This is a genomic window from Caldalkalibacillus mannanilyticus JCM 10596, from assembly GCF_000615945.1.
Classification (GTDB): domain Bacteria; phylum Bacillota; class Bacilli; order Caldalkalibacillales; family JCM-10596; genus Bacillus_AT; species Bacillus_AT mannanilyticus.
The window spans coordinates 1-57278 of the sequence record NZ_BAMO01000030.1 but is presented as its reverse complement, the minus strand read 5'-3'; the positions used below and the strand labels follow the sequence as shown (position 1 = coordinate 57278).

Genomic DNA, 57278 nt, shown 5'->3' with positions numbered 1-57278 from the left:
ATATTTTCTTTTTGTGTAGGCTCTAGAAGTCCATAAAGCTGTGTTAAATAAGCAAGTCTAGAATCCTCCTCTACCTCCTCCTGTGTTAGCTGTTTTAAGCCTTCTTGAATCCTCCTATCCCCTTCCTGCCAAGTCGTGGTCATCCGATTGCTTTGCCTTAGTAATAAACTCGTCGTCGCATAGAGCAGAGGACTACTCTCTTCTACTAAATCTAAGCTTCTTCCTTGTTCACGCTCTATAACATGGAGAATTTCTTCAATAAAGGCATCTGTGACAGCAGAGGGGGTCATTTCATAACAGAGAAGCAAAGACGAGAGTAATTGCAGAATAGCATTTGAATCCTTTTGGACCGTGGGGTGATTCCTCCAAAGACCTGTGAGCCAGTTTACAGTTTGCTTCTCATTCCATTGTATCGTGTCAGGATGGCTTATCTGAATCATGTCCCATTCTCCTTCTCCATTTTTTTGAAATGCTTGATTGCACATAGAAAAGGAAGCGCGTTCGAGTAGGTCACATGTTCTGGCAATAGCAGCTCCCAGGCGACCCTCATTACCACCGTTTCCTCCGTTCCTTGTAAACTTAAAATATACAGGAGTTCTCCAATCTTCGTATGTTCTCTAGCACTAATCGCAGCACATAGCAATCGGAGGCTAATGGATTGTTCTTTTTTCATTTGATCTAAAGAAAGCTTCTCTTTTCTTGTAAACAACAAATCTGAGATTCTACTATCTCTATAAAATCTTGCATTTTCCGCTGTCCATCTCCAGAGATCTCTCTCCCCATCATATTCAAGCGAATCGTCCAAAAGCTTAAGAGTCGCTTCTGCTAGAGGCAGCTCCAATATAGTCATCATTTTCTTTAATTCATAGGCATAATTGGGAGACCATTCTGTGCGCAATAAATAATCTCCTTGTAATAAATCAGTCAATGTGTAAAGGATTCTTTTTAGATCATTGCTCCTTTTCGCTGAAGGTTCCAGGGCACAATGGGTGATATACAAGGCGTCAAGGATACAGGGAAGATTACAGGAAATGAAGTCACTCCAAGCAGGGGCTTGTAACACGTCCAGTGCTTTCAAGGATATCTCTTGAAAGATTTCTTCATCAGGCGACAGCGCAAAAGAATGCTTGCACAGAGTAGAAAAATGGTACAGACTCTCTTGATCTCTCATAACTGAAAAGGAGAGAACGTGTTGAACCTTTTCTCTCGCCACCTTTTCGATCTGTTCTATATAGAAGTCTACCGTATGTTGAAGTGTAGATGGTTCCAAGTCACCAACCCTCCCGTTCGTTATTTCATCCAAGCTGTTGTTGCACCTGCAATGACGAGCGTAGGATGATAACAATGAGTAAAGATATGCTTTTCTTGTTCCTTCTGGCTTAAGCCAGATAACTGTGGAGCGTGAAAGGTAACACTAGGGATCGCTCCCTCAGGCAAACGCCCTGTATAAATCAAATTCCAAGCAAGCTCCGTCAGATGAGGGGCAGCCTCCTGCTCTACATGCGGCTCTAAAAAAGATAAGCACATAAGCAATTCACCCATCAGATCTAAATTTCTTTCACTAATAGAGATGGCTAGTAGTTTTAATAAAGTCTGAAAAATCGCTTGCAGTTCCTTCGTATCTACGATCAGGTTTCTAGCATGTCCCATATCCGTAAGATAAAAAACCGTGTGAGTAATACTATATATATCCATTGTTGACATGTACGGCGGGGCTGCTTTTTTCCCGAGAACGGTTCTGTTATATAGCTCCCTATAGGAAGGGAGATCATTTGCTATCCCTGCTCGTTCCAAGCTGTATTTTAAGTCCATTAGTCGGAAAGGTATTTTTTTCAAGATATCCGTAACCTGATAGGCCCAAAATTTGGCTAATGTAAACGCAAAGCTTAGCTTCGTTTCATCCGTAAGCTGAAGAAACTCTTCAACAATGGCAAGCCCAGCAAGTCCATCAGGATCGTGATAAATCATGGCTTCCACATCAAAAGACTGACAAATGTCCAGATTAAATTGAATGATTTTTTGTAGACGTTGATCCTGTTCATACAATTTGCTACGCAGCAAGTAATTGGTCAAAAAAACGAGTTCCACATACGTTTTTAGTTTCCATCTAAAATCGTCGGAAACCTGATTGCGAACATCAAAAAACTCGATATTCCGAATGATCCAATCGAGAGACGTGTTTGCCAGTTCGCACACCTTTTCATCTACTGTATTTCTTATTGTATTTACCATGGATCTTCTGCTCCTTAGTTATCATTTTCTCAGAGCTAACTACACCAACTACTTAACGGGTATCGATATGTATTTATTAAATTTTGATTAAATTTTAGGAATAATCAGTTAATTAAAGGCGCGAGGTTCGAATAATTTAGACCTTCAAGGGATTACTTAAAATTTTTTTAGAATAATTTTATTCAAAATGATAACTCTTATGCCTCCACGCACGGTGTACTTACATTTAACGTTTCTTGTAAAGACTCAGGCTTGTCCGAATCCGCTTTCCAAACCAATACATAACCGCTCCATGCCAAAACTCCACCATCAGGATTTGCAGATTTCATTAGATTGTCAGTAGGAATCACCACACGCTTTTCCTTCAACATTTTTTTGAAATTCATTACCATTTCTCCTCCCAAATCCCTAATTCTACTAGATTCGAACCTCACATTGTTATTTTAACCTATTTTTCCAAGGGAGTAAATGGATTCGTAGTATTAATTTTGATTTTTTTGTTTTTTTAAAATAATAGAAAAAAAGGGAGAGTGATTTCTCCCTATTAAGAAAGGGTTTATAGAATATATTCTAGTCTGATCTATGCTTTGATATCTTGTCTAGTAAAGGCAAGGATTGAAATACTAAGCAAGAGCAGGAGATACACCAACAGTGCTATGACGGAGAAGAGAATGGGGATATCTTGAAGAGCAACCCCTGCATCTGCATTGATATACGCGACTAAGTTCAAGTGTGGAAATAGAGTGAGCTTATACCAAGAATATTTGGCTAGGAAGGGGGCTCCTCCCAAAATACTTCCTCCAAACAGAGTAAATATGGAAATTCCTAAGGCAATAGCTTGATTTCGAACAATGGTTGAGAGCATAAAAGCGATGGTGACAAGGACAAAAATGGGCAAAAATCGTAAGACAAGTACTTCAAGGGCTGATTGAATGACCGCTATTTCATAAAAGCTTCCACTAAGGTCTTTTCTCACTAAGGCGTAATCATGCCCACCAAAATCAAATAAGAAGCCGCCGATCAAATAACTCATCACCGCATATACTCCCATAAGCAGTACAGTATAGATCAGAGTCGCTATATATTTTGAAATCAGGATTTTCCATCTTTTAAATGGGCGCACAGCAAGAACTTTCATTGTACCCCAAGAAAACTCTTTAGAAACCATACTACAGGCAACCAGAATAGCAAAAAGAGAGATAAATATATCTAAACCATTGGTCGTTACAGAGCTGACAAAGCGCCACGCATTCCAGTAATAGGGATTGAGATCATGCTCCAGGTAGTACTCCTTGTATTTCACATCAGGAGAATAATACAAGCCTTGGACTTCCATCTGAGGCTTTTCCTGTTCCTCAATGAATTCCTGAATCAGATGCTCTCTCCAATTCAGATCCTCTGTCACGTGGAGCATACTACTCATAATGACACCTACGATCAGAATAAGGGAGGTTAATATCAACAAATAAAGAAGGTGTCTACGCTGACAAAATAATTTTTTCAGTTCTCCAAGAGTGAGATGAACGAACCACATTACCTCCCACCTCCTTTGGCAATCTCTAGATACATTTCTTCTAGGTTTTCCTTTTCCTTGTACATATCATAGATTTTCACTTGATGGAACACTAATCGCTCAATAACATCAGGCACATGCTCTGGATCTAGAGTTACAGCTAAGGAGGTGTCAGATACTTCACTGACCACCGCTGATTTATAATTATGCAAGCAGCTTTGAGCGGCATCAGCCCTGTCAACTTGAAAAATGATTTTTTTCAGCCTGCTTCGAACAGAGGAGTGAGTGATGTTCTCAAGCTTAATGAGCCTGCCTTCTTGAATAAATGCCACTCGATCACAGAGGGACTGCATCTCGATTAGCAAATGACTCGAAACTAAGATCGTCACTCCTTGCTTGGCTAAGTTTCTTAATAGATTTCGCAAGTCGACCATTCCTTCAGGATCAAGCCCATTCATTGGCTCATCAAGAATAAGCAAGCTGGGGGAATGGAGCAAGGCTTGAGCTAATCCTAAGCGCTGTTTCATTCCCAGAGAATAGTTTTTTACCTTTTTATTAATTCCGTTCCTTAAGCCTACCATCTCTACTAGCTCTCTTATCCTTTGCTCCGATACCTGCCTTTTACCCAGCTTAGAGAAGTACGCAAGATTCTGAGTCCCTGTCATGAAGGGATACAGATGGGAGATTCAATAATCACCCCCACTTTTTGCATCGCTTGTTCAAAATGCTCCGTGACATCTAGTCCATCGATGTAAATATTCCCTTTGGACAATTTAGAGAGCTGTACAATCAGACGCATCAGCGTTGTTTTTCCAGCTCCATTGGGACCAAGCAGACCCATGATCTCTCCTCTTCTCACTTCAAGTGATATATTCCTGAGAATCTCAGTCTTGCCTACTTTTTTACTCACATTTTTCAGCTCAAGGCAATGTAAATTCATGCTCTTCCCTCCCCCTCTCTATTCTTAAACTGAGGATAGTAGACCCTCAAAGCCAAAAACCCAGCTGCCTATCAAACCGATCACGATAAGAAGCAACGAAAGAAAGAATAAATTCTTATTGTTCAATGTTTTCACCTCTCAATAAGTATCGATTCCATGAAACATTTTTTAACATGAGTTTGATACAATGCATTGCTGCACAATTACCAATCACGATGAAAAGCAAACCAATTCCTACTACCAACACGCTGTTAAACAAAGCGGTTAAAACATCCACTCTCGTAAAAATAACGAAGGAAGAAAGGATAAATAGAAGTCCTGATCCCCATAAACCTAGAATCACTGTAGCTACTAGTAGAAAAAGAGGAAAGATGAGAAAAAGATTTACAAATCCTAACCCCATCGCCATGACGACTCCTTTGTAGAAAGAAACCCACGAATGATTCTCCGTAGCATGGGTAAAAAAATAATCCCGCTTGATGGTTTTAGCTATTTTTATCGGATCTCCTAAAATCTTTGTGATTTCCTGTTCTGTTTTTCCTTCCTCCAGCCCTAAATGAAAATGATCCTCCATATCATTAAGTATCTCTTCTACTTCTTGATGCGGAAGACCATCTAAGTGGCGTCTTAGTTGATGTAAAAAATCTTTTTTTGTCATAAAAACTCTCCTTCTCCCCCAAAGTTAATCCACATTAAAATATCGAATAATGTCTACTAATTGTTTCCATTCCAGTGCTAGCTCATCTCTATATATAGAGCCTTTCTCTGTTAATGTGTAGTATTTTCTAGCTGGACCTTGTTCGGATTCCACTAGATAAGTGGTCACATATTCTTCAGCTGTTAATCTACGCAGGAGAGGATAGATTGTTCCTTCTGTTACAGGGAACTTTGAGCTGATCTCTTTGACTAAATTATAGCCATAATGATCCTGTTCTCTAAGGATGGAAAGAACACAAAGCTCTAAGACCCCTTTCTTAAATTGAGTGTTAATATATCCCACCTCCACCACTTGAATCCTATTTTTTACATCATATCACAACCTACTATGTATTGCAAAGTACTATGCACTATCTTTTTGTCGACATTATTTTCTTTTTTTTTGAAGGATAATCTACAAAAAAAAACACCCTAGCCATTCGATCCTTCGAATGTCAGGGTGCTTACTCTTGTTTATCACGTTCTGCTAGAATTTTTGCTTTTAGCTTTCGGAAGTCTTCTAGGCTTTGTTTTAAATACTCTTTTTCATCCTCAGATAGATCCTCTCCTGGAATCCCATACTCTGCCCCACTTTCCTTAACGCTTTGGACCTCAGAACGACAAAGCAGCCAATCCAGAGAAATGTCGAGCACATTGGCGATATTTTGCAGGGTTTCTAAATCAGGAGTTCGATTGCCATTCTCATAGCCAGAGATGGATACTTTTGTCACGTTGACCATTTTGCCTAGCTGCTCTTGAGTCAGCTTACGATTTAGCCTCGCTTTGCGAAGTCGAGTTGAAAAGGTCATCATTACTCCCCCACTCTTCTAGTGATTTCTGTACTGATTAGATACTTTGATTATAGGTTAACAGATTGTTAACGTAAATAAAGTTAACTAAATAGAAATTTTTGTTTGACATTAACTGGTAGTTAACCTATTATATAGTTAACTAGAAGGTTACTTTGAGAGGAGGGAATGATGTTGGTCCGCAAAAAATTATTTCAAATGAGACAGACACATAATCGAACTCTTCAAGAAATGGCAGATATGATTGGAGTAAGTAAACCTTACTATTGGCAAATAGAAAACGGACAGCGAGGATTATCTTATGATTTGGCAGTGAAAATTGCCGCCGTGTTTGGAAAGACCCCAGATGATATTTTTTTGCAAGAGGAGTTAACTAAAAAGAAACAAAAGAAAGAAGTGAAAAAGAGGACTGATATAAAAAAAAATGACAAGTGAAGGGGAAATCGTAATGAAGAAACGCTTTAAGAAAAAAGCCTTTACCATTATTAGAAGTCGTTTTGAGCGAGGAGATTATAGAAAAGTACCTTATAAGTATCACCGTGTCATGCTTCATTTCATCGATCAAGCCATTTGTTCTCCAGCTGGAAGAGATTTCGTCTATCGTGAAGCCTTTAAGAAGGGCAGAGAATTAAAGGAGGTATATAACGAATTATTTGAAGACATGTATACATTCCTGACAAGGAAATATGGAATTACTAAACAAATGCTTCAACAATATGATGAGTTTCAAAGAAAGCAGGAATCATAGGCACTCATAGACACGTTATTATATTTGTAAAAAAAATGCATTAAAATAAAGCGATACCTTTGCCCTCTCTTGCGGGTAAGGTATCGCTTTTCAAGCTGGAAAGCCTATGGAGTGTAGCGTGTATTTGTCATATTTAGTGGACCAAAAACCTCAGCTACTTTTTCCGGCAATGCTAAGGCAAGCCTTCCATTTCCTTCTAAGGTTTTAGGATAGCCTAAAGGAATGGTGCGTTTGATCAGTTGAGCGTATAGCTCTGGCTCTGTCAGTTCTCTTTCAAATTCTTTTTTCCCTAAGTTAATCAGTAAGGCTAAAGCCCCTGATACATGAGGAGCTGACATAGAGGTCCCGCTCATTTGAGCATACCTTCCACCGATGTAAGTAGACAACACGTTCATCCCCGGAGCCACTAAATCAATTTCATTATTAGAATTGGTAAAGTAGGCAGACCTTTTCTCAAAATCAATGGCTCCTACCGAAATCACCTCGTTGTAGCCTGCTGGGTAAGAAAACTCAGTAGTATCGTGGCGTCCATCTCCTTCATTTCCTGCGGCACATACCACCAAGATGTTTTTACTGATCGCCCGTTTCACCGCAGCATGAAGCCCAGGATGATTATACGGTCCGCCTAAGGACATTGAAATAATCTGTACCTTTTGCTCGATTGCGTAATCAATCGCTTGAATAACCCATTCATATGTTCCTGAAAAATTTCCTGTAACAGGGTCCTTTCTTAACACTTTCAAAATCAAGAGATCCGCTTCTGGAGCAACTCCGGCTACTCCTTGTCCATTCAAAGAAGCTGCAATCGTACCTGCCACATGGGTTCCATGTCCACTATAGTCTGTGAAGTTGTTTGCATCTGACTGATCATCATCTGTGAAATTCCTTCCACCAATAATTCGATCTTTCAAATCAGGATGACGGCTGTCACATCCAGTATCAATGACGGCTACAACGACTCCTTTTCCTTTTTCACTTCGATCCCAAATCTCTGGAGCCTGTGACATTGTGACTCCTTGTGGAATCTCAGCTAATGGCTCAACAAAGCTCTCAATGTAAAAAGGAATCAGACTCAGTTTTTGACTCAAGATAACCCCTCCTTGAGAAATTTTTCAGATTATTGTTTATTTTACCACTATTTTTAATAAAATGGTAGATTAAATTTGAATTTCCCAAGAAAAATAGTACCTATACTTTAAATTTGCTAATAAAATGTTTAAGATCCAATGCCATTTGACTTAAGTACTGTGCTGAGGAGCTAATTTCCTCCATAGAAGCTAATTGTTGCTCAGAAGCAGCAGCAACCTCTTGGGCATTTTTTGTTGTATTGTCGGTTATACTTGAAATGTCATTGAAGGAAGATGAAACTTGTTCAACTTCAGCAGAAATCTTCTCAGTAGTTGCAGCCATATTGGAGATTTGTTCTGCGACTTGATTTGTTGCGTCAATAATTTCTTGAAAGTGATTTTGGGTATTATTCGCTAAGATTAAACCTTCTTTCACTTCTTCCATGACTCCATTCATTGCATTGTTAGTCTGATCCATTTCCTTTTGGATTTCTATAATAATATTAGATATTTGTTTAGATGAATGTTGAGAGCTTTCTGCTAATTTCCTTACTTCATCTGCAACAACAGCAAACCCTTTTCCATGTTCACCAGCTCTGGCAGCTTCAATAGCTGCATTTAATGCGAGTAAATTAGTCTGTTCTGCAATGGAAGTAATCACTTCTAGAATATTATTAATTTCCTTTGAACGCTCAACAAGAATGTCTGTAATGGTAACAGAGTGGGTAACAGAGTCGTGGATTTTATTCATTTTTTGAACGTTATTTATTACAGATTCTCCGCCTTCCTCGGCTTTCTTAATTGTAACATTGGCAACCTTGGCGATATTCGCTGATGATTTTGCAATTTGTTGTACACCAGCATTTAGTCCACTAAGAGATTGGGAGCTTTTATTGACTCCATTAGATTGTTGATCAGCTCCATTGGCAACTTCTTGAATAGAATAAGTAACCTGCTCTGTAGAGAGGCTAACCTGATCAGCACTTGCTGAAAGCTGCTCAGATGAAGCAGCGACTCTGTCAGCACTATCACTAACACGATCAATCATTTCTTTCAAATTGTTTGCCATCTGATTAACATTCTGCGCTAATACTCCAATCTCATCCTTGTTTTGGACTTTAAGCTCCTCACTCGTTAAGTCTCCATCAGCTATATTTTGAACATGACTAGTAATTAATTTGATGGGGCGACTCATGCTCCTTGCAATGATTATCGCAAATAAAGTAATGATAATTGCTGATAACCCCATAAGTAATAAGGTTTTACTTCTAATCGTATTGGCTACAGTCAGAATAGATGATAGGGGAGTAAAAAAATAAATTCCATAGCCTGCTTTTTCGATCGGTGCGTAACTTACAAGCATGCTCTCTCCGTCTATTTTTATCAAAGCAGTCCCTGCTTCCTCTTTTCCAGTGTGAAACAGTGATAAGAGCTCTCCTTCAATTCCAGACTCATCCAAGGATAAACCAATGAACTCTTTGTTTGGATGGGCTTGAATAATGTTTTGATCATCAATGAACACATTTCCGATTTGATTTTGAGTAAAATGATCACTTTGCAAAAATTGATTAATTAGTTCTTCAAAATTTATTGAAGCTGACATGACTCCCAACTTTGAACCACCAGGGCTCACAACAGGAGTAGCGACTACAACAATTCGATTTCCGGTTGCATTGGAAGTAAGAACACTTGAGATCGTATCTTGTCCAGCCATACCATTTTGAAAATACTGACGACTAGAAAGATCTAGGACTCCTATGTGCTCATTCGTTGTATGTGCTTGCACAATACCATTTTGACCAGTAAAGACAACAGTTTCATAAGTGGGATCTTGATTTTTTACGACATTCATCAATTGAAGCTGACTTTCTAAACTTCCTTCTTGGATCGCCCCTGAATTTGCCACTATTTTTACCTCATCCAGACGTTTATCCAACCATTGTTCCATTCCGAATACTGTACTAACGGTATAGCCTTGCATGATCTCTTTCTCTTTCTCAATAATTGCGTTACTACTGGAATGATAGACTAGAAATGAAGTGATAGCCATTGGAATTAATCCAACTAATAAGAAAAAAATAATAAATTTCTTATTAATCGACTTGGGAAATAAGGATTGAATTTGAATCATATAGGTCTTCCTTCCTCTTTTTTTTTGTTACTCATAGCTTGCCTATCATAAAGTGGGGATGAGATTTATATTGATTATATCGGCACAATGGTGATAAATATCACTCTCTACATATAAAAGTTTTTTGGATAAAAATAAGGATTGATACGATTAGGAAGAATCTATCCTCCTAACCTATATCAATCCTCTGCCCATGTATTTTTTATTTTTCTATCGATTCATCTTGCTGGAAATGCTGATCAATCTAATGAGATTTCTACAACATGATCCATAAATCGTGAATACATATATCCTTCTATGATCATCTCTTTTGGAATAACTGGCTGGCTTGCATCCTTCCCAGAGATTTCAATGTGATGCTTCGTTGTAAAAAGCCGTGCTTGTTCCAATTCATCCATACGAAATAGATACTCCTCAACACTATACTTGTGTCCTTGTTTATCAATGAAATACCCATCGCTTCGGCTAGATGTTCCTTGCAAATTCTCTCCGTAAAACTTGTAATTGAGCTGTTGATACGCTCTGTTAGGGGATAGATCCTCTGTCATGACCATTCGAGTTGGGTTCCCTAATTCAATTTGATTAAGAGATATCTTGTTTCCAAGATATTCAAAGGTAAGGGGCAAGTCGTTTATATTGTCTAGCTCCACATGGTATTGATCTTTCACTGAATAATGAACCAGCCCAATGATAACATTCACTTTCCTAGGCTTCTCTGTATACAGCGATTCGAATAACGCTTCTCCAAACTTCCATCCGCTCTGACCGCTCGCTCCATGGGAACTGCCAAGTGCTCCAAATGTATCGCTTGGCACGTTTCGCTGTTTTGTTTCCAGACGATCGATTTGGATATGTTCTATCTTTTTGTCGAGATCGTTATTTTGAAAGCGATAAGAGAGGACCGTGCAGGTTGGGGCAAGCACCAGTTTGTCAATGAAAAATGGGGTCCCTTCTATCTCTGTTTCTACGGACAGTTCATATACAATGGAGGCATGTTTTTTTAGTGGGATGGTAAACTTCCACTCTCCTTCAACAAATTCAACATCACTCTTTGTTCTTGGCCACTTTTCTTCAGAGAGATTATGGCTTACTTTTTCTAAACGATCAATTTTCACCTCAAGATGCCCTTCATCAACAGGAAGTGGAACAACACCTAATCTCCCCCTATATACATTTTCGCCTTCCGTATACAGGTTTAGATGGCTCCTAAATGGGAAAGAAGGGGTATGGCTCTCTACGTTCCAATATTGATTACGATTTTCAACTTCGATCCCTTCGCTGTAATTGATCATATACTTTACATCTTCATCTCTTGTATTTTCCACCTCATAATAAATAAATGTTTGTATCTCGTCAGATACAGCACTGATGATCCTTACTTTGATTCCATCGCTTTCTGCCTCTAAATTAAGCCACTCGCTTAAGCCTTGTTCAATATACCCTTGTATTTGTTCATCCTCTTTCTGACTAAAGTCCTTCCACCAATCGAAAAAACCTGTCAATCCGTTCGTTGCCACCGCATTCCCCACAAAAAACATGATAAAAAGGGCTGCTACTACGCCCATGAGAGAGTAGAGTTTTCTAGATTTTTTTCTCTTTCGCTCTGTGTAGAGAACCTTGTCCCGTACGTTCTTCATAAATTGATCTGGTACGTAAATATGATTCTCCTCCTTCTTTATACTTGCTTCCAGCTCCTGAATCATTTTCAGTTCCTGCTGACAGCTACTGCATGCTTGAAGATGTTCTTCTACTAGGATTCTTTCCTGTTGGCTCAATGTTTCATCGCAATACTCAAGAAGTCTTTCTCGCACATGATGACAACTCATAGCCTTTCACCCCCTTCCAGTGCTTTTCTAAGTAATAGAAGTCCTCGATACAGTCTAGATTTTACTGTTCCTATAGGAATTTCTAGCAAACGAGAAATTTCATCCTGTGAAAATCCTTCTAGATATTTTAGAATAATAACCTCCTTGTACTTCTCGTCCATTTGAGTGAGTATGTCGTAGACTTCTAGCTTTGCTTCATATTCAGATCCCCCTTCTGTGTGGATACATCTTCTACTCGCCTAGGTTTGTTTTTACGACAAACAGCTTTACACTCATTGAGAAAAATGGAGGTTACCCATGATTCAAAATAGCGCTCTTCCCTTAGCTGATCGATTTTTTCATAAACCTTAATGATCGTATTATGGAAAACATCTTCAATATCATGATGATTTTTCAGATAAGCCAACCAATCCTATAATATTTTGACTTTCTTGATTCAAACCAATCTAGGATGGCATTGAGATCTTTCTTTTTAATTTTCGCTAACAGATTGGTTTCCTGTATCGCTGTGAACACAATCTTTCTTCTCCCCTTTCAAGCTGCCTCTCTTTTAATTAGAGAAAGAAAACATAAGAAAAGTTCCATCTAAGCAAAAAAAAAGCCATCCCTCTTTGCAGAGTATGGCTCGTTGTTTATTAGCATGATCGTAGGATGAGAGTGTATGGTGATAACCACTCTATCCCTGTAAATGCTCCAGTATAGTCTGTGCCAATTTTTCTCCAATTCCTATTTCTTTAAAGTCCTCTACTTGAGCTTCTTTCATCTTCTTAATGGAACCAAAATGCTTTAAGAGCTGTTGCTTTCTTTTGGCTCCAACACCTGGGATACCATCAAGAGAGGATTGAATCATTGATTTAGAACGTGTTTCTCTATGAAAGGTAATGGCAAAACGATGGACTTCATCTTGAATCCGTTGCAGAAGATAGAACTCTTGACTATCTCTTCTCATTTCTACTGGCTCAGGTGGGGAACCAAAAAGAAGCTGTGAGCTGCGATGCTTCTCATCCTTGGCTAGACCACAAACAGGAATATATAGTCCTAATTCATTTTCCAGCACATCCTGTGCCGCTCCGATCTGCCCTTTCCCTCCATCAATCATGATTAAATCAGGAAGCTGTAGATTTTCTTTCAATAATCGGGTGTATCTACGCCGAACGACTTCACGCATGGATTCATAGTCATCAGGACCTATCACCGTCTTAATCTTATACTTCCGATATTCCTTTTTGGCAGGTCTGCCATCTAAGAACATGACCATGGCTGAAACGGGATTTGTTCCTTGAATATTGGAGTTATCGAAGGCTTCAATACGATGAGCAGGTCCGATACCCAGAAGCTGACCTAAGCGCTCTACAGCTTTGATTGTCCGTTCTTCATTTCGTTCAATCAATTGAAACTTCTCTGCTAGCGAATTGGTGGCATTTTCATCGGCCATTTCCAACAGCTCTTTCTTGCTTCCTCTCTTTGGCGTATACACCTTGACCTTTAACCAGGAGCTAAGCAATTCACTATCCACTTGTTCAGGAACAAAAATCTCCTTAGGTAGTACATGCTCTTTTTCAAAATAAAACTGTCCAATATAGGATAGGAGCTCTTCTCCAACTTCTTCCCCGTAGAAAGGAAACATGGCAATATCCCGTTCTAACAGCTTTCCTTGGCGGACAAAGAAGACTTGTACACAAATCCAGCTTTTATCATAGGCAAAACCAAATACATCTCGATCAACTAAATCATTAACAGTAATGTTTTGCTTTTGCATCACTTGATCAATCTGCTGGATAAGGTCACGCATTTCCTTTGCTCTTTCAAAATTCAATTCCTCGGAGGCTTGTAGCATCTTCTCTTGAAGCTCCTTCTGAATCTGCCTATGACCCCCATTTAAAAAACGAGTCACGTCCTGAATCATCTCTTCGTAGACCTTCTCTTCTACAGGGAATTCACAGGGAGCTACACATTGCTGCAAATGATAGTAGAGACAGACTCGATCCGGCAATGTCTTGCACTTGCGTAAGGGATAAAGGCGATCTAAGAGCTTTTTCGTTTCATTCGCTGCCCCTGCATTGGGATACGGTCCAAAATACTTTGCCTTATCCTTAAGAATTTTTCTTGTTATTTCTAGCCTAGGATGCGCCTCTTTCGTTAACTTAATATAGGGATAGGTCTTATCGTCCTTGAGCATGACATTATAACGAGGAGTATGCTTTTTTATTAAATTACATTCGAGTAATAGAGCTTCAAGATTACTCGTAGTGATGATATATTCAAAATCATGGATTTCACTCACTAATTTTTGTGTTTTGCCATCATGGCTCCCAGTGAAATAAGAACGGACACGGTTCTTTAGAATCTTTGCCTTACCTACATAGATAATCGTGCCCTTTTCATCCTTCATCAGGTAGACACCTGGTTTGTCTGGGAGAAGTGCTAATTTTTCTCTTATTTGCGACATATCCTTTCCCCCTACACCTTCCTGTTTCAGTTTTATTCCATTTCTTCTTTCCCATTCCTCCTTCCATTATGACTTGTTCTCTTAGAGAAATCCAGAAAGGAAAGACAGACCTATAGAAATACCTCCAAAAATGTAAAAAACTTAACAAGAACCACATGAAGATTTACAATGAAGGAGGTATTGTTTGGAAATGTTTCTGTAAGTACGAAGCCATACTAACGAGAAAGTGGACGAGGAAAAGGAAGATAAAAATGAAAATACTACCGAAGTCATTAAAAATAGTGATTCTACTAGGTTTATGTGCCTACATGATGACAGAAGTCGTGAACCGACAAACCTTAAGCACGAAAATACCGGCTCTTTTCATTACGCTGTTTGGTTTTTTCGCCATCTATTTGCTAATAAAAAAAGAGAAATAGAAGATAAGGGAGTCTTACCGACGGTTAGAACATGATAATATGTATCCAAAAAAATCCAACTCAAGGGAGTCGCTATGAGCGACTGCTGAGTTGGATTTCTAATCGTTTATTGCGCTGTATACCCTCCATCGATGACAACAGCTTGCCCTGTAATCCCTCCAGCAAGCTCACTTGCAAGGTATAAGGCATAACTAGCAATCTCTTCAACTTGAAGCAGCCGTTTCTGAGGAACTAGAGGATAGATCACCTCTTCAAGAACTTTCAAGGGGAACATGACGTGTCTGGGCTAGATCCATTAATTGATTACGAACCAAAGGAGTATCGACATATCCTGGACAGATGGCATTGACCGTAATACCATGCTCCGCTCCTTCTAAGGCAGCCACCTTCGTCAAGCCAATCACTCCATGTTTGGCGCTATTATAAGCGGCTTTTCCGGCAAAGCCTATTAAACCATTGATCGACGCCATATTGATAATCCGTCCAAACCCTTGCTTTTTCATGATAGGAAAAGCATGCTTGATCGCCACAAAAGGGGCGGTCAGCATCACTTTTACAAGCTGTTCAAATCTTTCAGTCGGAAACTCTTCAAGAGGTGAAACATACTGCAAACCGGCATTGTTTATCAGGATATCCAAGCACCCATAGTGTTTCTTGGTTTGTTCCATTGCCTCTCTTAGCTCCTCTTCTACAGTTACATTACAGCCCATCCCCAGTGCTTGATAACCTTGTTGTGCTAATAAAGCAGCTTGATTCTGTGCCGCTTCTAGATTTAAATCTGATATCACCACCTTTGCTCCCTGCTGAGCAAAAGCTCTTGCTATTTCCAAACCAATACCGCTTGCTGCACCTGTAATAAATAAAATCTTATCCCTTACTGTATCCTGCATGATCGGTCCACCTCTCATGAAATAGTAGAAAGAAAAAGTTATAGCCCTAATGAGAATAAGAAGATGGCAATAATCACCCCAAGTACCGGTGTAATCACCGTTACTGCGGCGACTGGACCATAAGCTGCTTGATGTGTTTCCCCACAAATCGCACGAATGGTTGTTACCACATATCCATTATGCGGAAGAGAATCAAGGGCTCCTGAGGAAATCGCTATGACGCGATGCAACGCATCTGGATTCACTCCCATCTCTAGATAAGTTGGAGCTAGGATAGGAAGGGCAATGGCTTGACCTCCAGAAGCAGAACCCGTCATTCCTGCTATCACACTAATGGCGATAGCGGCACCGATTAAAGGGCTTCCTGGTAAATGAGTAATCGCGTCCACAGCAATGGCAAAGGCTTCCGATTGCTTCGCCACGTTACCAAAACCCACCACAGCAGCGGTATTAGCTATGGCGATAAGAGCCCGAAGGTTCCAGCAGAAGCCGATTCCCACACATTGGGGAGATATTTTCGATTGAGCGCCCATGTAGCCACTACGCCCCCTAATAAAGCGATAATCAACGCTGATTGCTTTAAGCTATCATGAAAAATAAAAGAAATAATGAGAACAACAACAAGAGGAATTAAGCCCATTAGGGGTTTCGGTAATTCTCTTTCCGTTACATGCGGATCGCTTTTTCTCGCCTCAAATTTCTCTCCATTATTGACTGCTTTCACGATCATTTTCTTTAGCCACCAATAGCCAAAAACAGCCATAAAAACAGCAACAATGAGGCTTACTTCCCATCCAGCATAAGGAGAGGTTCCTAAGTAAGGAATAGGAATCCAATTTTGAATTTCTGGAGAACCCGCTGAGGTCATGGTAAAAGTCACAGAACCAAAGCCAATGCAGCGGGAATAAATCGACGGGGAAGGTTAGCTTGTTTAAATAGCTCAATGCCAAGGGAAAAACTGAGAAGGCAACCACAAATAAGCTTACTCCCCCATACGTTAATATTGCACAAGCTGTTACAATGGCGAGCACTGCATACTTCATGCCCAGTTTCTCAACAACCCATTTAGAAACACTGTCTGCTGCCCCTGCATCCTCCATCACCTTCCCAAAAATAGAGCCTAACAAAAACATCAGGAACCAAGCTGCCACAAAGTTTGAAAATCCAGTCATATAGCCCCCAACTAAATTCGCTTGCCCTTCCTCTACTAGCTGTGGGAACAATGGAATTCCACTAAAAACGGCTAAGAATAAAGCACATAATGGAGCGGCAATCAAAAGATTCATGCCTCTCATGGTTAAAACAATTAATAAGACCAGTCCTCCAAGCAATCCAATCATACTTAACATCGACTTTCCCTCCTTCAGATGACGTTCCAACCACAAATCTAATCGTTTTCATTTTTCTTATTAAGCAAGCCTCATGCCAATTGTTTCAATGAAAATGAAATTATTCGCACAATCTGCTATGTAGCAAGAGAAAAAAATTAAAATGAGGAGCCTCGTATCAAAAGGAGGAACGATGGTGAGGAAAATAGAAACGAATAAACCTTCCTTTTTCCGCAAATTCGGAATAAAAGTCCACCTTTCAGGAAAACCCTTCATTCTATTAAGATAAACAAAAAGCGGTGAGAAAAGGCATCTCAGCGCTCCAATTGGTATTTTTCTAGTTTATCGTAAAAACTAGACTTGCTTATTCCCAGCCTCTGTGCCGCCTTAAGTCTGTTCCCTTGTTCCTGAAGAAGCGCCCATTGAATCGCCTGCTTTTCTGTATCCTCGACCATCTCTTTTAATCGCTTTCCTTCTTCAAAATGAATGACCTCTTCAGCTAGCCTTCTATGTTTTTGCTCTATCCTCTCTTTTTTCCGAAGAGAAGGGGCTATATCCTTCTTCTGAATGTAAGCTCCATCCTTGACTAGTAAGGCTCTCTCTAGAATATTGCGGAGCTCCCTCACATTCCCTGGCCAATGGTACTCTACTAATAGCTCGACAGCCTCAGAGTCAATCCCCTCTACATGTAGCCCCATTTCTTTAGAGAGTTGCTGTAGTAAATGCTCTGCTAGCAAAGGAATATCATCGATTCGCTCTCTGAGAGGAGGAATCTCCAGCGTAATCACATCCAAACGATAATATAAATCCTGTCTGAACAATCCTTGTTCTACTTGAGCTGCTAGATCCTTATTGGTTGCCGCTATGATTCGCACATCAATCGGTTCTGGCACTTCTGCCCCCACTGGCTCAATCTCCTTCTCTTGGAGTACACGGAGCAGCTTGGCTTGCATATGTAAGGGCATTTCACTTACTTCATCAAGAAAGAGGGTTCCTCGGTGAGCAAGGGAGAACTTCCCCTTCTTTCCCACCTTTTTTGCCCCAGTAAAGGAGCCTTCCTTATAGCCAAATAACTCCGATTCAAATAAGGACTCAGGGATTGCCGCACAATTAACACGAATAAAAGGAGCGTAAGCTCTCTTACTTTCTTGGTGAATCGCATGAGCGAATAATTCTTTTCCTGTCCCGCTTTCTCCTGAAATAAGAACCGTACTTTCACTTTTTGCAACTTTTCTTGCCAACAGTTTCACCGCTTCTATTTCTTCACTTTGGCTGATAATGTGTTGGAAGGAGTACTTGGCGCTGACTCTTCTCTGTAACTCTCTCTTGTAGCTTTCTAGTTCATTCTTTAGCTTTTCATATTTGGAATACATAGCAAATAAATCATCAATATCTTGAAACATCACTTTTCCCACTACTGCTATGACTTTTCCATCTACTACAATAGGGATTCGATTGGCGATCATCTGATGCCCATTAATTTGCTGAACATCTGCTATTTCTGCCTTCCCTGTTTTAGCTACAATATGCATTCTCGTATTTTCAATCACTTCCGTAACATGTCTCCCTATCACTTCTTTTGGTTCTTTGTTAATAAAGGAGGCATAGGTTTGGTTCATCGACATGACGATTCCGCTACCATCTACGATAATGACACCTTCATAGGCTTGCTCCAAAGCGGTTTTGACTAAATCTAGCTCTTTTTCTGACTGCTTTATTTGATTCGATAACGATATAAAAAGACGATAGACCCAGCCGTATTTTGTCATCCTCATTCCAGTCACCTCAATCATTATCTCAAATAAGGATATTATACCATAGCTGGGACGATCGCCCTGTCGCTTATTTTTTTAGTTCTTGTGCAAAGTGTTGATGTAGCACTTGTTCTACCGTTCCTAGCATCGCCTTTCTGGTGCTGTCATCCACAAACGGAACAGCCCCAAAAAAGAAATGATCGAGGACTTCAATTCCGCAAAAGTCAAAAATCCCTTGATCTGAGATTTGTGTAATAGAGTTCTTCATTCCATTCTCTTCATAGTAACGTTCTTCTTGACCTTGTGTATGAAGCACAAGCGCTTTTTTCCCTGCTAAGAGCTTCTGATAGCCCCCTGCTCCATCCGGTGCATAGGCAAAACCATAGGAAAATACTCGGTCAATATATCCTTTGAGCATGGCTGGCATCCCAGCCCACCAAATAGGATAAATCCATGTAATTACCTCTGCCCAGCGAATATAGTCCTGTTCGGCTTGAATGTCTGAGGGCAGTGTCGTTCCTGATGAAAAAGCTTCAAAATCGCTCCCGCTTAAGACTGGATTAAATGAAAGCTGGTAGAGATCACGGACAACCACTTCATGTCCTTGACTCTGTAAGGTCTGCTGTACGGTTTCTTGAATTGCATGGCAAAAGCTTAATGGGTTAGGATGAGCATAGATAATTAAATGTTTCATTGTATTTCGCTCCTTTTTAGTTTCATTAATGTATTTTTTACACTTTTTCACACACATTCTTTCTCCACATGTTTATTCGAAAAGAGTTGAGTGTAGATATAAATAAGTGCACAGGCAAAAATAATGACAGCTACATAAAACACCAATTGATAACCAGCATAATAAAAAAAGGTACCAATGGCAGGACCAATCGTCATCCACACATAACGGAAGAAATTATATACTCCTATTGATGTAGCTAGGTATTGCGGAAGTTCGTTGGCTAATAAGGTGGTTTGAACAGGCAATGATAAACCAAGCGATAAACCAAATAAAATAATACTGACCGTGAACATAGGAAGTGAAATTGAAGAAACAAGAGTGAAAAAGAGAATGGATGTCATATTCAGAACCCCTGTGATTAAAAGTAACCTTCGTAACTCAACATACTCTTGAATTCTTCCACCTATGAAACTTGCCAAAACGAGGGAGAAAGAAATCGGTAGAAACAGCATTCCAATTTGACTTGAACTTAAGTCGAAGTGATCAGAAAGAATTGTTGGCAGCAAAATTAACAGCGTATAGAATATGGCATACTGTACAGAGCCAAGAATAACAATGGCTAAACCAACTCGATCCGTGAGGACATTGGTAAGCTGTCCAAAGCGAAATCGTTCGTCCGTTTGACCTGCTTTTTTAGTTTCAGGTAAGAACTGAAATAACAGGAACCAGAGCAAGAGCCCAAAGCCAAATAGAATCCAAGCGATAGGAGCTGTTCCAAAGTGCTGCCCCATTATTCCGCCGACAATGGGAGCCACTCCAGGTCCTAGCGCTACAAGCATTTGGTAAATCCCCATCGAACGTCCACGCATTCTCCCCTCAAATACATCGCCGATGACCGTAATTGCTGCTACAGAACCTACTGCAATCCCACAGGCTTGTAAGGCTCGGTAAAAAATAAACCACTGAATAGAAGATGAAAAAGAAATCCCCAAGGTAGCTAGCAAATAAAACAAAACCCCAATTAAGAGAATTTTACGTCGCCCATATCGATCGATTAATGGACCATAAACTAATTGCATCAGGGCAAAGAAAATGGGGTAAATGGCAACAGTCATATTGACAACGGTGGGTGATGCTCTAAATTGCTCCTGAAGCTCTGGTAATAGAGGGGTATAAATGGTTTGGGCAAACGGACCCAAGAAAGCAATGCTTGACACCAAATATACCAGAAACTTTTTCTTCATCGCTCCCCTCCCTTCCATTTGAATATTGCTTTAATTTATACCTATGGGTTTACAAAACTTATCATACATAATAAACTAAATAAAAGTAAGTACGCACTTTTTAGGGAAATACTCACCTAATGGTAAGTAATAAGGAGGTTAGGAAGAATGTTGCTATATGAACTAAACGGCAAGACATTTCAATGTCCAATCGAGCTTTCTGTTTGGATTCTTTCAGGACGATGGAAGGCATCCATCCTATGTCAGCTATTTCATGGAAAGAAGCGTTATGGGGAGCTTAAAAAGAATATTGAGGGAATCAATCACAAAATGCTTGCAGAGCAATTGAGGGAGTTAGAAAAGGCAGGAGTTATTGATCGTCAGGTATACCCTGAAGTCCCGCCTAAGGTGGAGTACCAGTTAACAACGCTTGGTGAAGAGCTTCGTCCAGCAATTCAGCATTTGTATGATTGGGGGAGGCATTTTCAGAGTGGTATATGCAATAACTCCCAAGATATTGCCGCAGGTAATACAGGTTCTAAGCTTATAAGGATTGACTAGAATCTAGTGCAATTTTTCCTTTAGCCTTCTTTAGCTTTAACGTGGCAACGATAAGAAAGCTTACAATGACTAATAAGAGCCATGAACTCACTTTCCCTAGATGAACGAAACTCCATGCATCGGTTTGGTTTGGATATTCCCAAGCTCCAAAGAACGTTGCGATATTTTCTGCTATCCAGATAAAAAATCCGATAAGCACAAAAGAAAGTACGAGTGGCATACGGTACCGAGTTCCATCAACCTCGTATGTAACCCATGATTGCCAAAAGACGAAAATGACAAGTCCTGATAACCACCAACGAATGTCAATCCAATAATGGTGAGTGAAGAAATTCAAATAAATCGCAGTGGCAAGAGGTACAACGACCAAGAACGGTGGCCATTTAACCAGTTCAACCTTTAACCTCCTCCACGTTTGGCAAAGATAACTCGCTACACTTGCATACATAAATCCGCTATACAAAGGCACTCCAAAAATTTTAGAATATCCTTCCTCTGGATAAGACCAGGAGCCATATGTACCTTGAAGATTTCAAGCGCAAGTCCAATAAGGTGGAACAATGTAATAACCTTTAATTCATCCCTTGTTTCAATTCCAGAACGCAGCATCCACCACTGCATCAGAAGGCAGATAATGAGCAGCCAATCATACCGTGGTAGAAAGGGGAGTGGCATGATTTGAGTAAGTGCCAAAGAGGTAAAAATAACAACAGGAAACAAACAGGATTGGGCTTGCTCCCAACCAAAGCGAACAAATTGTTTTAGTGCTCTCATGATTTGTGCCTCCAACGGTTTTTGTGAAAAATTTATCTAACAGAGCTATCTTCTTCAGCTCTGTATTCCAATATATCTCCGGGTTGACATTCTAAAGCCTTACAAATCGCCTCTAAAGTTGATAACCGAATGGCCTTTGCCTTTCCATTTTTCAGGATAGAAAGGTTAGCCATAGTGATTCCAACCCTCTCCGAAAGCTCTGTTACGCTCATTTTCCTTTTAGCCAACATCACATCAATATTGATTATAATCGCCATGTTATTCACCTCAGATCGTTAAATCATTTTCTGACTTTATATCTATAGCTTGTTTTAATAGCTTTTGAAGAACAGCTGCAAAGACTGCAATCACAATCGAAGCAATAGATATGACCAATCCGGGTACTACGATTCCCAGTGAGGCGTTTTCTAGCACCAAGAGTAATAGAATTGATATACCTCCCACATACAAGATACTGATTGTGATTCCACAGTTTTTTATAATCTTCAATGCCTTTACAGATAAGTCTGAAAAAGCTATGTTCTTATCAATATAGCTTAGAAGCTTTAAAGCCTGATACAATGCCCCGAAAAACGGGATCGCCGTGACATATATACCTATTAAAATGGGATATTGCAAATAAGCCAACTCTGGATTCATTTCTGCCTCTCTATTTGCTAACCAAGGTAACCAAAATAGACACAAAGCAATTCCCGTCATTCCAAGAAGAAAAACAACCACCTTTAAAAAGAATGTTTCTCGTTTCATAGAAAGCACCTCACTTATAATCAAAGTAGACCTCAATCACTTGGAGTTTTACTCCACCTGCTGAGCTAGAACCAAACAAATTTGATTTTATCACCATTTTTATCGTTTTACAATAAATATTTTCTGTTTTTAATTAATTTTTTATTATTTCATTCTAGAAATGTCCCTTGTTTTAGACAAAGAAAAAAAGCATTCCTCATGACAAAGAAATGCTCTCTAACCTCAAATATTCAATTTTCCCCAGCTATTAACCTACTATTTTTGAGCCTGAAAATGCGTCATGATATCTTCGAAGGAAAGCGCTCCTGTTGTTTCATACACGATATCTGCATGAGGAAAGGATTCCTTCGGTCCAACAGCAACCGCAAACATCCCTGCGCCTTTAATCGCCTCTACTCCAGCCATCGCATCCTCCACTCCAATACACTCGGCAGGATCTATCTCCACCAATTCGGCTGCACGGAGAAAAATTTCAGGATCAGGCTTGCCATTCTTGATCGTGTTGGAATCCACGATCACATCAAAAAGATCTTTTAACTGTAAGGACTCCATAACAGTAAAGGCATTTTTGCTAGCCGAAGCTAAAGCAAGCTTCAAACCGCTTTCTTTAATTTTCTCTAGCAATATTTCGATTCCAGGTAAGATATCCTTCGGGGTAATGGATTGAATCAACTCTAGATAATGTTCATTTTTCTTATGAGCCAATTCATTTTTTTCTTCAAGGGAAAAGTCATTCTCCCTTCCCCCAAGCTTTAAAATCTTGTCTAAGGAATCCATCCTTGACACGCCTTTTAACTCTTCGTTATCTTCTCTTGTGAACGTAATGCCCAAATCATTAGCTAGAGCCTGCCAAGCTAAAAAATGATGCTCTGCTGTATCTGTAATGACACCATCCAAATCAAAAATAAAGGCTTTCACTTGCTTAGTCATGATAGACAACACCTTTCGTCAATGTAATTTCTTTGTTATATAGCTTCATCGTTAAGTCCTGACCTTCTTCTAGAACAAGGCTTACTTTTCCTGCCTGAACATCAACAGAAAGCTGGCGTCCTTGGTACTGGAGACGGAAGGTGTAGCCTGTCCACTTAGAAGGGACAACAGGAGCTAGAGAGAGTCCGCTTTCCTTGATTCTTAGTCCTCCAAATCCATAGATGATCGACATCCATGTTCCACCCATATTTGCCATATGCAGTCCATCTTTGGTATTGCCATGAGTATTATCTAAATCTAGGCGTGCCGTTTCGATAAAGTAATCATACGCTTTCTCATGATATCCTACCTTGGAAGCCATAATGCTGTAGATTGCCGAAGATAGAGATGAATCATGGGTGGTGATTTTTTCATAGTAATCGAAGGATTTGCGAATGGTATCCAGATCCTGTTCATCTTCTACTAGAAAATGAGCCAACACCGTATCCGCCTGTTTACACACTTGATAACGATATAAGGTTAACGGATGGTAATGCAGAAGGAGTGGATACTTATCCTCTGGTGTATGTTCAAAATCCCACACCGCTTTTTGAAGGAAGGTATCATCCTGTGGATTGATTCCCAGCTCTTCATCATAAGGGAGGTACATTTTCTCCGCTGCCTGACTCCACTCCTCTACTTCTGTAGCGGAAAGCTCTAATTTCTGAGAAAGAGCCTTAAGGCTTCCACGTCGATTTCTTCTAGAATACGATACGCCTCTGCTGCCCATTTTAGATTTTGCTTAGCCATGACATTCGTATAGTAATTGTTATTCACTAGACATGTATATTCATCAGGTCCCGTTACATCATCAATTCTAAATTGTCCCTTGTAGTAGTGACCCATATCTACCCAGAGCCGTGCCGTTTCCATGAGGAGCTCAGCCCCATATTCCTTCAAAAATAGCTGATCCTGTGTCGCTAGATAATATTGGATATAGCTATATGCCACATCCGCACTAATATGATATTGGGCTGTCCCCGCAGGAAGAAAGCAGAACATTCTGTCCCAGCAATCGTACGCCACGGGAACAGAGCCCCCTTGGCATGTCCCATTTCTTTTGCTCGTTGTCTAGCACCATCTAGGATTGAATAGCGATAAATCAATAATTGACGTGCCATTTCTGGCTTTGTCATGAGAAAAACAGGGAACATATAAATCTCTGTATCCCAGAAATAATGCCCTTCGTAGCCCTCGCCTGATAACCCCTTCGCTGCAATATTACTATATTTGTCCCTTCCTACCGATTGGAGGAGCTGATACAAATTAAAGCGAATCCCTTCTTGTAAATGCTCATCACCTCCAATTGTAATATCTGCTGCCTTCCAAAAATCATCAAGATAGGCTTTCTGTTCAGCTAGTAGCTGTTCAAATCCAATGCCTTGAATCTCTTGATGAAGCTTCAATCCCGTCGCGATCAGATCGGTAGGATGGCGTAATGTATCTGTATAGATATTATATTTTGTCAGTTGTACCGGTTCGGATAGTTCAAACCTATAGATGACTTCAGCTCGAGTCGCTGAGAGGTTTAGCTCCACTTCATGCGGTCCACTGCCTTCATGGCGAGTGACACAAGCCGTACGCAGATTAGAGGCATATGTTTGATCTTCTACATAGACTGCTCCCTCACGCTCTCCCACCTGCTCTATGGTTAGACGCTTCGCATGTCCCGCCGATACACGCGGATCTTTCGGATTGGTGTAATTAGTGACTTCTCCATTAACAGTAGAAACCACTTTCACCTGTCCCTTAAAGGTGACTGGTTCAATCTGAAGATCAATAGCAAAGAGCTCCCTTCGCTGAAAAGAAACCAAGCGGCGAAAACGAAGCTTAACTTCTTTTCCTTTCGGAGAACGAAAGTGAATCATTCTCTCTGTATAGCCTTGATCTAGAAATAAGCTGCGCTCATAAGCTATAATCTCTCCTTCAAAAAGAGAGAATCGTTCTTCGTCTGCTCCCAAAAAGATCTCTATGGTTTGGGCATCGATCACATTTAGTAGCTTTTGCTGGGTCTCTGGAAAAGCAAACAGCTTCTCTCCATAATTTATTTCTATCACATCATGGAAGGCATTCTGATACGTTCCACGAATCGAGGTATATTCTGGAGCGTAGCCTTCTTCGAAATTCCCGCGTACCCCTAAGTAGCCATTTCCTAGCGCAAATAAACTTTCTATATTTAATAACTCCTGCTGAGAACAATCATTTCTTCGAATAGACCATGTCATTACGCTTCACACTCCTTGGTTAATGTCATAAACATTCCTTATTTGAAGTTCTTTAATTACTTGCATTTTAGTTCCATCTCACCTAAACTTATATTAATATTTTTAGCTTTCTATTAATATTTTTAGGTAAGGATGAATTATTATGAAATCGCAAATCCAACCTGCTGTTATCAAACAATTTATGGACTCCCGCATTCATCATCAACAAATGAATGTGATTCATCCTCCTTATCATTATGAACAACAACTTCTACATGCTATACAACAAGGAGATTTCACCCTTGCTAAATCCCTGCTTGGTCAAATTAATCAGCTAGAAGGGGCTACTCTAGCCAAACAGCCCACTCGCTCCAAAAAAAATGCTTTAATCGCACTATGTACGTTGTTTACAAGAAGCATTATCGAAGGAGGCGTATTGGCAGAAACCGCCTTTCATTTGAGTGATGCCTGTATCCTAGAAATTGAAAAAGCGTCGACTCTAGAACAACTAAATCAACTAGAAAATAGTATGCTGGAGCTATTTGTAGATACGCTTATGAAGGAACGTGCGGAGATACACTATTCTTATGTGGTACGTAAAGCGATTTCCTATATTCACCAAAATATTTTACAGGATCTCTCCTTAGAACCAATTGCACAGCATGTCATGATTCATCCAAGCTACTTATCCAGTAAATTCAAAAAGGAAGTAGGTCTCCCTCTGACGGAGTTTATCAATAAAAAGCGTATCGAAGAATCCACCTATTTTCTACAACACACCACGACCTCGATCTCGGATATTTCTTTTCTTTTTAAGTTCTGTAACCAAAGCTATTATACGGCTCTTTTCAAGAAACATATTGGTATGACCCCAAAAGAGTACCGACACGTCACGCAAGCATCCATATAGAAAGCTCCCAGCCGTCACGACTGGGAGCTTTCTATATGGACATGAATGTCACATCTTATAGATGTGGATTCACTTTTTCTAATAAAGCATCTTTTGGTTGAAAACCAACGAATTTATCTACCACTTCGCTGCCTTTCATTACCATTAAAGTAGGAATGCTCATGACTCCAAATTGAGAAGCAGTTTCAGGGTTATCATCCACATTCACTTTTACAATTTTTAATTTATCTCCTACTTCTTGATCTAGCTCTTCTAAAACAGGAGCAATCATTTTACAAGGTCCGCACCACGGAGCCCAGAAATCAACCAAGACAGTCCCGCTTTCTACTTCTGTTTTAAAATTTTGATCTGTTGCATTTACAATCGCCATTCAATATTCCTCCTCATTAAGAGATCAACAGTTTAGTCTGTACTGATTGAATTATATCACTTGATTACACATATATCCAAGTTTTTGCTCACAGAAATGGTGAACCAATCCTCATCCTACTATACGCTTTTTTCCAATTATATATACATCTCTCCTGCCTGACTTTACAAGGCTCCCCACCAAAAAACGAGCTGTCCCACTCGTTAGGTGTCTCTAGTGGGAAAAGCTCGCTTTTTATAGGTAAGACGGGACTATAGTACTTTTTTGAATTCCTCTGTTAAGAGAGGGACCACTTCAAACAGATCTCCGACTATTCCGTAGTCAGCCACTTTAAAAATCTCTGCCTCTGGATCTTTATTAATCGCAACGATAAACTTGGAGTTGGACATTCCAGCTAAGTGCTGAATCGCTCCCGAAATTCCGCAAGCGATATAAAGGTCTGGGGTTACTACCTTCCCTGTTTGACCAATTTGTAAGGAATAGTCACAATACTCTGCGTCGCAAGCTCCTCGAGAAGCTCCTACTGCTCCACCTAGTACGTCTGCTAGTTCCTGTAAAGGAGCAAATCCTTCTGTGCTTTTTACTCCGCGTCCTCCAGCAATAATCACTCTTGCCTCAGATAAGTCGACTCCGCCAGCTGTTTTGCGCACAACTTCTCGAACGACAGTACGCAGATCTTTAACCTCTACATTCACTTCTGTAACCTCAGCCGTTTTAGATGAATCTGCTTCTAAGGCTGGAATATTGTTAGGACGAATCGTAGCGAAAATCATTCCGTCTGTTATCTTCTTCTTCGTAAATGCTTTTCCAGAATAGATTGGGCGAGTAAAGACTGCCGCATCTCCTGCTAATTCAACTGCTGTACAATCAGAGATTAGACCTGCTTGAAGCTTCGCTGCAAGACGTGGACTAACATCTTTCCCTAGCGAAGTATGCCCTAAGATGATTCCATCAGGTTTCACTTCCTCGATCACTTGTAATAGAGCTTGAGAATAACCATCTGTCGTATATTGGTTTAATGCCTCATTCTTGACTAACACCACTTGATTCGCTCCATGCTGCGCTAAAGCCTCAACATAGTTCTCTCCCTCGGTTCCTAAGAATGTAGCGATCACTTTGCCACCTTGACTTAATGTATGTGCCGCAGATAAGGCCTCAAATGTTACGTTACGAAGAGCCCCATCTCTTGCTTCAGCTACTACTAAAAATGTTTTACTCATTGACTGTCCCCTCCTTATATCACTTTAGCTTCATTTCTTAGTAATTGAACCAATTCCTTCACTTGATCCTCTTTCTCCCCTTGGAGAAGGCGACCTGCTTCTTTCTTAGGAGGAGTAAATAACTCCACTGTTTCAGTCTTCGGCTTGATTTGGTCAAGGTTCACCTGTATATCACCAGCACCTAAACGCTCCAATGGTTTTTTCTTAGCCTTCATAATTCCTGGTAGAGAAGGATAACGTGGCTCATTTAAGCCTTGCTGAGCCGTGAATAGAGCTGGAAGAGTGGTTTCAATCACCTCTAGATCTCCCTCCACATCACGCTCAACAACCGCTTTAGTGCCATCAATTGTAAGCTTGGTAATCGTGGTTACTTGAGGAATATCAAGTAGTTCTGCTACTCGGCTAGCCACCTGACCTGCTCCATTATCTACAGACACATTTCCTCCCAAGATGATATCGAATCCTCTTTCCTTAATAATCGCAGCTAGGACTTGAGAAATCGTGTACTCATCTCCAAATAAGGATTCATCATCTACTAAGATTGCCTTGTCTGCTCCCATGGCTAAAGCGGTACGAAGTTCTTTATCCGCATCAGCAGGTCCTACAGTTAGAACCGTCACTTCTCCTCCAAAATCATCACGCAGCTTAATCCCTTCTTCTACAGCATACTCATCATAAGGGTTGACAATAAATTCTACACCGTCTTCAGATATTTGATTGTTTTGCACAACAATCTTTTCTTCCGTATCAAAGGTTCTTTTTAATAAAACTAAAATATTCATCCTTTATCCCTCCTATGTTCAACCGAGTGGCATTCCACTCAAAAATGGGTTGTCATGTCTAACAACAGAAACCATTCCGAGCGCTGACTCAGAATAGAGATACACTTGTTTTATTGCTTTTTATTTGTCTTTAAAGATGGGCTTTCTCTTTTCAATAAAAGCTTGGATTCCTTCTTTGGCGTCATAGGTTTCAAAAATATGACCAAACAGCTCTGCTTCTTTCTCTGATCCAGCAGCCATTCCTTCTTCTTCACCGACTCGAATCGCTTCTAATAAATAGGATAGAGAGATCGCACTTTTCGAAGCAACTGCTTGAGCAAAAGCAAGCACCTTGTCAAAAAGCTCTTCCTCTGCGAAGCATTGATTCACAAGACCTAATCTTTGAGCTTCTTCACCTGAGATCGGTAGACTTGTAAACAGAAGCTCGAGTGCCTTCGCTTTCCCAATCAGTTTAGGCAATCGCTGTGTCCCTGCAAATCCCGGGATCAGGCCTAGATTCAATTCTGGCAGTCCCAGTTTCGCTGTAGGTGTAGCAAAACGAATGTGACAAGCCATAGCTAGCTCAAGTCCCCCACCTAATGCAGCGCCATGTATCGCTGCAATGATCGGTTTTGAGAACGCTTCCATTCGTGCGAAAACTTGTTGACCTATTTTTGCCATTTGAACGGATTCTGCTGCGGAGCTTACAGTGGTAAATTCCTTAATATCTGCTCCAGCAGCAAAAAATTTCCCATTCCCTTTAAGTATGATAACTTTGACTGAAGCCTCTTTTTCTACATAATCAAGTGCTTCTGTTAGTCCTGAAAACGTTGGTTGACTTAAAGCATTAGCAGGAGGATGATCCAACGTTAATATAGCCACTGATTCCATTTGTTCAACATGTATGTGTGTAAAATCCATATACTAGCCTCCCTTTGGATTTAGTAAAGCATGAAAACGATCATACCACCCTCCATTATATCGTATATTGCCGTTTGATAGTGAAAAGAGTTACTTCTCTTCTCTCTTTAATCCATTCATAAAGACCTTAAATACAGGGTCTACTGAGGAAACAAGGTCAAATTTTCTCTCTTTAAGCAACCAATTTGTCACACACTCATCAAGCGTACCGAAGATCATTTGTCTCACTAACACTGGATCAAGATCTCTGCGAAACGTTCCCTGCTCCATCCCACAATGGATCACCTCATCAATCAAATGAAGATACTTCTTCAATACTTCATTGATTTGTCTTCGTAACTCCGCATTGGACTGTCTTAATTCTAGCTGAGTGACAATCGCAAGGTTAGGGTCCTGTGATAGCTGGAAGAAATGCATGTAAATAAGAGATCTAAACTTTTCTGTTGCATCTTCACTTTCATTAATCTTAGACTTCGCTATTTCTATAAACTGTCCCATCTTTCTTCAAATAATGAAACCAATATATCTTCCTTGTTCTCGAAGTATAAGTAAATCGTTCCATCCGCCACTTTTGCCTCTTTGGCTATTTTGGAAACCTGAGCCTGATGATAGCCAAATTGAGCAATGACGACAACGGCAGCTTCAATGATTGCATCGTATTTTTCACCTGTTTTTTTTGCCATTATTATGTTCTCCTTACAAGGAAAAAATTATGAATGAATCATCATTCATAATTTTAGTTTAAAGGTCATAGGATTGTTTGTCAATTCCTAAATGTTATTTTTTTTATCTTTATACGGCTTGTTCTCTCTTTTTTCTTTTTAGTGAAAAAAGAGCACCCTATTTCTAAATAGAACGCTCTTCTGAATGACTGTTGCTACATGCTCAAGACCCAGATTGTTCTACTTGTGATTCTTCTTTTATTCTTGTTTTCTCTTCTTCCACTAAGACACGTCTTAATATTTTTCCAACGGTTGTTTTCGGTAGTTCATCTCTAAATTCATAAATACGCGGAACCTTGTATGCTGCTAGCTTTTCCCGACAATATTTATTTAATTCTTCTTCCGTTACTTCTTGACCCTCTTTTTTAACAACATATGCTTTGACCGTTTCCCCTCTGTATGGATCAGGTATTCCAGCAACCACACATTCTTTTATCGCTGGATGTTCATATAAGACCTCTTCTACCTCTCGAGGATAGATATTAAAGCCACTAGCAATAATCATATCCTTCTTACGATCCACAATATAAAAGTATCCCTTCTCATCCATGTAACCCATATCTCCAGTTAAGAACCAACCATTCTTAAAGGTTGCTGCGGTGTCTTCTGGACGATTCCAATACCCTTTCATCACTTGAGGTCCTTTAATGACGATTTCTCCTATCTCTCCAACTTCCAGCAGCTCCCCTGTTTCTAAGGACAATATAGCGGCTTCAGTGTCAGGCCAAGGAATACCGATGCTGCCTAGGACTCTCTTTTCTCCCCATACCAGGTTGGCATGTGTGACTGGAGAGGTTTCCGTCAAACCATATCCTTCTACTAGCTTTCCTTTTGTAATTTGTTCAAATTTCTGCTGCACTTCCAGAGGTAATGGAGCTGATCCACTCAAACAGGCCTTAATAGAGGAAAGGTCATATTTGGCGATATCTGGATGATTTAATAGCCCGATATACATGGTTGGAGCTCCAGCAAATAACGTTGGCTTTTCCTTATCAATTGTTTTCAGTGTATCACCCGCGTCAAATTTAGGTAATAAAATAATGGTACTTGCCGTCATGATTGAATAATTCATGATCAGAGTCATTCCATAGACATGAAAGAAAGGGACAATAGCCAAGCTTCTTTCAGCTCCATACTCTGATTTATAGAGCCAGTACGTACACTGATAGGCATTAACAACCAAGTTACGATGCGTCAACATGACCCCTTTGGGTAAGCCAGTCGTTCCGCCAGTATATTGCAATATGGCGATATCATCTGGACTTCCTTCTACTTTCACAGGTGTCTTAGAAGCGTTCTTTAATAACTGTGTAAAGGATTTGATTTCGTTCCCATACTTTACCTCCACCTTAAGTCCTTGTTTCTTTTGGACGAAGGGATAAAGCAGATTCTTTGGAAAAGGCAAGTAATCTTTGATACCAGTGATAATGATGTTTTTTAAGGACGTTTTTGCTCTGACTTTGGCTATTTTGGGATAAACCAAGTCGAGAGCGATAATGGTTTCGACTCCAGCATCCGTCAATTGATGCTCCAACTCCCGCTCCATATACAGCGGATTCGTCTGGACAACAATTCCACCAGCCATCAGCACACCGTAATAACTAATGACCGCTTGTGGTATGTTAGGTAGCATAATGGAAACCCGATCCCCTTTTTTCACGCCACATTCTCTTAGGGCATTCGCACAAGCTACAGCGGATTCATATAGCTCTTTGTACGTGATGCTCTTCCCTAGAAAACGCATCGACAGCTGTTCTGGCTTTTTGCTGTAGGATTTCTGCAAAAAGTCATGTAGCAAACTGTCCTTAGGATAATCAAGTGTTGCTGGGATTTCCTCTGGATACACTGACAACCACGGCTTTACAATATCACTCATTCCATCCCCTCCTCTTTTAGAACTATTCACATCTTTGCAAGTTATTCTTAGACGGATATCCCTATTATAAATGAAAACGCATTCACTTGAGAATGGTTATTTTTATATTCATAAAAAGAAATCTGTAATTATTCACTGTCATTCGACAAAAAAAACGGTGTACAAGCCCTATTTCCCGCGCTACACGTAGGAAAAAGAGAGTACACCTATGGTCTTATTTCTATATGATTATAATCTTTTTAATGTAGCCTTCTCCTGTAAACGAAGAGGAATTCTGTTCTTCGCATCATACATAAATGGCTTCGCATTCATCTTCTCTACCAGTTCATCCCAATTTATCTCTAAAAATTCTTCTTGGGCGGTAAGATAAACTAAAGCGTCGGCATCTGTAATTGCCTCTTCTAAAGAATGTACTTTATACTCATAATCTGTTGGTACGGCAGGATCAAAAGCATGTACTTTCGCCCCTTTATCCAGAAGATGCTTCACAATTTCATGAGGAGGACTGATGCGGTCATCGTTAGAGAAATCCTTCATCGCTAAACCTAAAACGGCGACCTTCGCTCCAATAAAGCTTTTTCCTGCTGCTTGTACTCCTCTTTCGACTTCTCCGGCAATAAAGGATGGAACCCCATCATTAATTCTTCTAGCACTTTCTAGTAATTCAATAGAAACCTGATATTCTTTCGCTTTGGGTAATAGATAGTAGAGGGCATTCGGTAAACAATAGCTCCTACTCCCGGTCCTGGTACAAGAAGCTGTACTCTGGTATGTGTGTTGGCTGTTTTGATTAATTCATAGGTATCCATTCCCGTTGCCTCAGCAAACCTAGCAATTTCTTGAACCATAGCGATATTGACATCTCGTTGAATATTTTCTACCACTTTGGCAGTTTCTACAATTTTGATCTCTGTTTCATGGATAGGAGCTTCTGTTACGACTTGAAGCAATTCTCTTGCTTTGATACGGCTTTCCTCATTAATTCCCCCAACGGCAAGAGGCATGGTGATAAATTCCTCAAAGGCTCGTCCTTCAGCGATACGTTCAGAGGAATAGCCTAGATAGAAATCTTTCCCTGCTTCCAATCCACCGCGCTCTAGGATCGGCTTCACCATCTCTTCTGTTGTTCCAGGAACGACCGTACTTCTGACTAGAACTGTATCATTTTTCTTTAGAACAGACGCTAATGTTTCCATTGCTGACTGGAGATGGGCAAACTGAGGATCTCCATTTTTCACGTCAACCCCTACCGTGATAATATAATGATCCACGACCTCAGCTGCCTCTTGGTATGAAGTAGTAGCTCTAAAGCTCTTCGCCTGTAATTGTTCACGCAGGATATCCTGAAGGGATTTCCCTTGATAATATTCTAAATGATGGGAATGCCCCCTGTTGATTTCTTCAATCAGAGTCTGATTTACATCAATGCCAATTACATTGGCCCCTTTCATTGCATAGCTTAGCGATAAGGGCAAGCCAATAAAGCCTAGCCCAATAACCGCCACGTTGTATTTCTTCATGATTATTTCCTCCACATTATCCAAAATAAGATATAAAAAATATCCCTGCAATAATAAACACAACACTGACAATTAACAATACTTTCCACAAGGTATTCATGCCTTGCCCTCCTATATCGGAAGTCGTTAAATAATACTAATACTTGCACCAATGATAAAAGATAATCCAATCGAGATAAAAGCAGCTAACAAGCCCACAGCACGATTATCTTTCTCAATCTCTTCATCTACTTTAAAGCTTGGGGTCAGGAATTCAAAAACAAAATAGGCAGTAAGAAGGAGGAAGAATCCATAAATTCCCCAGACTATCATTTGGAACAGAGAATCATTGTGAATGATGGAGAAGCGAAAGATATTAGCAATTCCAAGAACTTTTCCTCCCGTTGCTAAAGCGACCGCAACATTTCCTTTTCTCACTTCCTGCCAGTTCTTATATTTGGTGACTAGCTCAAAGATTGCCAAGAAAACAATGATTGCTAATATAGTGACACTAGCATGAGCAGCTACAAGAACATAAGGATTTTCTAATAATTCTTTCATCATTCTTCTTCCCCCACTAACTAAGATAATTCAACAACCGTCACTCCACTTCCACCTTCACCAGCGCCTCCCAGACGCATCCCCTTAACATTGCGATGCTTCTTCAAATAATCCTGTACGCCTTTTCTCAGCTGCCCAGTTCCTTTGCCATGAATCACATACACTTGATGGTAATTATCCATAACGGCATCATCCAGATACTTATCTAAAGCCATAATCGCTTCATCAATCGTTTGTCCCCGAAGGTCCAACTCCATTTTGGTAGGCTCATTCGACTTTTTGACCGTGGCTCTCGGTGTCTGAATGGCTTGTTTCTGTGCTTTTATTTTTTCGAGTTGAGCTTTTGACACCTTCATTTTCATAATGCCAATCTGCACCGTATACTCCTGCTCAGAAACCTGCTCCACAATATGTCCTTTCTGTCCAAAGGAATGGACATATACTTCATCTCCAGGCTTTAGGTTCTGAGCGGTGGAACGCTTTGCTTGCCCTGTAGCAGGACTTGCCTTCGATTTTGATTTTGTACCTGCTGAAGCTTCTTGGATCGCTTCTAAACGTTTTTTGGCATCAATCAACACATGCTCTTTGACCACTTCTTGATTGGATGCCGCCTCTCTTAAGTCTGTGATAATCTGATCGGCTTCCTTCATCATTTTGGTAAAATACTCTTGAGCTGCTTTCTCCGCCTCATCAATTCGTTTCTCTTTCTCTTTATCGATCTGCTCTTCTTTTTTCTGAATCTCTCTCTTCAATGTAGCGATCTCATCTTTTAGCTGACTCGCTTCCTCACGTTCTTTCTCCGCCAGCTTTTGATTTTCTTCTAAAGAAGCAATCATCGTTTCTACTCTAGAATCATCTTCGCCAATTTGAGCCTTCGCTTGCTCAATGATTTCCTCAGATAAGCCTAACCGTTTGGCAATGGAAAAAGCATTGCTTCGACCGGGTACTCCCACCAAAAGCCGATACGTAGGGCGAAGGGTTTCTACATCAAATTCAACGCTGGCATTCATGACTGTGTCCTTGTTGTAGGCATAGGCTTTTAGCTCGCTATAGTGAGTCGTTGCCACAACCTTCGCTCCTTGCTGATACACGTGATCAAGGATCGCCATCGCCAGTGCGGCTCCTTCCGTCGGGTCTGTCCCTGCTCCAAGCTCATCAAATAAGACTAGGCTTTGATGATCCAGTTCAGCTAAAATGCGAACAATATTGGTCATATGAGAGGAGAAGGTACTTAGGCTCTGTTCAATGCTTTGCTCGTCTCCAATATCAGCATAAACAGCAGACACCACAGCAATCTCAGACCCTTCCTCTGCTGGAATCGCTAAGCCTGAGCAACTCATCAGAGTAAGCAGCCCCAACGTCTTAAGCGTTACGGTTTTTCCTCCTGTATTTGGACCCGTAATAATCATCGACGTGTATTCTCGACCTAAATCAAAGCTAATGGGAACAATTTCATCTTCAGCTATGAGTGGGTGTCTAGCTTTCTTAAGATTAAAATAACCCTCTTGATTCAGCTTAGGCTGAACAGCTCTAATTTGTTTGGCATATTGTGCTTTGGCAAAGATAAAATCAAGATCAGCTAAAGCAGCGATATTTAAACTAAGTGCTTCTACCTCGAGTGAAACACTCTCGGATAGCTGTCTTAGAATTTTTTCAATTTCTCTTTCTTCCTTTAACTTCGCTTCCCTTAGCTGATTATTAATCGTCACCACGGCTTCTGGCTCAATAAATAAGGTAGCCCCTGAAGCAGATTGGTCATGGACGATTCCTCCAAAATTAGCACGGTACTCTTGCTTTACAGGAAGACAATAACGATCATTCCGAATCGTGACAATCGGGTCCTGCAACATTTTTTGGTAGGATTGCACCCTTGTCATTTGGTTTAGCTTTTCTCGAATGCGACTCTCTGCTGTTCGTATTTGAGCTCTTATTTGACGCAGAGCTGAACTGGCAGAGTCCAGTACTTCTGCCTGATCGTCAATACAGGACTTAATCTCTTGTTCAAGTGGTTTTAACGAGCTTATCTGGCTAGCTAAGTCAGCTAAGATCGGCAGTTCTACAGAATCTAGAAGCCCCTCTAGAAAAAGCTTTAGCTGACGCCCCCCATAAAGGGTATTGGCAATATCCAGAAGCTCTGAAGGATTCAGCATCCCGCCAATCGAAGCTCGCTTGATCGAGGGGCGAATATCCTGAACCCCACCAAAGGGAACATAGCCTTTTAAGCGTAAAACGGTTGAACCTTCATAGGTACTTTGCTGTGCCTTTTTAACTTCTTCATATATAAAGCTAGGCTTTAACTGATTCACCTTCTCTTTCCCAAGAGAAGAAGAAACACGCTGTCCTAGTTGTTCTATTACTTTTGGGTATTCAAGTACTCTTAATACTCTTTCAAGCACGAGTTGTTCCTCCTAGAGTAGACATTTATTTTGACTAAATTAACATGTTAAATTATATCATAAAGTGGGATGAAAATAGAAAATAAAAGAAGGAGCCTTAAAAAAGGTCTCCTTGTACGTCACATTTTAGACTCCTGGCTGAGTTTTAAAATTCCTTCATTTTTGTATATTTTTCATCTTCTTTTATCATGTCAAACTTTCTCTTTGACTTCTTCAAGCCAGCATCCACCGTTGTGTCGATCACAACCCAACGATCTTGATCAGCGAGATAGACTTCATTCCAAGCATGGTACTCTCTGACATAGGTTGTATTTCCCATAACAAGCTTCGTCGGTATATCTAGGCTTCTAAGCATCGCTGCAAACATAGAAGAATAATCGTAGCAAATGCCTTTGTTATTCTTAAAAATATCATTAATATCCGGTAAATAGGTTGGCGTTAGATTTTGGACTTTTTCAAAGTCGTAGCTCACATTGTTAATGATATATCATAAATGATTTTTATTTTTTCTTCGTCACTCTTTGCTTTTTTCGTTAATTCCCTTGCTTTCTTAATGGCTTCCATTTCTTCATTCCAGTTAATATTCTGCACAGAATTCAGATACACTTGATGTTCATTTTCTACATTCACTCGAACACTGTCTTTGGAGACAAAACGGTATTTGTTATCAACCGTATTTTCTAGAATACTAACTGTATATTCGCCATTTCCTAATTGCAGAGGAAAGCGTTGTGTTTCTTTGACAGAGTAGACATCGTAGATATATTTTTGACCGTCCTTCTCTATCATTAACTTTGTCTTTTTCTCTCCTGCTTCATAGTTGATGCCAAGCACACCATTAGAAAGCTTGGTACGATCGATCACTGTGGTCGTAACAGCTTCTGCCATCGCTATGTTGCTAGAAAGAAGTAGAACCAATACTAAAATAAGAGATGCTATTTTGCGCATAATAAAAACTCTCCCTTCGGTAGCTCGGCTGCCATCCTTATCGGAAGGCCCTATGGCTTTGCGTCCCACCCTTTCGAGTGGTTTGCCGTTATCGGTGAAAAGCTCTTCACTTCTCAGCGTTCTATTCAGTTTTTAAAACAAAAAAACTCTTCTTTCGGTAGCTGGCTGCCATCTAACGGAAGGCCCTATAGCTTTGCGTCCCATCCTTTCGAATGGTTTGCCATTATCGAGAACAGCTCGATATTTGTTTTTATTTCTACCTTTTATTCTACTATTTTTTGTAGAAATTGCAAGTTTTATTTTACTAGATTTCCTCCTTTCTATGAATATATTATTGAAACTCCACTTCTTTTGAAGGAATTTGCTGAATTTTGTAGAAAAAGATAAGGTTAGCTGAAATATTTGGAGTCAGGGGTATAAAGTTATGATGATTGTAGTTGTTTTAGCATTATGGTGTATTAGCGCTATTCTTCTCTTTACCAGTCCCGGTAGAGAATCCAATAGATGGGCCAGTCTTCTCGCTTTTGTAGGGAGCTTTGGCTTTCTGGCAGCTGTAATCAATGAAAGTATAAGGCCTTATCTGCAGGCACATGGGTTAAGTACTCTAGAGCTTGACAACAACCTTCTACTCGGAGCCAACCTTTCATCGTTTATTTGCCAAACAGGCTTGCCTTATGTATTTCTGCAATATGCTTGTAGTATGACTCCTTTTTTTACGCTTAAAGCAAAAAGGTTGATTTCGCTGTTTTCCTTTCTACCTGTTATTTTAATGTACGTGGTGACCCCTGTTCACCCTATCCTGGGCTTTAACTATATTCTCTTTACTATCTGGGCAGCTCCTTATATCATAGGTGCTTCTTTTCTGCTTTCCTATAGTTTCTGGAAAGAAAAAGACCCTGTAATGAAAAGAACAAGATTACTTAGTAATATCTTAACGATCATTCCTCTTGTGTATCTTCTTTTTTCAATTTATATCGCTCGGGTTCTTGGCTTCCATGATGCCTGGCGTACCAATCAATTGATTATTTTACTACAGTTTATCGCTTTTATTGCCTTTTGTTTAAAATACGGAGTGTTGGGAGTCAAGCTGCGTTTTGAAAACTATCGCTTAGATAGCACTATTCGTGCGATCAGCTCTGGATCTACAATTTTAAATCATACGATAAAAAATGAGATTGGAAAAATTCGTATGTTTACCATCCGCATTCAACAATATGCTTCAGAAGAAAATAAGGAAAAAATGGAGGAAGATATTCAGATTCTATTACAATCCACTGAGCATATGCTAAATATGGTAAACCGAATTCAAGACCACGCTCAAGCCATTGTCTTAAAAAAGGAACCTATTGCTGTTCATAAGATCTTACACCAAACCCTGCAAAAGTTAGGTCCTTACTTAGAAAGTCATAAGATGGAAATTAATCTGCAATTAACAGATGATATGACCTTACATTGCGACCCTGTTCATATTCAAGAGGTGTTAACCAATCTTATGATGAATGCTACAGAAGCCGTGAAATCCTCTGGCATATTAAATATATATCAATTCGATTCTAAGAAGCACGTGATTATCGCTATAGAAGATAACGGTCCTGGAATCTCCAAGGAAAACCTGCCTTATGTATTAGACCCTTTCTTTTCAACCAAAAAACAAAATACCAACTTTGGGCTTGGATTATCTTATTGCTATAATGTAATGAAACAACATGGCGGAGCACTAGAGATACAGAGTGAACTGGGAGCAGGAACCACGGTCTATCTATACTTTTCTAAAAAGAAAATTCATCAAACTTAAAAGACATGTGATCATATCTTCAGGAGGCTATGAACAAAATGATGGAAAAAATAAGAGTTATGATTGTCGAGGACGATCCGATATGGCTGGGAAGCCTTACTGACTTTATTAATAAAGAAGAGGATTTGATCGTAGTCGGAACGGCGAGTACGAAAGAAGAGGCTTTAACTATATATAAAGAGGCGAAGCCAGAAGTCGTTCTGTTAGATATTAATTTGACGGAAAACAATCTTGATGGCATTGATATTGCTTTGGACCTTACTCACCTTAATCCTTCAACAAAATTGATTATGTTAACCTCACTTACTGAACAGGAAGTGATTGTAGATGCTTTTTCTGTAGGGGCACTAAATTATATCAACAAAATACATTTTGAAGAGATTCCTGAAGCGATTCGTTCTGCCTATAGAAATCAATCTTCTATTCACCCCTCTGCTGCATCGGCTTTAAGAAATGAATTTCATCGCCTGAAGAAAGAAGAGCAGCAAAACATCCTGACTCCTGCTGAGAAGGATATTCTCAGACTGGTTCATAAGGGAAACACTCAGTCACAAATTGCCAAGCAATTGTTTATTACTCAGCGAACCATCAAAAACCATGTTAATCGTATCCTCAAAAAATTGGGTGTTAGTTCAAGTAAAGATGCCGCTGAGAAGGCTTCAAAAAGAGACTTATTGTAAAGTAGACTTCTACCAGATAGAGTTTTAACTCCACCTGATGGTTAGTTTTCCTTATATCATTCAGCTGTCAGCTTGGTTTCACTCCCTTCACCATCAAGGGAGTTTTTATTTTATTTTTATTTTGTTTTTATGAGGTACCTATAAAAGTAGGTACTTATCTCTACACACACAGCCACCTACAATGGTAAAGAGAGAAGTAATTCATTCGAAGAAAGGTGGGATCAACTCGTGAGCATGATCAATGTAGTCCTAAAAATTTTATTTCCGCTCCTCTTTAGAACGAAAGTGCTGGGATTGCACCACATTGATTTTTCTAAGAAAGCGATCTTAATGCCTAATCACGTTTCTTTATTAGATGCTATTATCCTTTCCTTATATTTACCTAAAAACGTGATTTTTGTAGCCCATACTTCCGTAGCCAAGCGTTATTCTTTTATTTTTCGCTTACGTAAGTGTATCACCATCGATCAGCTTAATCCTTATTCGATTCGGCATATGGTTCGTCTTGTCAACAATGGAGCCCCTCTCATGCTCTTTCCAGAAGGACGAATCACACGAACAGGAGGCTTAATGAAGATATACAACGGTATTGGCTATCTTGCTTTAAAAACAGGAGCAAACATCTATCCTATGATCATCAATGGATTAGAACGCTCCAAGTTCTCCTATATGCAGGAGAAAAACCGTACTTGTTGGTTTCCCAAGGTGCGTATCTCCATTGGGGAGCCTTGCACCTTCGAGCTGGACTCACAGCAGTCTATGAAGGTGCAAAAAGAAAAAGTAAGTGATGCAATTCTTACTTTATTACAGGAAGAGTTATGCAGGAGCAGAACGGAGTATGATGTCAATCTATTTAATAAGCTTCTTGAGGCATCCTCTACCTATGACTCCAATCAACCTATATGCGAGGACCTCACACAGCAGGCAGATTATAAACAGCTTTTGCGCTCAACTTATACTCTAAGCCAGAAACTTAAAAAAACACTGGAGAAAGAGGAAACTGTGGGACTTCTTTTACCCAACACCATTGAGCATGTGGTTGCCTTTTTCTCCTTATGTCACTTAGGTAAAACGCCTGCCCTCTTAAATTTCTCGAAAGGGACTCAGTATCTGGTAGAATGCTGTGAAACTGTTCAGATTCAAACCATCCTTACATCAAAGCACTTTATCAAGCAAGGAAAGCTGGAACACTTGATTGATGCTCTAAAAGGGAAGATTTCTTTTGTATTTATAGAAGAGATCGAAGAATCAAGTGGAATAAGAAATCCACTGAATGGATGGATACATGCTCTTAGGAAAACAAAATCACAAGCAACAAGGAATGAGCTTATTCTGTTCACGACAAATGAGGAGAACAAAGTAAAGGGAGTTGTTCTTACTCATAGCAATGTCTATAACAATATACAGCAGGTTCGAAGTGTCATTGATTTTACCTCCAAGGACAAGGTGTTCAATGCCTTGCCAATGTTTCATAGCTATGGATTAACAGCAGGAACTTTATTGCCTATTCTATGTGGAATCCCTGTCTTTCTCTATCTGAATCCGCAGCATTATAAAGTCATACCAGAATTTATCTATGATCAGAATCCAACCCTACTTTTTGGTACGTCTAGCTTCTTGGAGGCATATGGCAAATTTGCTCATCCCTATGATTTCTATTCCTTGCGCTATGTATTTGCTGGAATGGAATCTCTTGAGCTTGATGTACGAGAGCTATGGCTCAATAAATTTGGAATCCGAATTTTCGAAGGATATGGTACAACAGAAACGTCTCCCATCTTGACGCTTAATACACCCTTGTTATACAAAAAAGGATCTGTTGGACGTTTTCTACCGGGAATTCAATATAAAATTGAAGCGGCTCATTCTGAGTTTCAAGGCGGAAAGCTCCTTGTCAAAGGAGTCAATGTGATGAAAGGGTATTATCTTCATCATAAGGGCTTTACTCTTGTAGAGGATTGGTTTGATACAGGGGAGATTGTTGTAGTAGATGAACAAAAATTTATCTTCATTCAGTCACGTAAAAAACGTTCAACTCCCATTGGAAATGACATGCCTTCTCTAAATCTAATCGAAGAGGTTGTGGAAAATGAAAACATTATTTAAACCCTTACAAGCTCTCTATTTTACCCAATTCCTATCTGCCTTTGCGGATAATATGATTCTATTTATTACCTTGGCGATCATTACACAGCAAGCGTTAGGAGATTTCTATATTGGCATTGTCCAAGCCTCTTTCTTTGTGGCTTATATTGCCTTAGCTCCCTTTGTCGGACCTCTAGCGGATAAAAATGCGAAGTCTAGAATCCTTCTTATTGGAAATATAATCAAAGCAAGTGGGATTCTACTACTCTTAATGAATGTTGATCCTGCCCTAAGCTATGCTGTAGTAGGAATTGGAGCCGTCATCTATTCACCTGCTAAATACGGGATCCTACCAGAGCTAACAAAGAATGAAGACGATCTCTTAGTAGCAAATGGAAAAGTCGAAGGGTATACCATTCTAGCGATCCTTACGGGGACTGTAGCTGGTGGAGTATTGGCTAACCAGTCCATTCCCTTAGCGATGATGGTCTGTTTTATTCTCTATGTTTTATCTACTGTCTTGACCTTAGCCATCCCTAAGATGAAGGGAAGAAATGAACTGCTGTATCGAAATGCCTTGCCAGACTTTATGCATGATGTAAAGGAGCTTTTCACCATTCCCAAAGCTCAATTTTCTATCATTGGCACAGCATCATTTTGGATGACCTCGGCTGTTTTACGACTAGCGATGTTTGCTTGGATCCCTCTTGTATTAGGTATCACAATGATAGATAAAATATCCATGATTGTAGCAAGTACAGGGTTTGGAATTGTACTAGGATCTCTCGCTACCCCTTATTTAATTCCTGCCAAAAGATATTACCGTTCTTATCTCTATGGTTTTTTTATGGTTGCTATTATTTTTCTCTTCGTTGGAGTAAGCAACCTCTATCTAACTATTGCTCTTCTTCTCATCATCGGCTTTATGGGCGGAGTCTATATCGTCCCCATGAACTCAGCCTTGCAGGAAGTAGGTCATCAACAGATGGGAGCTGGTAAAGCCATCGCAGTTCAAAACTTTGCAAACAATATACTAATGCTCTTAGGAGTTGGAGCATATACCATGATGACAAAGCTTGGGTTCTCCGTTCACTTTTCCATGCTTGGAATCGGAACCTTGTTGCTCTTCTTCGTTCTATTCCTGATGATGAAACAAAAAACGCTCAAAGCAGCTTAAAAAATACCAAGGGGCGGACGACCATTGCCGTTCTTCCCCTTGGTATTTTCTATTTGAAGGTTCACTATTATCAACCTCTACTCTATTCCTCTGTCGTAATCCAAATCGTCCTAGTATTCCCATCCCAACGAACGGTAGCTCCTAATGCTTCACTAATAAAACGAAGCGGAACCATCGTAGATCCATTGATCACACGAGGTGCAAGATCCAGCTTAATTGTTTTTTCATTCACTTTTGCCTGAGTATTATTTACCTGTAAAAATAACTGAATGTCATCTTTCGAGACAGTAATGGAACGATCTTTGCTATTCCATAAAACCGTAGCCTCTAGTTCTTCAAAAATGCCTCTTAATGGAACGAGAGTGGTTCCTTCAATGATCGTTGGAGGTTGAGTATAGCTCTGTAACTGACCATTAATCATGACTTTGATTTCTTTTGATTGAAGAACAAGTGGTTCAAAGGTTAAACCTTCGTCAAAATGCTTCTTTCTGATTGTAGATAAGGCATCTATTGTACTCTCTCTTTGCTTCATAATAAGGGTAAGCGATTGGGTTTGCGTCTTTTCAATAGATTGAGTCGATCTCAGGGTGGTTTGTTCTATAACCGCTTTAGACCTCTTCTCTGTATCTTGTATATCTGTTTTGGTAGTTTCTTTTTGTTTATTGATACGCTTTTCTGCTTCACTTTGAGAGATTTCTCCTCGTATGTACATTCGCATCGGACTACCTGTGACGTGTTGATCTACCGCTCTATAATAGTTTCTCATCGGGCTATCGGTCACGTGCTGATCAATCGCTCTATAGTAATTTCTCATCGGGCTATCAGTCACGTGCTGATCAATCGCCCTATAGTAATTTCTCATCGGGCTATCGGTCACGTGCTGATCAATCGCCCTATAGTAATTTCTCATCGGGCTATCGGTCACGTGCTGATCAATCGCTCTATAATAATTCCTCATCGGGCTGTTGGTTCTATGCTTGTCTGCTGCTTTTTTATATTCATCCAAAGCATCTCTATAGCTTGGATTTTTCCCATATTTTTTGTCTAAGGCTTGAATATCTTCATCTATTTTCTGTTCAATTTTACTGAAATCATCTGATACTTGTTTATGGAATAGAAGATATTCTTCATTTTGTTTTTTATAATAAGCATCATAGTTCTTTTTTTCGGTACTTTCAAAGGATTGATAGGAAAGCTGCGTTTCTTTTTGATATGAATCATATTCTTCTACCATTTTGTTAACGAAGGACTGTTGACTTGTAGAACCATTCGCTTGTATTAGGAGATTTGGATAGAAGTTTAGTACTAATATTATTCCAAGAAGCAAAGCAACAAATTTGTTTATTCTCTTCACCTAATGACCACCTTTTTTCTATTTTTTTGACACTCTTAACAATTTGTGATTTTAACATAAGTCTACAATTTGTTCAATATAACGAATGTCATTCAGTAGGTATTTAGATGTATTGTCAACAAATTTGCTGCTGTTTTACATTATTCTGCATATCCACATTATCATTCTGATTTGATCCAACTCTAACAACCTAATGATGATGAAATTCCTGACCAAAGGCTTGTTCTACCTCTTGAATAACCTTCTGTCCTTGTTCAATGTCCCCTTCTTTCAGAGATGCATCTGGGTCCTCTGGCTCAGAAAACTGGTTAAAGGTTGCGTTACTATTATCCACAAAGACATAATTATCTAATCCCCTCTGGTATTTGTGCCTTAGCAACAGAGGTGCTCCAATGCGTAAAGTAGCCTCATCCTCACCAAAGTTACCTTCCTCCACCATAACCGGAATTCTAACAAATAAATAACCTGGATCATCCTCTAGTTTACGATCAAAATAACCATGATCATAATCCCAACTTCCTCCTACAACAAAACCAAGCTCTGACATAAAATCTCGGAATGGTGCAAAGGGAACAATTTGATTTTCTAATTGACTTTCTTCATAGACAAACATGATGACCTCCTTCATCCGCTACAAAACTCGGAATTATACCATTTTTGCTACAACTTTCCTCCTTACTTTTACCTGTTTCTCCTTATTTCATTCAAGAAAATTAAGCAAGGAACTAGGAAAAAAAGAGAGAAAGAGCTTATTATCGCTCTTTCCCTCATTTACATAGACCGCTTATCACGTTCTTCAATTAGCAAAAACCTATAGTTCTTTGGCTAGCTTCACTACATTTTCAACAGAGAATCCGTATTCTTTCAATACTCGATCTCCTGGTGCAGAAGCTCCGAATGTTGAAATACCAAGAATCTTGCCTTCATCGCCAACATATTTTTCCCAGCCAAGCGGATACGCCATCTCGATAGCCAGACGTTTTTTCACGGATTTAGGTAAGACACTCTCCTTATATGCCGCATCTTGCTTCTCGAATAGCTCCCAGCTAGGCATACTCACGACTCGAACCTGCTTTCCTTCTTCTTCAAGTACTTGCTTCGCTTCCATAGCTAAGCTTACTTCAGATCCAGTAGCTAATAAGATCACTTCTGGTTGACCATTCTTCGCTTCGGACAAAATATAAGCTCCTTTATTGAATGAATCAGAATTCGTCCCTTCGTATACAGGAAGATTTTGTCGAGTAAGGATCAAAGCAACTGGCTCTTGTGCATGATTCATAGCATACTTCCAAGCAAGTGCTGTTTCATTTGCATCCGCTGGACGAAGTACGGTTAAGCCTGGGATCACTCGTAGTGCTGGTAATTGTTCAACTGGCTCATGCGTAGGTCCATCTTCCCCTACAGCAATACTATCATGAGTGAAGACATACATAACTGGTAGCTGCTGTAATGCCGCTAAACGAATGGCTGGTCTTAAGTAGTCATTGAAAACAAAGAATGTCCCACCAAAAACTCTTACACCACCATGAAGGGCAATTCCATTCATAGCAGCACCCATTGCATGCTCACGTACTCCAAACCAAATATTTCGTCCTTGATAGTTATTAAATTCAAAATCAGTTTCTTCTTTAATTAAGGTGTAGGTAGAACCAGCAAGGTCAGCAGATCCTCCAAAGAACATAGGAACGGTTTGAGCTATACCGTTGATTACTTTACCTGATGCGGCTCTTGTTGCCAGCTTGTCCCCAGTTGCAAAAGATGGTATTCCTTGCTCCCATCCCTCTGGAAGTTTTCCTTCGATTGGCTAGCTTCAATTGTTTCGCTAATTCTGGATACTGAGCTTCATATGCCGATAGTTTCTTGTTCCACTCTTCCTCTTTTTGAGCACCTGCTGCTTTTAATGCAGCAAAATGTTCTCTCACTTCATTTGGAACATGGAAGTCTTCTTCAAAGTGCCAAGTATATGCCTCTTTCACTAGCTTGGTTTCATCTACTCCAAGTGGTGCCCCATGAACATCACTAGTGCCTCCTTTGTTAGGACTTCCATAACCAATCACTGTTTTAACTTCAATAAGTGTTGGGCGTGCCTCATCCTGACGAGCTTGCTCTATAGCCGCCTCAATTGCTTCAATATCATTCCCATCCTCTACTCTTATGTACTGCCAGCCATAAGACTCAAAGCGCATTTTGACACTTTCAGAGAAAGATAAGGAGAGGTCTCCGTCTAGTGAAATATCATTTGAATCATACAAAACTACAAGACGACCTAATTTCATGTGTCCTGCCATGGAGGCAGCTTCCGCAGAAACTCCTTCCATCAAGTCTCCGTCACCACAAATGGTGTAGGTATAATGGTCAACCATATTATATTGATCTTTATTATAAGAGGCGGCAAGATGTCTCTCTGCCATCGCCATTCCAACTGCCATAGCAATACCTTGTCCTAGTGGTCCCGTCGTAGCTTCCACGCCTGCCGTATGTCCATATTCAGGATGTCCTGGCGTTTTACTGCCCCATTGTCTGAAGTTCTTTAATTCTTCGATCGATAAATCATACCCACTTAGATGTAATAGGCTGTAGAGAAGCATAGAACCATGACCTGCGGATAGGACAAAGCGATCGCGATCGAACCATTTAGGGTTCGAAGGGTTATGCTTTAGAAATCGGCTCCATAAGGCATACGCCATTGGTGCGGCTCCCATAGGCATCCCTGGATGACCTGATTTTGCTTTTTCAATCGCATCAATGGATAAGGTGCGTATCGTATTGATCGCCATTTGATCGATTGTCATCGTTTGTTTCGACATGAATATTCCTCCCATATTTATGATCCATCATTCTGCTGTTACTTTACTATAAATTGCATTATCTCATTTTTTATATACATAAATCAATTCTAAATATCACAATTTAAAAATCCGCATTCGCCTTATTCCCAAGAAAGACCTCTGTTCATATTGTATTAGTGGGATGTCTCCCAAATTTCTTTAACAAGGAGTGGTGTCACATGACAGGTTGCGGATCTTATGGCGGAAGCTTTGTTTTAATCGTTGTTCTTTTCATCCTATTGGTCATTGTTGGAGCTAGCTGGGGCTACACTTACTAAATCTTTTTGCCCAAAATGAAACATTTCTAGTCAAACACCCAGGCATTTCGCACAAAACTTCATATGCTACTAAGGACATGATAAACTCATGTCCTTAGTACATTGAAAAGAAAGGAGAGAGATATAATGTACGGAGCCGGTTATTGTGGAACTGGATATGCGCCTACGTATGGTTATGCTGGTGGAGGGTTTGCGTTGATCGTAGTTCTGTTTATTCTATTAATCATTGTTGGTGCTGGTGGTTTATTCGGGACAGCGACTGCTTAACCAACAATTTGATCATACTCTTCAACGTTTTCCTAAAAAAAAAGCAAGGGAGGGATCAAATTGACTCACGGAGGATTTTATGGTGGATTCACATTAATTGTAGTCCTGTTTATTCTATTGGTTATTGTTGGTGCTGGATGGATGTGCTAGAGAAAGAACAACAAAAGGAAGAGAATGTGTCCTTACTAGGCACACCCTCTTCCTTTTTTTCTAGACCTTTATTTTTCATATCCTTTCGTCAGGAGAAACTGACAATTTCCGTGGAAATAATTTTTAGTGGTTCGACGAATCATTCCACTATTTTTGAAATCTCTCAACTAATGTGGAGAGAGTACGGACCATGGCACCTGTTCCACCTTTTCTACATAGATCGTTCTCTTTCCCGCTCCAGGCTGTACCAGCAATGTCCAAGTGCACCCAAGGAGTCTCTTCAGCAAACTCTCCGATGAATAGCCCAGCAGTAATACTTCCGGCTAGTCGACCTGGCGCATTGTTTAAGTCAGCTACAGCACTTGATTTGACCATCTCTTTATAGGCTGGATAATTCGGCAGACGCCAAACCCATTCAGACGCTTCTTCCGCCGATTCTAACACTTCAATCATAAAATCCTCATGATTCGTCACGGCTCCAGTTGTGCAATCACCTAACGCAATCAGAACAGCTCCTGTCAATGTAGCGACATCAACGATATAATTAGCACCTAATTGCTTCGCGTAAGTGACTCCATCAGCCAAAATCAGCCTACCCTCTGCATCTGTATTTTTTACTTCAATCGTTTTTCCACTCATTGAAGTAATCACATCACCAGGCTTAAGTGCTTTACCACTAGGCATATTCTCTGTTGATGGGATGACAGCCAAGACATTGCATTTAGGCTTTAAACGTCCGACAACCTCCATAACACCTAACACAGTGGCGCTTCCTCCCATATCTCCTTTCATTTCATCCATGTTCGCCGGAGTCTTCAGAGAAATTCCTCCTGTATCAAATGTAATGCCTTTTCCGACAAAGGATAAAACATTCTCCCATTTGTCTAAGCCTTGATATTTCAGCACAATCATTTTAGGCGGCTCTTCACTCCCTTGAGCCACCGCAAGTAAAGCTCCCATTCCCAGCTTTTCCATTTCCTCTCGATCTAAGATATGGCATTCCAATTGATGAGCTTCAGCTATTTCAAGCGCTTTTTCAGCCAATTTAGTAGGAGTTAATAGATTAGCCGGAACATTGACTAAATCTCTGGCTAACATCGTTCCTTCTGCGAAGCTTTTGCTGTTTCGATATGAACATCAAGCCCTTCTATTTCCTCACTAGAATAAAAAGCAAGCTGGTCTAACTGTGCCCCTTCTCTTGAACTGGATTTATAGTGTTGAACTCGGTGGGTGGCTAAGAGGGAGCCTTCAGTAAGGGCATGAACCGCTTTTTCCATCCCTACCTTATCCGTAATAAAGCTCTCCACACAAAAAACAATACTGCTCTTGTGATTCTTTAAGGCTTCACGAGTGACACGTCCTGCTAACTCACGCACTTTTTCATGCGAGTATTTTTCTTGTTCTCCTGCACCAACGAAGAGAATCTGCTTAGCTTTGATTTGACCTAAAGTATGTACGAATGTGGTTGACTTAAATTTGGAAAGATGTTGCTCATCCTTTAAGATATAGGCTAGCTGGTTATCACAAGCCGCATTTAATTGGTCAAAGTAGCTAGCGGATAGAGATGAATGTTCAAAAAGGGCGATGACAATAAGATCGCTTTCTACTTTTGCTAATTCTGTTTCTTTTACTATGTGAACATGAATACTCATGTTAACACCTCCAATAGATTTTTCTAACTGTAGTATTATTATCTATATTCCATTCTACCTTGAATATATTTAGTTTGTCTAATATAACGAATTCCTAAGTTTTTTTCAGACGTGAATTCTTTGACAACATGGGGTATAATAAAAATACTTGAAGAAAGGGAGAAGCGTATGGATCTTTTTTTTAATATCCCCTTAATTACATCACTGACAGCCATCCTACTGGCTCAGTTTATCAAAGTTCCGCTTTATTTCTTTCCCAATCGAAGCTGGGATTGGGGTCTGATATTTAGTACAGGCGGCATGCCTAGCTCACATTCTGCTGCTGTAACAGCATTGACAACATCGATTGGCTTTGAATATGGAATTGAATCTGGTATTTTTGCTGTTTCAGCTATTTTTGCCATTATTGTTATGTTTGATGCTGCTGGAGTTCGTCGACATGCTGGTGAGCAAGCTGTAGTCTTAAATCGCCTTGTAGACGACTTTAATCAAATGATTCAGTCTATGATTACTGAGGTCAAGCAATGGAAGGTTCAAACAGAACAAACAAAAAGAACGAAGCTAAAGGAACTGCTAGGTCATCAACCTATTGAGGTACTCATGGGTGGGCTTTTTGGAGTTGTTGTAGCAGGTACTATGCACTACTTACTACATATGAACTAAGTACACACACTAAAATTGCCTTCTCACGCAGAGAAGGCATTCTTTATTTATAATACCGTATTTTATTCAATCATAAGGCTTTATATACTAAAATCGCTTCATCTTGATTTAAATTATCTAGCAGTGCTTCAGTGATCGTCCCATTGCCTTCTTCAATAATATATACTTCCACCTTCTGCTTTCCCCACCACTGGTAGACATCCTCTACACTTTCAAAGTACAAATCAATTTTGTCCCCTTGAATGGCACTTCCAGTATCTGCAACTACTCCATAGCCGTATTTAGGAATGTATAGTACAGTACCTATGGGAAACACAGCAGGGTCTGCTGCAATGGTTGAATATAGATCTCTTCTCACTTGAACCCCTGAATATGTAATCCCATATTGGGGATGGTCTGGTTTCTTTCCAGTAGATTCATAGCCAGCTGTATAACCGGTTGCTGTCACCTTTTTTGTAGGGTATTGCCCAAAGTTAATTTGACTCTCCAGCAGTTCAAGATCATAGGCTAGGTCATTGGTAGGCTTAGGTATAGATGAAATCGACAGTTTCTGCTCCTTCTGTTTTTCTGCCTCTTCATCTCCTTCATGCGTGTGAATATAATCAAAAAGTGGATCAAGAGTTGCTTCAGATTCAACAGATTCAGACTGCTGATCTTGAATGACTTCTACTTCAACGATATCCTGATTATTTTTTTCATAGCGGGTATAGGTTACACTTTCATTTTCCAAGTAACCAGCCATCCACATTGATGATAGGACCATGCTTGTCATAAATAAGGTAACCAGGATCATTTTGATCCCTAAATCGCGTTTTGCTTCCAAATGCGATTCCCTCCTCTCTATCCTATTTTTCTCCAGATAGAGGAAGGAATATACATTCAGTTCATTGACAAATCATGCGCAAAACCATTTCTTGATTTTTATTTAGAACATACGATATCCTCGTTGACGCAAAACTTTAATGATATAACCACTTAATAAGGCTCCAATTAAACCTGAGCTTAGAATAATAATATCCACCATGAGAAGGGAACCAAACCCTTGTCCATAGTAACTGACCATCACAACCACAATCAGCGGATAGAGGATCGCTCCGGGAAACCAAGTTGTCTTGAGTAGCATATTTAATAAGAATCCAATTCCAAAAAACAGAACAGGAAACAGGAATAGTGAAATCACAAATTGTGCAGGCAGTAACGGCATAGTAAGCACCTCCTAGATTAATGATCATCACTAAGTGTACTTGCTTTTCCTTGAGTCGTCAACGAATTGAAGAAAACAAAAAAGCTATTCGTTAAAATAGCTTTTGCTCTACTCTTATATCGATAGGATCAATCATGCATTTTTTTGATTCATGTCTGTGATGTTGAGCTGGGATACCTGTTCCTGCACAATGAACACACGTATCTGATCCACCTAGAAGTAGTTGAAAGTATCCTATCCCCTCACAATAGACACAGATCTGCTTTGTCATTACTCTTTCCATATGGCTCCCTCCTCTACTTAACCTATTAATTGGTATCTTACCAACTTTTTATATAAATATAAACCTTTAAAATATTCAGATAATTATTAAATGAGCCGATGTAAGCGAATACATCTTCTCATTTCTCATTATTTCATTCTTTTTTAAAAATTTTATATAAGGAATAACCAAATTCCTTTCCTGGATTGCTTTCATGCTCTTTAAAACCATGATCTTTTTGATCCATTGTGTTGTCTTCTGTTAGAAAAAAACGAATCATGGAAGAGGTAGCAGGATCAGCAAGTAGCTCATTTCTAGATAGCCAGGCAACGTCAAAAAGCTCTTCATGATTGGGAATAAGTTCTCCACTTTGATATTCTAGAGCAAAAACAATCATATTGTCACTGATCTTTTCTCTAATGACACCTGTGCGTATACCTAGGATATCAATGACCTTGGCTTCGATTCCTGTTTCTTCTCGTACCTCTCGCAATACTGCTTGATCCACAGTTTCTCCAGGGTCCACGAATCCAGCAGGAAAGGACCATTTTTCTTTTAAACCACCATACTTCTTTTTGACAACTAAATAAGTATGATCTTTCCTTAATATACCGGCTACCCCAAGCCAAACATCGACACGATCAATGGCAGGCATTTATTTCTCCTCCTCTAACGTGATGAAAGAAAGAGACCGCTGATTACTCAACCGTCTCTTCTTTGTTTTGCAGATATTCTGCCGTTAATTCATCTCTTTTGCGTCCTTTATCCTTTAACCTTTCAATAGCGGGAAGGATCAGGATATCGATTTCTTTCTGAACGATATAGGCTAGGTCGTGGCGCTTATTAAGCTCTAGGAATTTGCCTACTTCCATTAAATTATTATAACGGTCTAATTCATCTCTTGTTAAGAGCCCACGTACCTGAACACTACAATGTCTCATGTGACACCACCTATTGGACTAAAATCTTCCCTTTTTCAATACTAAAGATAATCCACCGATTATATAAAGGTAACGAGCATCAATGACTTTTTTCATCAATGAAGCTACACCGCCAATGAGTTTTTTATTTCCGACAATCCCAATTGCTTCTCCACGTCCCAGTGAAGCTACTGTACCACGAATCACAGGCTTGAAGCTTTCTAATTGTCCTCCACCACGAATCAACGTAAGAAGGTTATGACTAAGATTATAACCATGCTGAATGGCGATTTGTGCCGTTGGCGGATACGGACGGTTGACTGCCTCATCAATCACTAACGCACAGTCACCCACGATAAATACATCATCATGCCCAGGCGCTCTAAGATATTCATCTACCTTGACGCGGCCTCTCATCGCTTCAAATCCGGAATTCTCAATAATAGAGTTCCCTCTTACTCCACCAGTCCATACAACAGTTGCAGAACGAATTTCTTCTCCTGTAGCTAGAACGACTCCCTCTGGTGTACATTCTTTAATTGGTGTATTTAATTTGAATTCGACTCCTTTGCTCGCTAACACTTCCATTGCATAATCAACAAGAGATGGATCAAACATTGGAATCGCTTGCGGAGCAGCTTCCACAACAATAATACGAACAAGCTCTCTATCCACATCAAATTCACGGCACAATTCAGGGATACGATCAGCTAATTCCCCTACAAACTCAACTCCTGTAAATCCTGCTCCTCCTACAATAAAGGTAAGATAATCAGTACGCTCGGGCTCATTTTTGAATTTAGCAAATTGGTATTCGATATGCTCCCTAATTTGACGAACGGCATTAATGCTTCGGATGCTATAAGCATGTTCAATTAAACCTTGGATTCCAAAGGTTTCAGGCTGACTTCCTAAACCAATCACCAAATAATCATAATGAAGCTCACCATTCTCTAGCTTCACCTTTTTATTTTCACGATCAATTTCAGTTACCACTTCTTTAATGAATTTCACTTTACTGGAGTCAATAATATCATTTATCTCAACACGCGCTTTATCATGATGCATCGTTCCAGCTGCAGGCTGATGTAATTCTGTAGTGATATAATGATAGTCATGCTTGTTCACTAATGTCACTTCTGCTTCATTGTAGTTTAATCCTTTTTGAAGTTTCAGAGCTGTTACAATTCCTGCGTATCCTGCACCTAGTATGACAATCTTTGGAGTACCCATTTTTAATCCACCCTTTTCAAATTGTTAACATAACTTTGTGTAACACTTCACTTACTTTCGCAAAAATAAACTACTATATCTTATTTTCACACAAAAATTCAGAAAAAATGTTCACTATTTCACTAATTCTATGATAGGATGTTCCTCACATTTTTTCAAGAGGAAATTGTATATTTTATGAACATTTATTTTTGTAACCTTTTAATAAGAAATGAAAACGATTATAATAATAACGATTGTCGATTTTCGGATTTTTCTATATATGGAGGTGGCTTCATGTCAAACGTAACACGTGATGAAAAAGTATATGATATTACAGTCATTGGTGGTGGACCTGCAGGTTTGTTTACAGCCTTTTATGCGGGGATGAGACAAGCTTCATGCAAAATTATCGAAAGTATGCCACAGCTCGGAGGTCAATTATCTGCTTTGTATCCAGAAAAATACATATATGATGTAGCTGGATTCCCTAAGATTTTGGCACAAGATTTAGTCGATCGTCTTAAAGAGCAGGTTTCCCATTTCGAAACAGCCATTGCGCTTGAACAAACTGTTGAGCACGTAAATAAAGTGGATGGCGACATTTTTGAAATCAAAACAAATTCTCAAGTACATTTAACGAAAACAGTGATCATTACAGCAGGTTGTGGGGCATTTCAACCAAGAAGACTTGAGGTAGAAGGATCAGAGAAATATGAGAAAGCTAATCTTCATTATTTTGTCAGTGACTTGAATTCGTTTGCAGGTCAACGTGTTCTTATTTGTGGAGGTGGAGATTCAGCGGTAGATTGGTCTTTAATGCTTGAGCCAATTGCTGAAAAAGTAACTCTTATTCATCGTCGTGACAAGTTCCGTGCTCATGAACACAGTGTAGAAAACCTTATGAATTCTAAGGTTGACGTGAAAACTCCATACCATATCGCTGAACTTATTGGTAATGAACGCATCGAAAAAGTCATTTTAGAACAATCCAAGACAGGCGAACGTGAAGAACTTGATGTAGATGCGGTGATCGTGAACTTTGGATTTATTTCTTCACTTGGTCCAATTCAAGAATGGGGCTTAGAAATTGAAAAAGGATCTATCGTCGTTAATTCAAGAATGGAAACAAACATTCCTGGTGTATATGCAGCAGGTGATATCACGACATATCCAGGGAAAATCAAGCTGATTGCTGTTGGCTTTGGTGAAGCACCTACAGCAGTAAACAATGCCAAATCCTATATTGACCCTAAGGCAAAGGTACAGCCTGGTCACAGCTCTAGCATGAAATTCTAAAGCTTGAAAACAACAACTTTTCTAAAGTAACATGAATCGCTAAAAAAATAAAGGTCCTTTTTAGCTCTCGCTCTAAGGGACCTTTTTGTATTCTTTCATCAAACAAGCACCTCACTCTTCAAAACTCGTGCTCTTAATAAATTCATTTTTAAAACAAAAGAGTTAGGAGAATAATAGGTATATCCTTCGTCCATAACTTCCTTTATTCTGTTTCTTTTATTTTCTCTGGAGCTTTGATACACTTTTAATTCATTTAATTGATTGTGAATGGTATCGATCTCTTGGCTTAACAATAATACTTGAGGATTCGTAATTCCCTTCTCTAATGCTATTCGATTCATCTCTTCTCTAAGTAATTCCAACTTCATCATTAGTAGCTTCTCCATCTTTCAATCCTTTCTGATTTATCACGTATGAACAGACCTTTTTATTTTTAATTACTTTATTTTCCTAAACCAAACATTTCGATACACTCACCAATAAGAATAATTCTACATAATTTTTATTCAATTTACAAACAGATATTTCCACTAGTTTTGACTTGTTTTGTCGGATTTAGTTGGAAGTAAATTTCCAGAATTTTCGTCATTTTTTTAATAATACTTCTGTTTACACAAATTTATTATTTAATGAATAAATTTGTATTTAGATCAAATATGTGGTACATTGATGCTAGCATAATTAATGAAAGGAGTTTTTAAGAATTGAAAAAAATGATTAAACTAAAAATGGTATTTGTTCTATTCATTCTATTGGCTATTCTTACTCTAGGATGTAGTGAACAAGTTCAAACATCAGGAGAAAAAGAAGAAACAACTCCTGAAAGAGTCTTACGAGATTATCTTGAAACTGTTATATTAGAAAAAGATCCCGAAAAAGCATATAAAATGTTAGATCCAAACCACCTACCAGTTCGAGAACGTTTTAATTCTGATGTATTGGATCACGATGTTACCGATTATAAAATAGTCGAATCAAAAGAATTAGATGAAAACACTTACCAATTTTTAGTCCAGTTTACTAGAGTCGGAGAAGACAATGAAGCAAAAGTTTTTGTAGTAAAAATAGATGATCAATGGCTAGTTTCAGTTCGATTGGGTGAAGATAATCCTAATAATTAAAACTTGCAAGGTCTTTATCTTGTGAGAGTTAACTGCAGGCTGTTAGAACCGAAGGATATACCTATAAAAAGACATCTCTTTTGTAGATGTCCTTTTTTTACTATTCTATTAAGGCAAATTTAAAATTATATTTTTAAATCTATCAATTTACTCGTAGACGTCTATATCGCCTTTTACATTATCTACACCTT

60 protein-coding genes, 6 pseudogenes and 2 riboswitches (1 of these 68 running past the window's edge) are annotated in these 57278 nt (G+C 39.6%); of the genes and pseudogenes, 15 read left to right on the top strand and 51 right to left on the bottom strand.

The window, feature by feature from the left end:
• The 10 genes from JCM10596_RS16010 to JCM10596_RS15970 all read right to left on the bottom strand — a co-directional run.
• Positions 1-440, bottom strand: partial view of a hypothetical protein gene (locus JCM10596_RS16010; RefSeq protein ID WP_025028000.1) — the 5' portion only. Its footprint begins 436 nt before the window's first position; only the first 440 of its 876 coding nucleotides appear in the window; it begins with the start codon at positions 438-440; the stop codon falls past the left edge of the window.
• A complete protein-coding gene (locus JCM10596_RS16005; protein WP_025027999.1) occupies positions 437-1270 on the bottom strand; it encodes a hypothetical protein in 834 nt (277 codons plus the stop codon). The genes JCM10596_RS16010 and JCM10596_RS16005 overlap by 4 nt, the downstream gene beginning before the upstream one ends.
• A 20-nt stretch (positions 1271-1290) precedes the next feature.
• Entirely contained in the window at positions 1291-2232 is a 942-nt protein-coding gene (locus tag JCM10596_RS16000) for a DUF6895 family protein (protein WP_025027998.1), read from the bottom strand.
• A 197-nt stretch (positions 2233-2429) separates the two neighbouring features.
• Positions 2430-2624 (bottom strand): hypothetical protein, encoded by a 195-nt coding sequence (locus tag JCM10596_RS15995; RefSeq protein WP_148302621.1) that lies wholly within the window; start codon positions 2622-2624, stop codon positions 2430-2432.
• Between the two features lie 188 nt (positions 2625-2812).
• Positions 2813-3766, bottom strand: a complete 954-nt coding sequence (locus tag JCM10596_RS15990; RefSeq protein WP_025027996.1) for an ABC transporter permease — start codon at positions 3764-3766, stop codon at positions 2813-2815.
• Positions 3766-4410, bottom strand: a complete 645-nt coding sequence (locus JCM10596_RS25965; protein ID WP_051541351.1) for an ATP-binding cassette domain-containing protein — start codon at positions 4408-4410, stop codon at positions 3766-3768. The genes JCM10596_RS15990 and JCM10596_RS25965 overlap by 1 nt, the downstream gene beginning before the upstream one ends.
• Positions 4407-4685, bottom strand: coding sequence for an ATP-binding cassette domain-containing protein (locus JCM10596_RS30890; RefSeq protein ID WP_051541350.1), 279 nt, complete (start codon positions 4683-4685; stop codon positions 4407-4409). Before JCM10596_RS30890 ends, JCM10596_RS25965 begins: the two co-directional genes overlap by 4 nt.
• A gap of 115 nt (positions 4686-4800) precedes the next feature.
• Positions 4801-5343 carry an HAAS signaling domain-containing protein gene (locus tag JCM10596_RS15980; protein WP_025027995.1) on the bottom strand — a complete coding sequence of 181 codons (543 nt, stop codon included), beginning with the start codon at positions 5341-5343 and terminating at the stop codon, positions 4801-4803.
• Positions 5344-5367: 24 nt separating this feature from the next.
• Positions 5368-5676: a PadR family transcriptional regulator gene (locus tag JCM10596_RS15975; protein ID WP_025027994.1), complete on the bottom strand. Its 309-nt coding sequence runs from the start codon at positions 5674-5676 to the stop codon at positions 5368-5370.
• 169 nt (positions 5677-5845) lie between these two features.
• Positions 5846-6190, bottom strand: coding sequence for a helix-turn-helix domain-containing protein (locus JCM10596_RS15970; RefSeq protein ID WP_025027993.1), 345 nt, complete (start codon positions 6188-6190; stop codon positions 5846-5848).
• Between the two features lie 171 nt (positions 6191-6361).
• Between JCM10596_RS15970 and JCM10596_RS15965 the strand changes: the two genes are divergently transcribed.
• Both JCM10596_RS15965 and JCM10596_RS15960 read left to right on the top strand, forming a co-directional pair.
• Positions 6362-6625, top strand: a complete 264-nt coding sequence (locus JCM10596_RS15965) for a helix-turn-helix transcriptional regulator (RefSeq protein ID WP_234410536.1) — start codon at positions 6362-6364, stop codon at positions 6623-6625.
• A gap of 13 nt (positions 6626-6638) precedes the next feature.
• Positions 6639-6938, top strand: coding sequence for a hypothetical protein (locus tag JCM10596_RS15960; protein WP_148302620.1), 300 nt, complete (start codon positions 6639-6641; stop codon positions 6936-6938).
• Positions 6939-7042: 104 nt separating this feature from the next.
• On the opposite strand, the gene JCM10596_RS15955 is transcribed toward JCM10596_RS15960, so the two are convergent.
• The 7 genes from JCM10596_RS15955 to uvrC form a co-directional block, all read right to left on the bottom strand.
• On the bottom strand, positions 7043-8026 hold the full coding sequence (locus JCM10596_RS15955; protein ID WP_025027990.1) for a S8 family peptidase: 984 nt from the start codon (positions 8024-8026) through the stop codon (positions 7043-7045).
• A gap of 100 nt (positions 8027-8126) precedes the next feature.
• A complete protein-coding gene (locus JCM10596_RS15950; protein WP_025027989.1) occupies positions 8127-10136 on the bottom strand; it encodes a methyl-accepting chemotaxis protein in 2010 nt (669 codons plus the stop codon).
• Between the two features lie 239 nt (positions 10137-10375).
• Positions 10376-11962, bottom strand: a complete 1587-nt coding sequence (locus JCM10596_RS15945; RefSeq protein WP_034681520.1) for a DUF4179 domain-containing protein — start codon at positions 11960-11962, stop codon at positions 10376-10378.
• Positions 11959-12123, bottom strand: a complete 165-nt coding sequence (locus tag JCM10596_RS31465; RefSeq protein ID WP_081792073.1) for an RNA polymerase sigma factor — start codon at positions 12121-12123, stop codon at positions 11959-11961. The genes JCM10596_RS15945 and JCM10596_RS31465 overlap by 4 nt, the downstream gene beginning before the upstream one ends.
• A 23-nt stretch (positions 12124-12146) precedes the next feature.
• Complete coding sequence (locus JCM10596_RS31460; RefSeq protein WP_051541349.1) at positions 12147-12368, bottom strand: RNA polymerase sigma factor; 222 nt, start codon at positions 12366-12368, stop codon at positions 12147-12149.
• On the bottom strand, positions 12356-12478 hold the full coding sequence (locus JCM10596_RS30885) for a hypothetical protein (protein ID WP_267879707.1): 123 nt from the start codon (positions 12476-12478) through the stop codon (positions 12356-12358). Before JCM10596_RS30885 ends, JCM10596_RS31460 begins: the two co-directional genes overlap by 13 nt.
• A gap of 160 nt (positions 12479-12638) precedes the next feature.
• Positions 12639-14411, bottom strand: coding sequence for an excinuclease ABC subunit UvrC (uvrC, locus tag JCM10596_RS15930; RefSeq protein WP_025027987.1), 1773 nt, complete (start codon positions 14409-14411; stop codon positions 12639-12641).
• 251 nt (positions 14412-14662) lie between these two features.
• Between uvrC and JCM10596_RS29585 the strand changes: the two genes are divergently transcribed.
• Positions 14663-14830, top strand: coding sequence for a hypothetical protein (locus tag JCM10596_RS29585; protein ID WP_159102365.1), 168 nt, complete (start codon positions 14663-14665; stop codon positions 14828-14830).
• A gap of 106 nt (positions 14831-14936) precedes the next feature.
• Here JCM10596_RS29585 and JCM10596_RS25955 read toward each other — a convergent pair.
• The 5 genes and pseudogenes from JCM10596_RS25955 to JCM10596_RS15890 all read right to left on the bottom strand — a co-directional run bounded on the left by JCM10596_RS25955 (position 14937) and on the right by JCM10596_RS15890 (position 20722).
• A pseudogene (locus JCM10596_RS25955) lies at positions 14937-15720 on the bottom strand (3-hydroxybutyrate dehydrogenase).
• 38 nt (positions 15721-15758) lie between these two features.
• Positions 15759-17069 (bottom strand): annotated as a pseudogene (locus JCM10596_RS25950) (GntP family permease).
• 293 nt (positions 17070-17362) lie between these two features.
• Positions 17363-18823 (bottom strand): sigma-54 interaction domain-containing protein, encoded by a 1461-nt coding sequence (locus JCM10596_RS15900; RefSeq protein WP_369345660.1) that lies wholly within the window; start codon positions 18821-18823, stop codon positions 17363-17365.
• A gap of 67 nt (positions 18824-18890) precedes the next feature.
• On the bottom strand, positions 18891-19496 hold the full coding sequence (locus JCM10596_RS15895; protein WP_025027982.1) for an NAD(P)H-dependent oxidoreductase: 606 nt from the start codon (positions 19494-19496) through the stop codon (positions 18891-18893).
• A gap of 47 nt (positions 19497-19543) precedes the next feature.
• The gene (locus JCM10596_RS15890; protein ID WP_025027981.1) at positions 19544-20722 is read right to left on the bottom strand and encodes an MFS transporter; all 1179 of its coding nucleotides are present in this window, start codon (positions 20720-20722) and stop codon (positions 19544-19546) included.
• Positions 20723-20869: 147 nt separating this feature from the next.
• Here JCM10596_RS15890 and JCM10596_RS25945 point away from each other — a divergent pair, with 147 nt between their 5' ends.
• Positions 20870-21262, top strand: a complete 393-nt coding sequence (locus JCM10596_RS25945) for a winged helix-turn-helix transcriptional regulator (protein ID WP_081792071.1) — start codon at positions 20870-20872, stop codon at positions 21260-21262.
• Here JCM10596_RS25945 and JCM10596_RS25940 read toward each other — a convergent pair.
• The 5 genes and pseudogenes from JCM10596_RS25940 to JCM10596_RS25935 form a co-directional block, all read right to left on the bottom strand.
• Positions 21246-22036, bottom strand: a pseudogene (locus JCM10596_RS25940) (DUF817 domain-containing protein). The gene JCM10596_RS25945 and the pseudogene JCM10596_RS25940 sit on opposite strands and share 17 nt — an antisense overlap.
• Before the next feature lie 32 nt (positions 22037-22068).
• A complete protein-coding gene (locus JCM10596_RS15875; protein ID WP_025027979.1) occupies positions 22069-22293 on the bottom strand; it encodes a helix-turn-helix domain-containing protein in 225 nt (74 codons plus the stop codon).
• A 10-nt stretch (positions 22294-22303) separates the two neighbouring features.
• Complete coding sequence (locus tag JCM10596_RS15870) at positions 22304-22783, bottom strand: DUF2975 domain-containing protein (protein WP_025027978.1); 480 nt, start codon at positions 22781-22783, stop codon at positions 22304-22306.
• A 255-nt stretch (positions 22784-23038) separates the two neighbouring features.
• Complete coding sequence (pgmB, locus tag JCM10596_RS15865; RefSeq protein ID WP_025027977.1) at positions 23039-23713, bottom strand: beta-phosphoglucomutase; 675 nt, start codon at positions 23711-23713, stop codon at positions 23039-23041.
• Positions 23706-25977 (bottom strand): annotated as a pseudogene (locus JCM10596_RS25935) (glycoside hydrolase family 65 protein). Before JCM10596_RS25935 ends, pgmB begins: the two are co-directional and overlap by 8 nt.
• A gap of 142 nt (positions 25978-26119) precedes the next feature.
• Between JCM10596_RS25935 and JCM10596_RS15855 the strand changes: the two are divergent.
• Positions 26120-26866 (top strand): AraC family transcriptional regulator, encoded by a 747-nt coding sequence (locus JCM10596_RS15855; RefSeq protein ID WP_025027976.1) that lies wholly within the window; start codon positions 26120-26122, stop codon positions 26864-26866.
• Between the two features lie 55 nt (positions 26867-26921).
• Here the strand turns inward: JCM10596_RS15855 and trxA are convergent, their stop codons facing one another.
• The 12 genes and pseudogenes from trxA to JCM10596_RS28090 form a co-directional block, all read right to left on the bottom strand.
• Positions 26922-27236 carry a thioredoxin gene (gene trxA / locus JCM10596_RS15850; RefSeq protein ID WP_025027975.1) on the bottom strand — a complete coding sequence of 105 codons (315 nt, stop codon included), beginning with the start codon at positions 27234-27236 and terminating at the stop codon, positions 26922-26924.
• 251 nt (positions 27237-27487) lie between these two features.
• The gene (locus JCM10596_RS15845; RefSeq protein WP_025027974.1) at positions 27488-28456 is read right to left on the bottom strand and encodes an electron transfer flavoprotein subunit alpha/FixB family protein; all 969 of its coding nucleotides are present in this window, start codon (positions 28454-28456) and stop codon (positions 27488-27490) included.
• 14 nt (positions 28457-28470) lie between these two features.
• Entirely contained in the window at positions 28471-29238 is a 768-nt protein-coding gene (locus JCM10596_RS15840) for an electron transfer flavoprotein subunit beta/FixA family protein (RefSeq protein ID WP_025027973.1), read from the bottom strand.
• A gap of 120 nt (positions 29239-29358) precedes the next feature.
• On the bottom strand, positions 29359-30138 hold the full coding sequence (locus JCM10596_RS15835) for an enoyl-CoA hydratase (RefSeq protein ID WP_025027972.1): 780 nt from the start codon (positions 30136-30138) through the stop codon (positions 29359-29361).
• A gap of 90 nt (positions 30139-30228) precedes the next feature.
• Positions 30229-30821: pseudogene (gene fadR, locus JCM10596_RS25930) on the bottom strand (fatty acid metabolism transcriptional regulator FadR).
• 202 nt (positions 30822-31023) lie between these two features.
• The gene (locus JCM10596_RS15825; RefSeq protein ID WP_034681518.1) at positions 31024-32736 is read right to left on the bottom strand and encodes a long-chain-fatty-acid--CoA ligase; all 1713 of its coding nucleotides are present in this window, start codon (positions 32734-32736) and stop codon (positions 31024-31026) included.
• Between the two features lie 228 nt (positions 32737-32964).
• Positions 32965-33273, bottom strand: coding sequence for a UDP binding domain-containing protein (locus tag JCM10596_RS30380; RefSeq protein ID WP_234410535.1), 309 nt, complete (start codon positions 33271-33273; stop codon positions 32965-32967).
• 119 nt (positions 33274-33392) lie between these two features.
• Entirely contained in the window at positions 33393-34256 is an 864-nt protein-coding gene (locus tag JCM10596_RS25925; RefSeq protein WP_234410534.1) for a nucleotide sugar dehydrogenase, read from the bottom strand.
• A 126-nt stretch (positions 34257-34382) separates the two neighbouring features.
• Complete coding sequence (locus JCM10596_RS15810; protein ID WP_025027970.1) at positions 34383-34796, bottom strand: DUF350 domain-containing protein; 414 nt, start codon at positions 34794-34796, stop codon at positions 34383-34385.
• A gap of 20 nt (positions 34797-34816) precedes the next feature.
• A complete protein-coding gene (locus tag JCM10596_RS15805) occupies positions 34817-37192 on the bottom strand; it encodes an endonuclease MutS2 (protein WP_025027969.1) in 2376 nt (791 codons plus the stop codon).
• Positions 37193-37337: 145 nt separating this feature from the next.
• On the bottom strand, positions 37338-37664 hold the full coding sequence (locus JCM10596_RS28095; RefSeq protein WP_051541348.1) for a transglutaminase-like domain-containing protein: 327 nt from the start codon (positions 37662-37664) through the stop codon (positions 37338-37340).
• Positions 37661-38140 carry a hypothetical protein gene (locus JCM10596_RS28090; protein WP_051541347.1) on the bottom strand — a complete coding sequence of 160 codons (480 nt, stop codon included), beginning with the start codon at positions 38138-38140 and terminating at the stop codon, positions 37661-37663. The genes JCM10596_RS28095 and JCM10596_RS28090 overlap by 4 nt, the downstream gene beginning before the upstream one ends.
• Before the next feature lie 15 nt (positions 38141-38155).
• Positions 38156-38237, bottom strand: a riboswitch (cyclic di-GMP riboswitch).
• A gap of 56 nt (positions 38238-38293) precedes the next feature.
• A riboswitch (cyclic di-GMP riboswitch) is annotated at positions 38294-38372 on the bottom strand.
• A gap of 192 nt (positions 38373-38564) precedes the next feature.
• On the opposite strand from JCM10596_RS28090, the gene JCM10596_RS15795 reads away from it, so the two are divergent.
• The 4 genes from JCM10596_RS15795 (at position 38565) to lplT (ending at position 43877) form a co-directional block, all read left to right on the top strand.
• Positions 38565-39935 carry a sensor histidine kinase gene (locus JCM10596_RS15795; protein ID WP_025027968.1) on the top strand — a complete coding sequence of 457 codons (1371 nt, stop codon included), beginning with the start codon at positions 38565-38567 and terminating at the stop codon, positions 39933-39935.
• Between the two features lie 38 nt (positions 39936-39973).
• Entirely contained in the window at positions 39974-40615 is a 642-nt protein-coding gene (locus JCM10596_RS15790; RefSeq protein WP_234410533.1) for a response regulator, read from the top strand.
• A gap of 234 nt (positions 40616-40849) precedes the next feature.
• The gene (locus JCM10596_RS15785) at positions 40850-42721 is read left to right on the top strand and encodes an AMP-binding protein (RefSeq protein ID WP_234410537.1); all 1872 of its coding nucleotides are present in this window, start codon (positions 40850-40852) and stop codon (positions 42719-42721) included.
• Positions 42705-43877, top strand: a complete 1173-nt coding sequence (lplT, locus tag JCM10596_RS15780) for a lysophospholipid transporter LplT (RefSeq protein WP_025027965.1) — start codon at positions 42705-42707, stop codon at positions 43875-43877. The genes JCM10596_RS15785 and lplT overlap by 17 nt, the downstream gene beginning before the upstream one ends.
• A gap of 82 nt (positions 43878-43959) precedes the next feature.
• On the opposite strand, the gene JCM10596_RS28085 is transcribed toward lplT, so the two are convergent.
• From JCM10596_RS28085 to tkt, 3 genes and pseudogenes are all read right to left on the bottom strand, one after another.
• Positions 43960-45231, bottom strand: a complete 1272-nt coding sequence (locus JCM10596_RS28085) for a copper amine oxidase N-terminal domain-containing protein (protein ID WP_025027964.1) — start codon at positions 45229-45231, stop codon at positions 43960-43962.
• A 190-nt stretch (positions 45232-45421) separates the two neighbouring features.
• On the bottom strand, positions 45422-45844 hold the full coding sequence (locus JCM10596_RS15770; RefSeq protein WP_025027963.1) for a YugN family protein: 423 nt from the start codon (positions 45842-45844) through the stop codon (positions 45422-45424).
• 198 nt (positions 45845-46042) lie between these two features.
• A pseudogene (tkt, locus tag JCM10596_RS25910) lies at positions 46043-48038 on the bottom strand (transketolase).
• 200 nt (positions 48039-48238) lie between these two features.
• Between tkt and JCM10596_RS28840 the strand changes: the two are divergent.
• From JCM10596_RS28840 to JCM10596_RS28830, 3 genes are all read left to right on the top strand, one after another.
• Positions 48239-48337 (top strand): YjcZ family sporulation protein, encoded by a 99-nt coding sequence (locus tag JCM10596_RS28840; RefSeq protein ID WP_081792068.1) that lies wholly within the window; start codon positions 48239-48241, stop codon positions 48335-48337.
• Between the two features lie 126 nt (positions 48338-48463).
• Positions 48464-48604, top strand: coding sequence for a YjcZ family sporulation protein (locus JCM10596_RS28835; protein WP_081792067.1), 141 nt, complete (start codon positions 48464-48466; stop codon positions 48602-48604).
• 60 nt (positions 48605-48664) lie between these two features.
• Positions 48665-48754, top strand: coding sequence for a YjcZ family sporulation protein (locus JCM10596_RS28830; protein WP_304502758.1), 90 nt, complete (start codon positions 48665-48667; stop codon positions 48752-48754).
• A 147-nt stretch (positions 48755-48901) separates the two neighbouring features.
• Here JCM10596_RS28830 and JCM10596_RS31455 read toward each other — a convergent pair whose 3' ends face one another.
• Together JCM10596_RS31455 and JCM10596_RS31450 are read right to left on the bottom strand one after the other, a co-directional pair.
• On the bottom strand, positions 48902-49852 hold the full coding sequence (locus tag JCM10596_RS31455) for a leucyl aminopeptidase (protein WP_369345659.1): 951 nt from the start codon (positions 49850-49852) through the stop codon (positions 48902-48904).
• Complete coding sequence (locus JCM10596_RS31450) at positions 49846-50406, bottom strand: M17 family peptidase N-terminal domain-containing protein (RefSeq protein WP_369345658.1); 561 nt, start codon at positions 50404-50406, stop codon at positions 49846-49848. The genes JCM10596_RS31455 and JCM10596_RS31450 overlap by 7 nt, the downstream gene beginning before the upstream one ends.
• A 168-nt stretch (positions 50407-50574) precedes the next feature.
• Here JCM10596_RS31450 and JCM10596_RS15745 point away from each other — a divergent pair, with 168 nt between their 5' ends.
• The gene (locus JCM10596_RS15745; protein ID WP_025027962.1) at positions 50575-51069 is read left to right on the top strand and encodes a divergent PAP2 family protein; all 495 of its coding nucleotides are present in this window, start codon (positions 50575-50577) and stop codon (positions 51067-51069) included.
• Positions 51070-51139: 70 nt separating this feature from the next.
• Here JCM10596_RS15745 and JCM10596_RS25900 read toward each other — a convergent pair whose 3' ends face one another.
• The 6 genes from JCM10596_RS25900 to JCM10596_RS15715 form a co-directional block, all read right to left on the bottom strand.
• Positions 51140-51892 (bottom strand): 3D domain-containing protein, encoded by a 753-nt coding sequence (locus JCM10596_RS25900; RefSeq protein ID WP_051541346.1) that lies wholly within the window; start codon positions 51890-51892, stop codon positions 51140-51142.
• Positions 51893-51994: 102 nt separating this feature from the next.
• Complete coding sequence (locus tag JCM10596_RS15735; RefSeq protein ID WP_025027961.1) at positions 51995-52273, bottom strand: YuiB family protein; 279 nt, start codon at positions 52271-52273, stop codon at positions 51995-51997.
• A 91-nt stretch (positions 52274-52364) separates the two neighbouring features.
• Positions 52365-52556: a YuiA family protein gene (locus JCM10596_RS31690; protein ID WP_025027960.1), complete on the bottom strand. Its 192-nt coding sequence runs from the start codon at positions 52554-52556 to the stop codon at positions 52365-52367.
• Positions 52557-52689: 133 nt separating this feature from the next.
• Positions 52690-53190: an NUDIX domain-containing protein gene (locus JCM10596_RS15725; RefSeq protein ID WP_034681516.1), complete on the bottom strand. Its 501-nt coding sequence runs from the start codon at positions 53188-53190 to the stop codon at positions 52690-52692.
• A 43-nt stretch (positions 53191-53233) separates the two neighbouring features.
• A complete protein-coding gene (locus JCM10596_RS15720) occupies positions 53234-53476 on the bottom strand; it encodes a hypothetical protein (protein WP_025027958.1) in 243 nt (80 codons plus the stop codon).
• A gap of 18 nt (positions 53477-53494) precedes the next feature.
• The gene (locus JCM10596_RS15715; RefSeq protein ID WP_025027957.1) at positions 53495-54688 is read right to left on the bottom strand and encodes an NAD(P)/FAD-dependent oxidoreductase; all 1194 of its coding nucleotides are present in this window, start codon (positions 54686-54688) and stop codon (positions 53495-53497) included.
• A 276-nt stretch (positions 54689-54964) separates the two neighbouring features.
• On the opposite strand from JCM10596_RS15715, the gene JCM10596_RS15710 reads away from it, so the two are divergent.
• The gene (locus JCM10596_RS15710; RefSeq protein ID WP_025027956.1) at positions 54965-55966 is read left to right on the top strand and encodes an NAD(P)/FAD-dependent oxidoreductase; all 1002 of its coding nucleotides are present in this window, start codon (positions 54965-54967) and stop codon (positions 55964-55966) included.
• A 98-nt stretch (positions 55967-56064) separates the two neighbouring features.
• Here JCM10596_RS15710 and JCM10596_RS15700 read toward each other — a convergent pair whose 3' ends face one another.
• The gene (locus JCM10596_RS15700; RefSeq protein ID WP_034681515.1) at positions 56065-56337 is read right to left on the bottom strand and encodes an aspartyl-phosphate phosphatase Spo0E family protein; all 273 of its coding nucleotides are present in this window, start codon (positions 56335-56337) and stop codon (positions 56065-56067) included.
• 333 nt (positions 56338-56670) lie between these two features.
• On the opposite strand from JCM10596_RS15700, the gene JCM10596_RS15695 reads away from it, so the two are divergent.
• Complete coding sequence (locus JCM10596_RS15695) at positions 56671-57087, top strand: hypothetical protein (RefSeq protein WP_025027954.1); 417 nt, start codon at positions 56671-56673, stop codon at positions 57085-57087.
• Positions 57088-57278 lie beyond the last annotated feature (191 nt).

Excerpts from the sequence above, each read along its gene's own strand:
- JCM10596_RS15995 (WP_148302621.1), bottom strand. The coding sequence starts at position 2,624 with ATGGTAATGAATTTCAAAAAAATGTTGAAGGAAAAGCGTGTGGTGATT.
- JCM10596_RS15900 (WP_369345660.1), bottom strand. The coding sequence starts at position 18,823 with ATGAGGATGACAAAATACGGCTGGGTCTATCGTCTTTTTATATCGTTA.
- JCM10596_RS15890 (WP_025027981.1), bottom strand. The coding sequence starts at position 20,722 with ATGAAGAAAAAGTTTCTGGTATATTTGGTGTCAAGCATTGCTTTCTTG.
- JCM10596_RS15835 (WP_025027972.1), bottom strand. The coding sequence starts at position 30,138 with ATGGATTTTACACACATACATGTTGAACAAATGGAATCAGTGGCTATA.
- JCM10596_RS15950 (WP_025027989.1), bottom strand. The coding sequence starts at position 10,136 with ATGATTCAAATTCAATCCTTATTTCCCAAGTCGATTAATAAGAAATTT.
- JCM10596_RS15700 (WP_034681515.1), bottom strand. The coding sequence starts at position 56,337 with ATGATGAAGTTGGAATTACTTAGAGAAGAGATGAATCGAATAGCATTA.
- JCM10596_RS15795 (WP_025027968.1), top strand. The coding sequence starts at position 38,565 with ATGATGATTGTAGTTGTTTTAGCATTATGGTGTATTAGCGCTATTCTT.
- JCM10596_RS31690 (WP_025027960.1), bottom strand. The coding sequence starts at position 52,556 with ATGGAAAGAGTAATGACAAAGCAGATCTGTGTCTATTGTGAGGGGATA.
- JCM10596_RS15710 (WP_025027956.1), top strand. The coding sequence starts at position 54,965 with ATGTCAAACGTAACACGTGATGAAAAAGTATATGATATTACAGTCATT.
- JCM10596_RS15845 (WP_025027974.1), bottom strand. The coding sequence starts at position 28,456 with ATGAGTAAAACATTTTTAGTAGTAGCTGAAGCAAGAGATGGGGCTCTT.
- pgmB (WP_025027977.1), bottom strand. The coding sequence starts at position 23,713 with ATGACTAAGCAAGTGAAAGCCTTTATTTTTGATTTGGATGGTGTCATT.
- JCM10596_RS16000 (WP_025027998.1), bottom strand. The coding sequence starts at position 2,232 with ATGGTAAATACAATAAGAAATACAGTAGATGAAAAGGTGTGCGAACTG.
- JCM10596_RS15745 (WP_025027962.1), top strand. The coding sequence starts at position 50,575 with ATGGATCTTTTTTTTAATATCCCCTTAATTACATCACTGACAGCCATC.
- JCM10596_RS15990 (WP_025027996.1), bottom strand. The coding sequence starts at position 3,766 with ATGTGGTTCGTTCATCTCACTCTTGGAGAACTGAAAAAATTATTTTGT.
- JCM10596_RS15945 (WP_034681520.1), bottom strand. The coding sequence starts at position 11,962 with ATGAGTTGTCATCATGTGCGAGAAAGACTTCTTGAGTATTGCGATGAA.
- JCM10596_RS31465 (WP_081792073.1), bottom strand. The coding sequence starts at position 12,123 with ATGGACGAGAAGTACAAGGAGGTTATTATTCTAAAATATCTAGAAGGA.
- JCM10596_RS15785 (WP_234410537.1), top strand. The coding sequence starts at position 40,850 with ATGATCAATGTAGTCCTAAAAATTTTATTTCCGCTCCTCTTTAGAACG.
- JCM10596_RS28840 (WP_081792068.1), top strand. The coding sequence starts at position 48,239 with ATGACAGGTTGCGGATCTTATGGCGGAAGCTTTGTTTTAATCGTTGTT.
- JCM10596_RS15965 (WP_234410536.1), top strand. The coding sequence starts at position 6,362 with ATGTTGGTCCGCAAAAAATTATTTCAAATGAGACAGACACATAATCGA.
- uvrC (WP_025027987.1), bottom strand. The coding sequence starts at position 14,411 with ATGTCGCAAATAAGAGAAAAATTAGCACTTCTCCCAGACAAACCAGGT.
- JCM10596_RS30890 (WP_051541350.1), bottom strand. The coding sequence starts at position 4,685 with ATGAATTTACATTGCCTTGAGCTGAAAAATGTGAGTAAAAAAGTAGGC.
- JCM10596_RS28090 (WP_051541347.1), bottom strand. The coding sequence starts at position 38,140 with ATGCGCAAAATAGCATCTCTTATTTTAGTATTGGTTCTACTTCTTTCT.
- JCM10596_RS15715 (WP_025027957.1), bottom strand. The coding sequence starts at position 54,688 with ATGGGTACTCCAAAGATTGTCATACTAGGTGCAGGATACGCAGGAATT.
- JCM10596_RS30380 (WP_234410535.1), bottom strand. The coding sequence starts at position 33,273 with ATGAAGGATTTCTCTAACGATGACCGCATCAGTCCTCCTCATGAAATT.
- JCM10596_RS15770 (WP_025027963.1), bottom strand. The coding sequence starts at position 45,844 with ATGTTTGTCTATGAAGAAAGTCAATTAGAAAATCAAATTGTTCCCTTT.
- JCM10596_RS25925 (WP_234410534.1), bottom strand. The coding sequence starts at position 34,256 with ATGAAGAAATACAACGTGGCGGTTATTGGGCTAGGCTTTATTGGCTTG.
- JCM10596_RS29585 (WP_159102365.1), top strand. The coding sequence starts at position 14,663 with ATGAAAATACTACCGAAGTCATTAAAAATAGTGATTCTACTAGGTTTA.
- JCM10596_RS15855 (WP_025027976.1), top strand. The coding sequence starts at position 26,120 with ATGAAATCGCAAATCCAACCTGCTGTTATCAAACAATTTATGGACTCC.
- JCM10596_RS28835 (WP_081792067.1), top strand. The coding sequence starts at position 48,464 with ATGTACGGAGCCGGTTATTGTGGAACTGGATATGCGCCTACGTATGGT.
- JCM10596_RS15875 (WP_025027979.1), bottom strand. The coding sequence starts at position 22,293 with ATGGCGATTATAATCAATATTGATGTGATGTTGGCTAAAAGGAAAATG.
- JCM10596_RS15790 (WP_234410533.1), top strand. The coding sequence starts at position 39,974 with ATGATGGAAAAAATAAGAGTTATGATTGTCGAGGACGATCCGATATGG.
- JCM10596_RS25965 (WP_051541351.1), bottom strand. The coding sequence starts at position 4,410 with ATGACAGGGACTCAGAATCTTGCGTACTTCTCTAAGCTGGGTAAAAGG.
- lplT (WP_025027965.1), top strand. The coding sequence starts at position 42,705 with ATGAAAACATTATTTAAACCCTTACAAGCTCTCTATTTTACCCAATTC.
- JCM10596_RS15895 (WP_025027982.1), bottom strand. The coding sequence starts at position 19,496 with ATGAAACATTTAATTATCTATGCTCATCCTAACCCATTAAGCTTTTGC.
- trxA (WP_025027975.1), bottom strand. The coding sequence starts at position 27,236 with ATGGCGATTGTAAATGCAACAGATCAAAATTTTAAAACAGAAGTAGAA.
- JCM10596_RS15980 (WP_025027995.1), bottom strand. The coding sequence starts at position 5,343 with ATGACAAAAAAAGATTTTTTACATCAACTAAGACGCCACTTAGATGGT.
- JCM10596_RS15960 (WP_148302620.1), top strand. The coding sequence starts at position 6,639 with ATGAAGAAACGCTTTAAGAAAAAAGCCTTTACCATTATTAGAAGTCGT.
- JCM10596_RS15870 (WP_025027978.1), bottom strand. The coding sequence starts at position 22,783 with ATGAAACGAGAAACATTCTTTTTAAAGGTGGTTGTTTTTCTTCTTGGA.
- JCM10596_RS25945 (WP_081792071.1), top strand. The coding sequence starts at position 20,870 with ATGTTGCTATATGAACTAAACGGCAAGACATTTCAATGTCCAATCGAG.
- JCM10596_RS15735 (WP_025027961.1), bottom strand. The coding sequence starts at position 52,273 with ATGCCGTTACTGCCTGCACAATTTGTGATTTCACTATTCCTGTTTCCT.
- JCM10596_RS15810 (WP_025027970.1), bottom strand. The coding sequence starts at position 34,796 with ATGAAAGAATTATTAGAAAATCCTTATGTTCTTGTAGCTGCTCATGCT.
- JCM10596_RS15970 (WP_025027993.1), bottom strand. The coding sequence starts at position 6,190 with ATGACCTTTTCAACTCGACTTCGCAAAGCGAGGCTAAATCGTAAGCTG.
- JCM10596_RS15725 (WP_034681516.1), bottom strand. The coding sequence starts at position 53,190 with ATGCCTGCCATTGATCGTGTCGATGTTTGGCTTGGGGTAGCCGGTATA.
- JCM10596_RS15720 (WP_025027958.1), bottom strand. The coding sequence starts at position 53,476 with ATGAGACATTGTAGTGTTCAGGTACGTGGGCTCTTAACAAGAGATGAA.
- JCM10596_RS31455 (WP_369345659.1), bottom strand. The coding sequence starts at position 49,852 with ATGTTAGCCAGAGATTTAGTCAATGTTCCGGCTAATCTATTAACTCCT.
- JCM10596_RS15825 (WP_034681518.1), bottom strand. The coding sequence starts at position 32,736 with ATGAGTGATATTGTAAAGCCGTGGTTGTCAGTGTATCCAGAGGAAATC.
- JCM10596_RS31450 (WP_369345658.1), bottom strand. The coding sequence starts at position 50,406 with ATGAGTATTCATGTTCACATAGTAAAAGAAACAGAATTAGCAAAAGTA.
- JCM10596_RS15840 (WP_025027973.1), bottom strand. The coding sequence starts at position 29,238 with ATGAATATTTTAGTTTTATTAAAAAGAACCTTTGATACGGAAGAAAAG.